At 72.5% G+C, this 55,389-nt stretch carries 58 protein-coding genes (2 of these 58 only partly in view); 26 read left to right on the top strand and 32 right to left on the bottom strand.

Features of this window, described 5'->3' with window-relative positions; genetic code table 11:
• The 5 genes from AB0J46_RS41620 to AB0J46_RS41600 all read right to left on the bottom strand — a co-directional run.
• On the bottom strand, positions 1-708 hold the beginning of the coding sequence (locus AB0J46_RS41620) for an acetate--CoA ligase family protein (RefSeq protein ID WP_364340521.1). It extends 1,341 nt beyond the left edge of the window; the window shows 708 of its 2,049 coding nt (coding positions 1-708); its start codon is at positions 706-708; its stop codon lies off the left edge, out of view.
• Positions 709-770: 62 nt separating this feature from the next.
• Positions 771-2,285, bottom strand: coding sequence for a class I adenylate-forming enzyme family protein (locus AB0J46_RS41615; protein ID WP_364340409.1), 1,515 nt, complete (start codon positions 2,283-2,285; stop codon positions 771-773).
• 15 nt (positions 2,286-2,300) lie between these two features.
• On the bottom strand, positions 2,301-2,624 hold the full coding sequence (locus tag AB0J46_RS41610) for a VOC family protein (protein WP_352319442.1): 324 nt from the start codon (positions 2,622-2,624) through the stop codon (positions 2,301-2,303).
• Positions 2,621-2,983 (bottom strand): OB-fold domain-containing protein, encoded by a 363-nt coding sequence (locus AB0J46_RS41605; protein WP_364340406.1) that lies wholly within the window; start codon positions 2,981-2,983, stop codon positions 2,621-2,623. The genes AB0J46_RS41610 and AB0J46_RS41605 overlap by 4 nt, the downstream gene beginning before the upstream one ends.
• Before the next feature lie 132 nt (positions 2,984-3,115).
• Positions 3,116-4,924, bottom strand: a complete 1,809-nt coding sequence (locus AB0J46_RS41600; protein WP_364340404.1) for a protein kinase — start codon at positions 4,922-4,924, stop codon at positions 3,116-3,118.
• A gap of 178 nt (positions 4,925-5,102) precedes the next feature.
• Here AB0J46_RS41600 and AB0J46_RS41595 point away from each other — a divergent pair, with 178 nt between their 5' ends.
• Both AB0J46_RS41595 and AB0J46_RS41590 read left to right on the top strand, forming a co-directional pair.
• Entirely contained in the window at positions 5,103-5,693 is a 591-nt protein-coding gene (locus AB0J46_RS41595; RefSeq protein ID WP_364340403.1) for an isochorismatase family cysteine hydrolase, read from the top strand.
• Positions 5,693-6,430 (top strand): SDR family NAD(P)-dependent oxidoreductase, encoded by a 738-nt coding sequence (locus AB0J46_RS41590; protein ID WP_364340518.1) that lies wholly within the window; start codon positions 5,693-5,695, stop codon positions 6,428-6,430. Before AB0J46_RS41595 ends, AB0J46_RS41590 begins: the two co-directional genes overlap by 1 nt.
• A 14-nt stretch (positions 6,431-6,444) precedes the next feature.
• Here the strand turns inward: AB0J46_RS41590 and AB0J46_RS41585 are convergent, their stop codons facing one another.
• The gene (locus AB0J46_RS41585) at positions 6,445-7,659 is read right to left on the bottom strand and encodes a serine hydrolase domain-containing protein (RefSeq protein ID WP_364340401.1); all 1,215 of its coding nucleotides are present in this window, start codon (positions 7,657-7,659) and stop codon (positions 6,445-6,447) included.
• A gap of 29 nt (positions 7,660-7,688) precedes the next feature.
• Here AB0J46_RS41585 and AB0J46_RS41580 point away from each other — a divergent pair, with 29 nt between their 5' ends.
• Complete coding sequence (locus AB0J46_RS41580) at positions 7,689-8,597, top strand: cyclase family protein (protein WP_364340399.1); 909 nt, start codon at positions 7,689-7,691, stop codon at positions 8,595-8,597.
• Between the two features lie 10 nt (positions 8,598-8,607).
• On the opposite strand, the gene AB0J46_RS41575 is transcribed toward AB0J46_RS41580, so the two are convergent.
• The 4 genes from AB0J46_RS41575 to AB0J46_RS41560 form a co-directional block, all read right to left on the bottom strand.
• A complete protein-coding gene (locus tag AB0J46_RS41575) occupies positions 8,608-9,741 on the bottom strand; it encodes a cytochrome P450 (RefSeq protein WP_364340397.1) in 1,134 nt (377 codons plus the stop codon).
• Positions 9,742-9,824: 83 nt separating this feature from the next.
• Entirely contained in the window at positions 9,825-11,312 is a 1,488-nt protein-coding gene (locus AB0J46_RS41570; RefSeq protein WP_364340395.1) for an AMP-binding protein, read from the bottom strand.
• 2 nt (positions 11,313-11,314) lie between these two features.
• Positions 11,315-12,382, bottom strand: a complete 1,068-nt coding sequence (locus AB0J46_RS41565) for an LLM class flavin-dependent oxidoreductase (protein ID WP_364340393.1) — start codon at positions 12,380-12,382, stop codon at positions 11,315-11,317.
• Positions 12,383-12,428: 46 nt separating this feature from the next.
• Positions 12,429-13,592 carry an MFS transporter gene (locus tag AB0J46_RS41560; RefSeq protein WP_364340391.1) on the bottom strand — a complete coding sequence of 388 codons (1,164 nt, stop codon included), beginning with the start codon at positions 13,590-13,592 and terminating at the stop codon, positions 12,429-12,431.
• A 74-nt stretch (positions 13,593-13,666) separates the two neighbouring features.
• Between AB0J46_RS41560 and AB0J46_RS41555 the strand changes: the two genes are divergently transcribed.
• Positions 13,667-14,668: an ROK family transcriptional regulator gene (locus AB0J46_RS41555; RefSeq protein WP_364340389.1), complete on the top strand. Its 1,002-nt coding sequence runs from the start codon at positions 13,667-13,669 to the stop codon at positions 14,666-14,668.
• Positions 14,669-14,707: 39 nt separating this feature from the next.
• Here AB0J46_RS41555 and AB0J46_RS41550 read toward each other — a convergent pair whose 3' ends face one another.
• Together AB0J46_RS41550 and AB0J46_RS41545 are read right to left on the bottom strand one after the other, a co-directional pair.
• Positions 14,708-16,138, bottom strand: a complete 1,431-nt coding sequence (locus tag AB0J46_RS41550; protein WP_352319971.1) for an ATP-binding protein — start codon at positions 16,136-16,138, stop codon at positions 14,708-14,710.
• On the bottom strand, positions 16,135-17,784 hold the full coding sequence (locus AB0J46_RS41545) for an FAD-dependent oxidoreductase (protein ID WP_352319969.1): 1,650 nt from the start codon (positions 17,782-17,784) through the stop codon (positions 16,135-16,137). Before AB0J46_RS41545 ends, AB0J46_RS41550 begins: the two co-directional genes overlap by 4 nt.
• 84 nt (positions 17,785-17,868) lie before the next feature.
• Here AB0J46_RS41545 and AB0J46_RS41540 point away from each other — a divergent pair, with 84 nt between their 5' ends.
• Positions 17,869-18,441 (top strand): helix-turn-helix domain-containing protein, encoded by a 573-nt coding sequence (locus AB0J46_RS41540; RefSeq protein ID WP_364340387.1) that lies wholly within the window; start codon positions 17,869-17,871, stop codon positions 18,439-18,441.
• Here AB0J46_RS41540 and AB0J46_RS41535 read toward each other — a convergent pair.
• Together AB0J46_RS41535 and AB0J46_RS41530 are read right to left on the bottom strand one after the other, a co-directional pair.
• Positions 18,431-19,192 (bottom strand): SDR family oxidoreductase, encoded by a 762-nt coding sequence (locus AB0J46_RS41535; RefSeq protein ID WP_364340385.1) that lies wholly within the window; start codon positions 19,190-19,192, stop codon positions 18,431-18,433. The two genes, AB0J46_RS41540 and AB0J46_RS41535, sit on opposite strands and share 11 nt — an antisense overlap.
• Positions 19,193-19,216: 24 nt before the next feature.
• Positions 19,217-20,062, bottom strand: coding sequence for an RNA polymerase sigma-70 factor (locus AB0J46_RS41530; protein WP_364340383.1), 846 nt, complete (start codon positions 20,060-20,062; stop codon positions 19,217-19,219).
• Between the two features lie 126 nt (positions 20,063-20,188).
• Here AB0J46_RS41530 and AB0J46_RS41525 point away from each other — a divergent pair, with 126 nt between their 5' ends.
• Positions 20,189-20,866, top strand: coding sequence for a ThuA domain-containing protein (locus AB0J46_RS41525; protein ID WP_364340381.1), 678 nt, complete (start codon positions 20,189-20,191; stop codon positions 20,864-20,866).
• Positions 20,867-20,917: 51 nt separating this feature from the next.
• Positions 20,918-21,805 carry a hypothetical protein gene (locus AB0J46_RS41520; RefSeq protein WP_364340380.1) on the top strand — a complete coding sequence of 296 codons (888 nt, stop codon included), beginning with the start codon at positions 20,918-20,920 and terminating at the stop codon, positions 21,803-21,805.
• 27 nt (positions 21,806-21,832) lie between these two features.
• Here the strand turns inward: AB0J46_RS41520 and AB0J46_RS41515 are convergent, their stop codons facing one another.
• Positions 21,833-22,462: a MerR family transcriptional regulator gene (locus AB0J46_RS41515; RefSeq protein WP_364340378.1), complete on the bottom strand. Its 630-nt coding sequence runs from the start codon at positions 22,460-22,462 to the stop codon at positions 21,833-21,835.
• 15 nt (positions 22,463-22,477) lie between these two features.
• Positions 22,478-23,326 (bottom strand): LysR substrate-binding domain-containing protein, encoded by an 849-nt coding sequence (locus AB0J46_RS41510; protein WP_364340377.1) that lies wholly within the window; start codon positions 23,324-23,326, stop codon positions 22,478-22,480.
• A 257-nt stretch (positions 23,327-23,583) separates the two neighbouring features.
• On the opposite strand from AB0J46_RS41510, the gene AB0J46_RS41505 reads away from it, so the two are divergent.
• Positions 23,584-24,654 (top strand): acetyl-CoA acetyltransferase, encoded by a 1,071-nt coding sequence (locus AB0J46_RS41505; protein WP_364340375.1) that lies wholly within the window; start codon positions 23,584-23,586, stop codon positions 24,652-24,654.
• A gap of 17 nt (positions 24,655-24,671) precedes the next feature.
• On the opposite strand, the gene AB0J46_RS41500 is transcribed toward AB0J46_RS41505, so the two are convergent.
• Entirely contained in the window at positions 24,672-25,622 is a 951-nt protein-coding gene (locus tag AB0J46_RS41500; protein ID WP_364340372.1) for a BadF/BadG/BcrA/BcrD ATPase family protein, read from the bottom strand.
• A 79-nt stretch (positions 25,623-25,701) separates the two neighbouring features.
• On the opposite strand from AB0J46_RS41500, the gene AB0J46_RS41495 reads away from it, so the two are divergent.
• The 6 genes from AB0J46_RS41495 to AB0J46_RS41470 all read left to right on the top strand — a co-directional run bounded on the left by AB0J46_RS41495 (position 25,702) and on the right by AB0J46_RS41470 (position 31,365).
• Positions 25,702-26,571, top strand: a complete 870-nt coding sequence (locus AB0J46_RS41495; protein ID WP_358298526.1) for a MurR/RpiR family transcriptional regulator — start codon at positions 25,702-25,704, stop codon at positions 26,569-26,571.
• Between the two features lies 1 nt (position 26,572).
• On the top strand, positions 26,573-27,307 hold the full coding sequence (locus AB0J46_RS41490) for an SIS domain-containing protein (RefSeq protein ID WP_352363078.1): 735 nt from the start codon (positions 26,573-26,575) through the stop codon (positions 27,305-27,307).
• Positions 27,308-27,324: 17 nt separating this feature from the next.
• Positions 27,325-28,737: an N-acetylglucosamine/diacetylchitobiose ABC transporter substrate-binding protein gene (ngcE, locus tag AB0J46_RS41485; protein WP_364340370.1), complete on the top strand. Its 1,413-nt coding sequence runs from the start codon at positions 27,325-27,327 to the stop codon at positions 28,735-28,737.
• Positions 28,737-29,648 (top strand): sugar ABC transporter permease, encoded by a 912-nt coding sequence (locus AB0J46_RS41480; protein WP_364340368.1) that lies wholly within the window; start codon positions 28,737-28,739, stop codon positions 29,646-29,648. The genes ngcE and AB0J46_RS41480 overlap by 1 nt, the downstream gene beginning before the upstream one ends.
• A complete protein-coding gene (locus tag AB0J46_RS41475; RefSeq protein ID WP_352363084.1) occupies positions 29,649-30,566 on the top strand; it encodes a carbohydrate ABC transporter permease in 918 nt (305 codons plus the stop codon).
• Between the two features lie 259 nt (positions 30,567-30,825).
• A complete protein-coding gene (locus AB0J46_RS41470; RefSeq protein WP_364340366.1) occupies positions 30,826-31,365 on the top strand; it encodes a GNAT family N-acetyltransferase in 540 nt (179 codons plus the stop codon).
• A 291-nt stretch (positions 31,366-31,656) separates the two neighbouring features.
• Here AB0J46_RS41470 and AB0J46_RS41465 read toward each other — a convergent pair whose 3' ends face one another.
• Positions 31,657-32,124 (bottom strand): NUDIX domain-containing protein, encoded by a 468-nt coding sequence (locus AB0J46_RS41465; protein WP_364340364.1) that lies wholly within the window; start codon positions 32,122-32,124, stop codon positions 31,657-31,659.
• Between the two features lie 339 nt (positions 32,125-32,463).
• Here AB0J46_RS41465 and AB0J46_RS41460 point away from each other — a divergent pair, with 339 nt between their 5' ends.
• The 3 genes from AB0J46_RS41460 to AB0J46_RS41450 all read left to right on the top strand — a co-directional run bounded on the left by AB0J46_RS41460 (position 32,464) and on the right by AB0J46_RS41450 (position 34,264).
• On the top strand, positions 32,464-32,646 hold the full coding sequence (locus AB0J46_RS41460; RefSeq protein WP_364340362.1) for a hypothetical protein: 183 nt from the start codon (positions 32,464-32,466) through the stop codon (positions 32,644-32,646).
• A 99-nt stretch (positions 32,647-32,745) separates the two neighbouring features.
• Positions 32,746-33,660 carry an ABC transporter permease gene (locus AB0J46_RS41455; protein ID WP_364340360.1) on the top strand — a complete coding sequence of 305 codons (915 nt, stop codon included), beginning with the start codon at positions 32,746-32,748 and terminating at the stop codon, positions 33,658-33,660.
• Between the two features lie 52 nt (positions 33,661-33,712).
• Complete coding sequence (locus AB0J46_RS41450; protein ID WP_364340358.1) at positions 33,713-34,264, top strand: GNAT family protein; 552 nt, start codon at positions 33,713-33,715, stop codon at positions 34,262-34,264.
• On the opposite strand, the gene metE is transcribed toward AB0J46_RS41450, so the two are convergent.
• Positions 34,255-36,414 carry a 5-methyltetrahydropteroyltriglutamate--homocysteine S-methyltransferase gene (metE, locus tag AB0J46_RS41445; protein ID WP_364340356.1) on the bottom strand — a complete coding sequence of 720 codons (2,160 nt, stop codon included), beginning with the start codon at positions 36,412-36,414 and terminating at the stop codon, positions 34,255-34,257. The two genes, AB0J46_RS41450 and metE, sit on opposite strands and share 10 nt — an antisense overlap.
• A gap of 82 nt (positions 36,415-36,496) precedes the next feature.
• Here metE and AB0J46_RS41440 point away from each other — a divergent pair, with 82 nt between their 5' ends.
• On the top strand, positions 36,497-37,336 hold the full coding sequence (locus AB0J46_RS41440) for a LysR family transcriptional regulator (protein ID WP_364340517.1): 840 nt from the start codon (positions 36,497-36,499) through the stop codon (positions 37,334-37,336).
• Positions 37,337-37,342: 6 nt separating this feature from the next.
• On the opposite strand, the gene AB0J46_RS41435 is transcribed toward AB0J46_RS41440, so the two are convergent.
• Positions 37,343-38,023, bottom strand: coding sequence for a DNA alkylation repair protein (locus AB0J46_RS41435; protein ID WP_364340354.1), 681 nt, complete (start codon positions 38,021-38,023; stop codon positions 37,343-37,345).
• A complete protein-coding gene (locus tag AB0J46_RS41430; protein ID WP_352363105.1) occupies positions 38,020-38,691 on the bottom strand; it encodes a TetR family transcriptional regulator in 672 nt (223 codons plus the stop codon). Before AB0J46_RS41430 ends, AB0J46_RS41435 begins: the two co-directional genes overlap by 4 nt.
• 98 nt (positions 38,692-38,789) lie before the next feature.
• Here AB0J46_RS41430 and AB0J46_RS41425 point away from each other — a divergent pair, with 98 nt between their 5' ends.
• From AB0J46_RS41425 to AB0J46_RS41415, 3 genes are all read left to right on the top strand, one after another.
• Positions 38,790-39,944 carry an acetyl-CoA C-acetyltransferase gene (locus tag AB0J46_RS41425; RefSeq protein WP_364340352.1) on the top strand — a complete coding sequence of 385 codons (1,155 nt, stop codon included), beginning with the start codon at positions 38,790-38,792 and terminating at the stop codon, positions 39,942-39,944.
• Between the two features lie 124 nt (positions 39,945-40,068).
• Positions 40,069-41,547, top strand: a complete 1,479-nt coding sequence (locus tag AB0J46_RS41420) for a glycoside hydrolase family 3 N-terminal domain-containing protein (protein WP_364340350.1) — start codon at positions 40,069-40,071, stop codon at positions 41,545-41,547.
• Between the two features lie 4 nt (positions 41,548-41,551).
• Entirely contained in the window at positions 41,552-42,217 is a 666-nt protein-coding gene (locus AB0J46_RS41415) for a pentapeptide repeat-containing protein (protein ID WP_364340348.1), read from the top strand.
• Between the two features lie 34 nt (positions 42,218-42,251).
• Here the strand turns inward: AB0J46_RS41415 and AB0J46_RS41410 are convergent, their stop codons facing one another.
• From AB0J46_RS41410 to AB0J46_RS41395, 4 genes are read right to left on the bottom strand one after another with little or no spacing between them, the layout of a single operon-like run.
• Positions 42,252-43,274 (bottom strand): nitronate monooxygenase, encoded by a 1,023-nt coding sequence (locus AB0J46_RS41410; RefSeq protein ID WP_358298495.1) that lies wholly within the window; start codon positions 43,272-43,274, stop codon positions 42,252-42,254.
• Complete coding sequence (locus AB0J46_RS41405; protein WP_364340346.1) at positions 43,271-44,005, bottom strand: CoA-transferase; 735 nt, start codon at positions 44,003-44,005, stop codon at positions 43,271-43,273. The genes AB0J46_RS41410 and AB0J46_RS41405 overlap by 4 nt, the downstream gene beginning before the upstream one ends.
• The gene (locus tag AB0J46_RS41400; RefSeq protein ID WP_364340344.1) at positions 43,992-44,768 is read right to left on the bottom strand and encodes a CoA-transferase; all 777 of its coding nucleotides are present in this window, start codon (positions 44,766-44,768) and stop codon (positions 43,992-43,994) included. The genes AB0J46_RS41405 and AB0J46_RS41400 overlap by 14 nt, the downstream gene beginning before the upstream one ends.
• The gene (locus AB0J46_RS41395) at positions 44,765-45,493 is read right to left on the bottom strand and encodes an enoyl-CoA hydratase family protein (protein ID WP_364340342.1); all 729 of its coding nucleotides are present in this window, start codon (positions 45,491-45,493) and stop codon (positions 44,765-44,767) included. The genes AB0J46_RS41400 and AB0J46_RS41395 overlap by 4 nt, the downstream gene beginning before the upstream one ends.
• A gap of 46 nt (positions 45,494-45,539) precedes the next feature.
• Between AB0J46_RS41395 and AB0J46_RS41390 the strand changes: the two genes are divergently transcribed.
• Together AB0J46_RS41390 and AB0J46_RS41385 are read left to right on the top strand one after the other, a co-directional pair.
• A complete protein-coding gene (locus AB0J46_RS41390) occupies positions 45,540-46,268 on the top strand; it encodes an SDR family oxidoreductase (RefSeq protein WP_364340340.1) in 729 nt (242 codons plus the stop codon).
• A 9-nt stretch (positions 46,269-46,277) separates the two neighbouring features.
• A complete protein-coding gene (locus tag AB0J46_RS41385) occupies positions 46,278-47,207 on the top strand; it encodes an SDR family oxidoreductase (RefSeq protein WP_358298485.1) in 930 nt (309 codons plus the stop codon).
• Positions 47,208-47,422: 215 nt separating this feature from the next.
• Here AB0J46_RS41385 and AB0J46_RS41380 read toward each other — a convergent pair whose 3' ends face one another.
• Entirely contained in the window at positions 47,423-48,076 is a 654-nt protein-coding gene (locus AB0J46_RS41380) for an NIPSNAP family protein (protein ID WP_364340338.1), read from the bottom strand.
• Positions 48,077-48,291: 215 nt separating this feature from the next.
• Here AB0J46_RS41380 and AB0J46_RS41375 point away from each other — a divergent pair, with 215 nt between their 5' ends.
• From AB0J46_RS41375 to AB0J46_RS41365, 3 genes are all read left to right on the top strand, one after another.
• Positions 48,292-48,546, top strand: coding sequence for a hypothetical protein (locus AB0J46_RS41375; protein WP_357983843.1), 255 nt, complete (start codon positions 48,292-48,294; stop codon positions 48,544-48,546).
• A 50-nt stretch (positions 48,547-48,596) separates the two neighbouring features.
• Positions 48,597-48,836 (top strand): hypothetical protein, encoded by a 240-nt coding sequence (locus tag AB0J46_RS41370; protein ID WP_364340336.1) that lies wholly within the window; start codon positions 48,597-48,599, stop codon positions 48,834-48,836.
• 90 nt (positions 48,837-48,926) lie between these two features.
• Positions 48,927-49,742, top strand: coding sequence for a hypothetical protein (locus AB0J46_RS41365; RefSeq protein WP_364340334.1), 816 nt, complete (start codon positions 48,927-48,929; stop codon positions 49,740-49,742).
• Here AB0J46_RS41365 and AB0J46_RS41360 read toward each other — a convergent pair whose 3' ends face one another.
• From AB0J46_RS41360 to AB0J46_RS41335, 6 genes are all read right to left on the bottom strand, one after another.
• Positions 49,743-50,489: an SDR family oxidoreductase gene (locus tag AB0J46_RS41360; RefSeq protein WP_358298473.1), complete on the bottom strand. Its 747-nt coding sequence runs from the start codon at positions 50,487-50,489 to the stop codon at positions 49,743-49,745.
• A 34-nt stretch (positions 50,490-50,523) separates the two neighbouring features.
• Positions 50,524-51,729, bottom strand: coding sequence for a hypothetical protein (locus AB0J46_RS41355; protein WP_364340332.1), 1,206 nt, complete (start codon positions 51,727-51,729; stop codon positions 50,524-50,526).
• 28 nt (positions 51,730-51,757) lie between these two features.
• Entirely contained in the window at positions 51,758-53,053 is a 1,296-nt protein-coding gene (locus AB0J46_RS41350) for a DUF2252 domain-containing protein (protein ID WP_364340330.1), read from the bottom strand.
• Positions 53,054-53,116: 63 nt separating this feature from the next.
• Positions 53,117-53,890 carry an SDR family oxidoreductase gene (locus AB0J46_RS41345; protein WP_358000672.1) on the bottom strand — a complete coding sequence of 258 codons (774 nt, stop codon included), beginning with the start codon at positions 53,888-53,890 and terminating at the stop codon, positions 53,117-53,119.
• A gap of 11 nt (positions 53,891-53,901) precedes the next feature.
• Positions 53,902-55,023, bottom strand: a complete 1,122-nt coding sequence (locus AB0J46_RS41340; protein ID WP_364340328.1) for an acyl-CoA dehydrogenase family protein — start codon at positions 55,021-55,023, stop codon at positions 53,902-53,904.
• A protein-coding gene (locus tag AB0J46_RS41335; protein WP_364340515.1) for a flavin reductase family protein crosses the window boundary here: on the bottom strand, positions 55,010-55,389 show its 3' portion. Its footprint extends 142 nt past the window's final position; 380 of the gene's 522 nt are visible here — the last part of the coding sequence; its start codon lies beyond the right edge, outside the window — the gene reads right to left on this strand; the stop codon is at positions 55,010-55,012. The genes AB0J46_RS41340 and AB0J46_RS41335 overlap by 14 nt, the downstream gene beginning before the upstream one ends.

Here is a 55,389-nt window from a genome sequence, read left to right as displayed (position 1 = left end):
CGGCAGGAAGTCCGCGGGCTCGCGGGCGGCGGGCTGGCGCGGCCGGCCGGGCAGGTAGCGCGCGTCCACGGCGGTCACGCCGGAAGGGGTGGCGATGACCGGGTTCAGCTCGAACTCGCCCAGTTCCAGCCGTTCCCACAGTCCGCCGGGGCCGCCGACCGTCATGAGCAGCTTGATCACGGCGTCCACGTCCACGGGCGGGTGGCCGCGGTGGCCGCGCAGGAGGGCCGCGCCGCGCAGTTCGTCCAGCATGAGCCGCGCGTCCGGCTCGGAGATCGGGCAGAGGCGCAGCGCCGTGTCGCGCATCGCCTCCGTCCAGACGCCGCCCAGCCCGGCCAGCAGCACCGGGCCGAACCCAGGGTCGCCGACCAGCCCGACGATCAGCTCCACCCCGGCGGGCGCCTGCTCCTCGACCAGGAACCCCTCCACGTCGAGCCGGGAGCGCATCTCCGCGGCCGCCGCGGCGAGGCCGTCCGCCCGCAGTCCGAGCCGTACGGCCCCCGCCTCCGACTTGTGCACCAGCCCCGGGCCGAACGCCTTCAGCACCAGAGGCTCGGCCAGCTCCCCGGCCGCCGCGAAGTCCAGGTCACGCACCACCACCCCACGCGGCACCGGCACCCCGGCCGCCGCGACCAGCCCCTTGACCTCGTGCTCGCGGGGGACGCGGGGGGCGTCCCGGGTGTCGTGCTCATGAGGGTCGCGGGGGATGTCCCGGGTTTCGCGGTCGTGAGGGTCGCGGGGGATGTTCCGGCTCCCGTGGTCCTGGGCGCTCACCCGAGCAGGTGCCCGTGCTGCTCGCGGATCCGGCGGCGCAGCAGCTTGCCGGGGCCGCCGGAGGCGTCCTGCGAGTGCGGCAGCTCGCCGGTCACCACGATGTGGTCGGGCCGCTGGTGCGGGGGCAGCGTGTCGGCCAGGGCGAGCGACAGCTTGGCGGCGTCCAGCGACTGCCCGGCGCGCGGCACGACCGCCAGCAGCACCCGCTGCTCGTCCGCCCCCTCGGGGACGCCCACCGCGCCCGCCTCCGCCACGCCGTCCAGCGCCGAGACGGCCTCCTCGATCGTGGCGGGCTGCGTCCACTGGCCGTGCTTGAGTATGGAGTCCTCGCGGCGGCCGAGGACGCGCAGCACGCCGTCGGCCGACAACGTGCCGAGGTCGCCGCCCACGTACCACTCGCCGCGCAGGACGCCGTGGTCGTCCGTCCCGTCGTAGCCCGCCATGCGGTGCGGCCCGGCCAGGTTGATCTCGCCGACCTCGCCGGTCACCGCGGCGCCGGACGGGCCGGTGATCCGTACGGCGTTGCCCGTGCGCGCCCGCCCGGACGACCCGAGCGGTGTCGAGCCGTCGTCCACGCGGCCCATGCACGTGTACGGCGCCTCGGTCTGCCCGTAGTAGGAGTAGACCCCGGCCCCGGGCAGCCTGGCCTTGATCCGGTCGAGCATGGTCGCGGTGAGCGGCTCGCCGCCCAGCATGATCACCTGGATCGACGACAGGTCCACCCCCTCGTGCTCGGACGTCCCCAGCAGCGCCGCGTAGAACGACGGGATCTGCGACACGTGGGTGACCCGTTCGCGCGGCACCACGCGCAGGAAGTTCGCCGGCCCCCAGTCCTGCTCCAGCACCAGGCGCATGCCCGCGTACAGGGCGGGACCGACGATGGCGGGGAAGCCGATGCCCCAGATGATCGCGCCGGTGCCGAACACCGAGTCGGGGCCGCGCGGCACGTCCAGCCAGATCTGGGCGGTCGCCAGGGAGGAGGCGTGGGTGTGCACGACGGCCTTCGGCAGGCCGGTCGTGCCGGAGGTGTAGTAGAGGGCCAGCGGGTCGTCGTGGAAGCCGCCCGGCGGCGGTTCCTCCTCCAGGCCGCCGGTCAGCTCACCGGCGTCGATCCAGGTGGTGACCTGTGGGAGGGCGTCCTTGATGCCGTCGACCAGGTCGGCGACCGTGGAGTCGTACACGAAGGCCGTGCAGCCGGAGGCGGCCACCACCGCCCGCAGCGTCTCGGCCGGCCAGTACGGGTTGAGCGCCGCCGTGACCGCGCCGATCTTGGCCTGGGCCAGGTAGACCTCGGCGACCAGCAGCGTCTCGTTGAGCAGCGCCGCCACCCGCTGCCCGGCGGTGATCCCGGCCGCCAGCAGCGCGTTCGCCCGGCGGTTGACGGCCCGGTTCAGCTCGTCGTAGGTGAAGCTCCGCTCGCCGCAGTACGTCAGCGCCACCCGGTCGGGCGTGCGCAGCGCTCCCGCGGTCAGGATCGCGTGGCCGTAGTTGCCGTAGGGTGATCGCGCCATGGGGGTGCCTCCAGGTCAGAGGGGCGAGTAGAGCACGAACGTGTTTCCTGAGGGGTCGCGCAGCACGGCCCGCCTCTCGTGCGGCCCGTCCTCGGGCGCGCGCACCACCTCGGCCCCGCGCGCCGCCATCTCGCGCACCGTGACCGCGACGTCGTCCACCTTGTACGACGGCGCCGCCGACGCGGTGACGTGCTCGGCCGGACCGGCCAGCGCCACGGTGACGCCGCCGCCGTCCAGCGCGGCGAACCGGTCGCCGTCCCTGAACTTCACCGGCAGGCCGTAGAAGGCGATCGCCTCGTCCAGATCGGCTACGGGGATGAGCACGTTGCCGAGCTTCACATGGGCCTCCAATGCGGCAGATCGTCCACGAACGTCACCCGCACCGGCATCCCGACGCGGACCTCCTCCGGCGCGCACCCCACGACGTGCCCGAACGCGCGCACACCCTCGTCCAGGTCCACCCACGCCGGCACGTACGGCTCCCGCCCCCGGTAGCCGGGCGCGAACGACCGGTGCACGACGGTGAACGTGTGGACCGTCCCCGTGCCCCTGGCGGGCTCGGCGGCCAGCTCGCCGCCGCCGCACGACGGGCACGACGGCTCGGGCAGGCAGCCGCGGCGGCCGCAGGACACGCAGCGCCGGATCACCAGCTCGCCGCGCGCCCCTGCGGCGCCGGTGGGGGAGGTGTCGCCGCTCATCGCTGCCAAGCTAGCGCACGCTTGGTTACCGAACAAGAGCCCCTACCCCCACGAAACCGCCCCCACCCCGCCCACCCCCGCACCCGCCCCCACGCCCGCCCCCCGCGCTGCGCCCTCCTCGTGGCCCTGCTCCTACCGGCCTTCCTGCTCCTGACCGCCGGGCACCAGCCCGCCCTCCCCCGAGTGGGAGTCCGCCGGGGACGCGTCCTCCGTGGGGTGCGCGGTCGCCGCCGGCGTGGGATGTGCCACGGGCTGCCCGCCGGTCGGGGACGCGGTGCCGGTCGGGGTGGCCGGTCCGGAGCGGGTCGGCGGTGGGGCGGTGCAGGCGGGGCCGTCCACCGCGACCTCGCTGACCTGCGGCCCGTTGACCGCCGCCGGCTCGGTCATGACGACGATCCCGAGGTAGGCCCGCACCCCGCAGTCCACGCTCCCGGGATCGTGCCGGACCCCGCTGGTGTAGGCGGTGCTGCCGCGCAACGTGAGGGTCTCCCGCCGCACGGTGGTGACCGGCCCGTCGCCGAGCCGCCGCGTGTACGTGATCCGCAGCCGCACCGGCCCCGTGCCGTCCGCGGACACCCTGATCGCGCCCGCCGAACCGCTCCACCGCGCGATGCTCGCCTCCCGTACGGCGGGCGGCGGCAGGGCGGTCCCGCTCTGCGCCCGCGTCGGCACCGTCGGGGGCGCTGTCGGGGGCGCTGTCGGCGGTGCGGCACTCGTGGGCGCGGGCGGGCCGGTCGAGGCGTGCGGCCCGCCGGTGGGCGCGGGCGGGGACGCGCTGCCGCGGGCCGTGGCGGGCGTGCTCCTGCGGGGCGTCGGCGTGTGGGCGTCGACCGGCGCCGGGTTCAGCTCGCCCGGCGGCTTCGGCTGCGGCATCAGGATCGTGCCCGCCCCCGGCGACAGCCGTCCGCCGGAGATCACGAGGGCGATCGCCACGGCGACCACCGTCGCGCCCGCCACCCACAGGTGCGGCGGCAGCGCGGGCAGCCGGACCGCCCGCCCGCGGATCCCGGCGCGCGGCCGGCCCGGGGCGCGGGCGTCCTGCTCGGTCCTGGCCGCCAGCGGGAAGCGCAGGGCCAGCAGCGTGGCCAGCTCTGCGAGCCGGCGGCGGCCGCGCTGCTCCCAGTCGGGCCCGTATCCTGCGACGGCATCCTCCTCCAGCTCGGCCGCGAACTGCCGGGCCGAGGCGTACCGGGCCGCCGGGTCCTTCGCCAGCCCGCGCCTGAGCAGGTCGCGCAGGGCGTCCGGGACCACCTCCAGCGGCACCGGCGCCGCCAGGTGCAGCTCGCGCAGGGCCGCGACGTCCTGCTCGCCGTCCCCGCCGTCCCCGCCCTCCTTGTACGCCCGGTAGGGCGGTCGCCCCCTGACCGCCTCGAACAGCACGCAGGCCGCCGCGTACAGGTCGGCCGGGGGCCCGGCCCGTCCCTGCGTCCACAACTCCGGCGACATGTACGCCGGGCTCCCCGCCGGCACCCCCGGCTCCTCGGCGTGCACGACCACCCCGAAGTCGGCCAGCTTGCTCGTGCCGTCCGCCTGGACCAGGACGTTCTCCGGCTTGACGTCCCGGTGCGGCACGCCCTTCTCGTGCGCGGCGGCCAGGGCGGTGAGGATGCCCTTGAGCAGCACCAGCGCCGCCTCCGGGGCCGTCCGGCCGTGCTCGGTCAGCAGTGTGCGCAGCGAGACGCCGTCCACCAGCTCCATGACGACGGCGGCCCGGTCCGGGGTCTCGACGTACTCGTAGAGGCGGACCACGTTGGGGTCGTCGAGCTCGACGAGCTGATGGGTGTCGGCCCTGAAGCGGTCCATGAACTCGGGGTCCCTGCGCAGAGTGGCGTTCAGGTACTTGATCGCGACGTAGGCGCCGGTGGACTGGTAGGTGGCGAGGAACACGCGGCCGGTGCGGCCCGCGCCGAGCTGGCGAACTTCACGGTAACCAGGGACCAAGTCCAACCCCCATCAGCCATGCCGTCGTGCATTCGACGGTCTCACCCGGGGTGTGGGTTGTCACGTCTGGAGAAATTTCGCCCTTTGTGATGAAAGGTGACCTCCGGTGAGGCCGTGGGGGCGGTGTTATGCTGTGGCGAACCCAAGCAAGCGCTCGGCTAAATGACGGAGGGTGCGGGTGGAGCGGTCGGCCGTGCTGGTGATGGAGATGCAGCGAGGGGTCGTCGGCGACCTCACGAAATTTCCGGATTTGGTGGCGGCCTGTGCCCGTCACGACGTCGTCCCCAACGCCGCCCGCGTCCTGCGCACGGCCCGAGCGGCCGGGCTTCCGGTGATCCACTGCACGGCCGCCTTCCGGCCGGACCGGGCGGGCTCGCACACCGGCAACTGCCCCTTCATCGTCTCCCTGCTCAAGGACCCCGCGCACATGCTGGAGGGCACGCCCGCCGTGGAGGTGCTGCCCGAGCTGCGCGAGGACGGCGACCTGGAGAGCCGGCGGCACCACGGGTTCTCGCCGTTCACCGGCACCTCGCTGGACATGACGCTGCGCTCCCTCGGCGTCTCGTCCGTGGTCGCGATGGGGGTCTCGCTCAACCTGGGCATCCCGGGGCTGGCTCTGGAGGCGGTCGACCTCGGCTACCGGGTGACGGTGGTGCGGGACGCGGTGGCCGGGATCCCCGAGGACTACGCCGAGGCCGTCCTGCGCAACACGATCGGCCTGCTGGCCACCCGCGTCGCCGCGGCGGACCTCGTCCGGGCGTGGACATGATGGACGGCCTGCGCCTCGACGGCCGCGTCGCCGTCGTCACCGGGGGAGCGGGCGCGATCGGCACGGCCGTCGCGACCGACCTCGCCGCGCTCGGCGCCCGCGTCACCGTCGCCGACGTGGACCTGCCGGGCGCCCGCCGGACGGCCGCGGCGCTGCCCGGGGCGCGGGCGCTGGCCGTGGATTTGGCCTCGCCCGCCTCCGTCGAGGCGTTCTGCGCCGAAGCCGGGCCCGTGGACGTGCTCGTGCACAACGCCGGGGTGTCGGTCGTGCAGCCGTTCACGGCGAGCGACCCGGCGGACTGGGACCTCATGTGGCAGGTCAACCTGCGCGGCCCGATGCTCATGACCAAACTGCTCCTGCCCGGCATGACGGCCAGGGGCTGGGGACGGCTGGTGTTCGTCTCCTCCGACGGCGCCAGGGCCGGGTCGGGCGGCGAGGGCGCGTACGCGGCCACCAAGGCGGGCCTGTTCGGCCTGGCCAAGACGCTCGCCCGGGAGGCCGCGAGGGGCGGGGTGACCTCGAACGTCGTCTGCCCCGGACCGACCGACACCCCGATGCTCCGGCGGATCTCCGAGGCCGAGCCGGGGCTCGTGGACAAGATCGCCAAGGGGATCCCGCTGCGCCGGCTGGGCACGCCCGCCGACGTCGCGGGGCTGATCGCCTACCTGTGCACCGACCGCGCCGCCTACATCACCGGCCAGACGCTGTCGGTGAGCGGCGGCGTGACCATGCAGTGACGCGCGCCGTGGGGTCACAGGGAGCGGTAGACGGCCTCGATCAGGCGCAGGCCGCGCAGGTTGCCGGTGAGGCTGTCGGCCATCCGGTTCATCACGTACCCGAAGGCGAGCCTGCGGTCGGGGTCGCCCATGCCGAGCGAGCCGCCCATCCCCGAGTGGCCGAACGCGGTCGCCGACGGCATCGGGAACGTGAACGACGGGCGCATGTAGCCGAGGCCGAACGCGGTGTCCATGAACAGCACGCGGTCGGGGCCGCTGACGCGGGGGCGCAGGGCGTCCTGGAGGGTCGCGGAGCTCAGCAGGTCGCCGCCGACGAGCGCGCGGTAGAACCCGGCCAGGCCCTTGGCGGTGGTGACGACCCCGGCGGCGGGCCATCCGGCGCGCAGGATCACCGGGTTGTTCGCGCCGCCTTCGAGCAGGCGAATGGCCGGGTTGCCGAGCGCCCGATTCATCAGGCTGCCGGGATCGAGCGCCGCCCGGCCCATCTCGCCCAGCAGATCCCGCCCCCCACCGGCGCCCGGCCCGGTCCCGCCGCCGGTGGGAGCGGAGGTCTCCGGGGCGGCCGCGGGGCTCTCGGAGGCGGGCGCGGGGGCGGGACGTGGGCGGCCGGGGGCCTTGAGGCGGGCGGCGCGGGGGATGACGTCGTCGGGCGCGCCGACCCACAGGTCCAGCCCCAGCGGCCCGGCGATCTCCGCCGCCACCAGCTCGCCCACCGACTTCCCGCTGACCCGCCGCACCACCTCCCCGACCAGGAAACCGTACGTCAGCGCGTGGTACCCGTGCGCCGTCCCCGGCTCCCACAGGGGCGTCTGACCGGCGAGCCGGGCCGCGATGGCCGGCAGGTCCTCGAACTCCGCCACCGGCACCGGCGTCTCGATCACCGGCAGCCCGCAGGAGTGCGTCAGCACGTGCTCGACCGTGACCGCCTCCTTGCCCCCGGCGGCGAACTCCGGCCACACGTCGGCGACCGGCGCCCGCACGTCCACCAGCCCCCGCTCGGCGAGCCGCAGCAGCACGGTGGCCGCCACCGCCTTCGTGCACGAGTACGCGAAGGCCGGGGTGTCCGCCTCCCAGGCGCGTCCCGTGTGCCGGTCGGCGACGCCGTCCCACAGGTCCACGACCAGCTCGCCGTCGAGGTGGACGGCCACCGCCGCGCCCAGCTCCTCGCCCTCGGCGAAGTTCCGCTCGAACGCCTCGCGCACGCGGGAGAACCGGGGATCGCAGTACATCAGACCTCCGCAGGAAAGGAAGCGCTTACTTGGTGCACGAGCCTAACAACTGGGGACGATTCGGCCCAGACGATCAGCGGGGCACCCTCAACCTGCTGACCCCCGCCGTCGTCCTGGAGGCCCTGCGCAGCGCCGTCACGGGCGAGGTGCTGAGCCTGGCCATGCCGATCAGGGGAGCCACCTCCTCGGCGGCCCCCACGACCGTCCCCCACCTGCGGGGCCGCCCGCTGCCGCAGCACTTCATGTCCGTGGACGGCGGCGACTACGCCGCGGGCGCCCGCCCGGTCGGCGACGGCCTGCGGGTGGCCGACGACGCCCTGCTGGTCAGCCACCACGGCACCACCACCCACATGGACGCGCTGTGCCACATGTGGACCGGCGACCGGCTCTACAACGGCCACCCGGCCGCCCGCGTCCGCTCCTACGGCGCCACCAGGTGCGGGATCGAGCACGTCGGCGGCGTGGTGGCCAGGGGCGTGCTGTTCGACGTGCCGCGGCGGCTCGGGCTGGACCACCTGCCGGCGGACTTCCGGATCCCGGCCGGGCTGCTCCAGGAGATCGCCACGCCGCGCCCCGGCGACGTCGCGGTGGTCCGTACGGGATGGCCGCTGGTGTGGCAGCGGTCGCGCGAGGAGTACTGGGCGGGGCAGCCGGGGCTGTCGGCCGAGGCCGGCGCCTGGCTGGCCGGCCACGACGTGTCGGCGGTGGCCTGCGACAACGCCGCCGTGGGCGGCCTGAACGAACACCAGCTCGCCGACGAGTGCGCCGCCGACGACCTGCACCTCATCCTGCTCCACCGGCACGGCGTGCACCTGGTCGAGATGTTGTGGCTGGAGGAGCTGGGCGCGGCCGGGCGGACGGAGTTCGTCTTCGTGGCCGCGCCGCTGCGCATCGAGGGAGGCACCGGCAGCCCGATCACCCCGCTCGCCGTCCTGTGAGCGCGCCGGGTCACCAGGTGACGGGCAGGCTCCTGACGCCGTACACCGAGGCGTCGTGCTTGACCGGCACCTCGGCCGCCGGCACGGCCAGCCGCAGGCCCGGGAAGCGCTCGAACAGCGCCCGGTAGCCGATCCGCAGCTCGATCCTGGCGAGCTGCTGGCCGAGACACTGGTGCACGCCGTGCCCGAAGGCCAGGTGGCGGCGCGCCTCCGGACGGTCCGGGAGCAGCCGGTCGGGGTCGGCGTACACGGCGGGGTCGCGGTTGATCACGGGCAGGGACAGGGCCACGGTCTCACCCGCCCTGACCGTCACGCCGGCCACCTCCACGTCCTCCAGCGCGGCCCTGGACGGCGCGCCGAGATGCAGGATCGACAACCAGCGCAGCAGCTCCTCGACCGCGCCGTCCTCGTCCGGGCGCCCGTGCTCCAGCAGCGCGAACACGCCCAGCGCCAGCATGTTCGCCGTGGTCTCGTGGCCCGCCACCAGCAGGATCACCGCGAGTCCGGCGAGCTCGTCGTCGTCGAGCTCGCCGGTCAGGTCGCTGATCAGGCCGTCGTCCGGCGCCACGCGCCTGCGGCGGGCCAGGTCGCGCAGGTAGCCGGTCAGCTCGGCGAGCGCCCCCGCGCCGTCCGCGCCGAAGGTGACGAGCCGGCCGCTGAGCTCCTGGAACCAGTCGTGATCGGCGTACGGGACGCCGAGCAGCTCGCAGATGACCAGCGACGGGATCGGCAGCGCGTACGCCGTCACGAGGTCGGCCGGCGGCCCGGCGGCGGCCATGGCGTCGAGGTGGTCGGCGGCGATGCCCTCGATCCGCGGTTCGAGCAGGCGCATCCTGCGCAGCGTGAACCGGCCGGTGAGCAGCCGGCGGTAGCGGGTGTGCTCCGGCGGGTCCATGGCCGCGAAGAAGCCCGGCGGCGCGGGGGCGCCGAGCCCGGCGGGGCCCCCGGGCGAGGCCCGGTGCTTGAGCTCCTGCCGGGCGCTGAACCGGGGATCGCCCAGCACCGCGCGGGCGGCCTCGGCGGTGGTGGCCAGCCAGCCGAGATGGCCGTCGGCGAACTCCAGACGGCTCATCGCCGGAAGGCCCGCCAGCCCGGCCGGGGGATCGAAGGGGCATTCCGCAGGACGTTCGATGGGAAGACGCATAATCATGAGAGTAGACTCTCAATTGAGAGCTGTATAGCAATTCCGGTGCAGCCCGGCCCCGCACCTGGAGGCCGGGCTCGGGGTCAGGCGCCCGGGTAGTTGCCGCCGCCGTACGCGGCGTCGAGGGCGTCGTAGTCGGGGGTGAAGCCCTGCTTGGGGATGGCGTCGGCGAACACCACCTCGCGCGGCCTCTTGTACGCCGCCAGCTCACCCCGGACGTGCGCGACCAGGTCGTCCTGCGAGGCGGCGGCGTCCGGCTTCAGCACGACCACGGCCTTGACCGCCTGGTGCCAGCGCGGGTCGGGCACGCCGATCACCGCGGCGTCGGCGACGGCCGGGTGGGTCCTGAGCGCGCGCTCGACCTCGGCCGGGTAGATGTTCTCGGCGCCCGACTTGATCATGCGGAGCCGGGGGCCGATGAAGGTGATGGTGCCGTCGGGTTCGCGGCGGCCGAGGTCGCCGGTGTGATGCCAGCCGTACCGCGACTTCTCTGCGTTTAAGTCGGGTCGGGCGAAATATCCGGAAAAGAGGGTCTTGCCCCTCGCGCAGATCTCGCCCACCTCGCCCGCCGGCACCTCCACGCCCTCCGGATCCAGGATGCGCACCTGGACCAGCGGCGACGGCCGTCCCGCGAACCCCGCGCCGCCCTCGGCCAGCCCGAGGAAGGTGAGCATGCCGCCCACCTCCGTCTGCCCGTACCCGCCCATCTTCGAGCGGCACCAGGGCGAGTCGTCCACGGTGATCATGTCGTCCCACTCGGCGGAGTGGGCGACGAAGCGCAGCGAGGACAGGTCGTACTTGCCGCCCGCGTTCGCCGCCGCGACCGCGTCGATCATCGGCCCGAACAGGAACGCCTGCGTCACCCGCTCGGCGTCGACCAGCCGGCAGACCTCCTCGGCGTCGAAGGCGGGCGTGAACACGTTCGTGCCGCCGATCTGGAGGGTGGCCAGGCAGAACATCATCGTCCCGACGTGGAAGAGCGGCCCGTCGTTGAGGAAGGTGAACCCCGGCTCCATCTGCCGCACGACGAGCAGCGTGGCGCTGTGGGCCACCAGGGCGGCGCTGCTGAGCAGGGCGGCGGCCGGCCGTCCCCCGAAGGCGGCGGTGTACAGGGCGAGCACCGGCTCGACGTCGTCCACCTGCGGGAACTCGCGCGGCGAGCCCCCGGCGACCAGCTCCTCGTACGCCTCGCCCGCGCGCACCCACGTCGCCTCGTCCGCGAGCTCGGCGGCGGTGTCGGAGTGCTCCCAGACGACGACCCGCGGCGCCAGGTCGGCCAGGACGAACCGCAGCTCGTCCCCGGACTGCCGCCAGTTGGCCGGGCAGAGCACCGCGCCCAGGCGGGAGCAGGCCAGCAGCAGCTCCAGCACGGCGTGCGCGTTCTGGCCGAGCCACATCACCCGGTCACCGGCGGCCACGCCGCGCCGGGCCAGGGCGTCGGCCAGCCGCGTCACGCGGGCGTCCAGCTCGGGGTAGGTGAGCCGCACGTCCCCGTCCACCACGGCGGTGACCCGGGGGCGGCTGCGGGCGTGGTCGGCCAGGACGTCGGACAGGGTGAGGCTGTGGATCATCGTCATCCTCCTGCGGGGGCGAAGGCCGGCATGACCTCGGCGGCGAAGAAGCGCATGACCCGCTTCATGTCCTCCAGCGGCATGGGCCTGGTGCTGCCGAAGTCGCACAGGAGGTTGCCGAAGCCGGCGTCCCTGAGCAGCGAGATCTGCTCGATCACCCGGGCGGGATCGCCGATGACCTCAAGCTGCTCCCAGCGGAAGTCCGGCGAGACCGAGCCGCCCTTGAGGTAGCGGTCCTGGTAGTACTCGAAGCCCTCGGCGGCCTTGCCGGTCCTCGGGTCGATGGGCGCGCTGCGCTCGTTGAAGATGCGCGAGCGGTCGAAGGACGCCTCGAACCTGGCCTGGTCCTCGCGGGCCCGCTCCAGCGTGGGGGCGACATAGACGCTGCGGGCCACCACCAGGTCGGCGCCCGCCGGGTGGCCGGCCCGCGCGGCCGTCTCCCGCCAGGTCTCGGCCGCCTTGACGACCTTGCGGAACGTCGCCGCGGGGTCGGCCAGGACGGGCAGGCCGCGCTCGGCGTACATGGTGACGGTCTCGGGGGAGACCGCGGCCACGTGCAGCGGCGGGTGCGGCGACTGCAGCGGACGCGGCACGAGCGAGACCTCGGCGCCGGTCCGGTAGAACTTCCCCTCGTGCCGGTACGACTCCCGCGTCCACAGCCCGAGGATCACCTCCAGCGCCTCGTTGAACCGGTCGCGCGCCTCGGCCAGGTCGATCCCGAAGCCCTCGAACTCGGAGCTCTGGTACCCCCGCCCGATCCCCAGGTCGAGCCGCCCGCCGGAGAGCACGTCCACCTGCGCGGCCTCCTCGGCCACGTGGACGGGGTTGTGCAGCGGCAGCACCACGATGCCGGTGCCGAGCCGGAGCCGGGAGGTGCGGGCGGCGGCGTGGGCGAGCATGGTGAACAGGTTGGGGGCCACGCCGTAGTCGCGGAAGTGGTGCTCGGCCAGCCGCACCCCGTCGAAGCCCAGCTCCTCGGCCAGCTCGATGAGCTCCAGATGGTAGTCGTAGACGTCCTTGAAGCTCTGGCCGTCGAAGCGGTGGAAGAGGTGGAAGGTCGAGAACTTCATGCGGCGGCCTCTCCGTATGTAAACCAAGCGCTCGCTTGGGAGCGTATCACGCCGGCTGCCGCTCCAGGGTCATCTCCGGGGCCGCCTCGCGCGGCCGCAGCACCGGGGCGAGCAGCGTGAGCGCCACCAGGATCCCCGTGATCAGCGCGAACGCCGCCGGGTACGACACGCCGTCGGCCACCCATCCCGTCACCGCCGGCGCGGTCAGCCCCGACAGGTACGTGATCGTCGCGACCCCGGCGACCCCTTCGCCCGGCGTGGGCCCCGCGTTCCCCGCCGCCGCGAACACCAGTGGCACGATGACCGCGACCCCCAGCCCGACCAGTGCGAACCCGACGATCCCCAGCGCGGGCGTGCGGGCCAGGACCACCAGCACGCCGCCCGCGACCGCGACGATCCCGCCCGTCCGGACCGCCCGCACCGGGCCGGTCAGGCGCACCACGCGGTCGCCCAGCAGCCGGGCGCCGGCCATGCAGAGCATGAAGATCGTGTAACCCGCGGCGGCCACGCCGGGCCCGGCGTCGGCGACGTTGGTGAGGTAGACCGCGGCCCAGTTGGAGCTGGCGCCCTCGGCGAAGGTGCCGCAGAAGCCGACCACGCCGATGGCCGCGATGGCCCGCGAGGGCAGGGCGAACCGGCGCGGCGCGGGCCCGGCCGCGGCCCGCGGCCCGTCGGGCAGCAGTCCGCGCCCGGCGATCCCGCCCGCGACCACCAGGACGGCGGCGACGACCCCCAGGTGCAGGCGGGCGTCGACGCCGGCGTGCGCGGCCAGGGTGCCGAGGCCGCCCGCCGCCAGGCTGCCGACGGCCCACATGCCGTGCAGGCCGGAGATGACCGGCTTCTTCAGGTGCCGTTCGAGCGTGACGCCGTGGGCGTTCATGACGACGTCGCACATGCCCGCCGACGAGCCGTACAGCAGGAAGATGACGAACAGCCAGACGGGGGCGGGGGCGAAGGCGGGCAGGGCCAGGCCGCCGCACCACAGCGCGAGCAGCGCGCGCGTGGTGGCGCGGCTGCCGAACCGGTGTGCCAGGCGACTGGCCAGCGGCATCGCCGCGAAGGCCCCGATCGAGGGACAGAGCAGCGCGAACCCGAGCATCGCCGCACTCAGGTGGACGTGCTCCTGAAGCCACGGGATGCGGGTGGCGAAACTGCCGGCGACGGCTCCGTGTGCGGCGAAGACGGCCGCGATGGCGCGATGAGGGCTCATGGCCACAGAAACTATCAGGCAACCTTCCTGATGAAAAGAGCTATCAGGTAGGCTTCCTGACTATTATGGGCGGCGTGAAGACCGCGACCCCGTCCATGGCCCGTGCGATCAACGACCGGCTCGCCCTCGACCTGCTGCTGGAGCACGGTCCACTGACCGCTCCGCAGCTTCGTGAGCTGACCGGCCTGTCCCGGCCCACCGTCTCCGACCTGATCGAACGGCTCAAGGGCGGCGGCCTCATCGAGGAGGCCGGCGAGCGCGGCGAGGACCGTCGCGGCCCCAACGCCCGCCTCTACGCGCTGGTCGCCGGCCGGGCCCACGTCGCCGGGGTCGACCTGCGCCGCACGGCGATCAAGGTCACGGTCGCCGACCTCACCGGCCACGTGGTCGGCTCGGCCGTCCGCGAGATCTCCGGCGACCTGGTCGCCCTCGTCGCGGCCACCGTCGCCGAGGCCGCCGGGGGCCGCGCGCTCGACAACGTGGTCATCGGCGCCCCCGGCCTGGTCAAACCCATGGACGGCGAGCTGGCGGTGGCCAACGACGTGCCCGGGTGGCGGCCCGGCCTGGTGGGCGCCGTGCGCGAGCGGCTGGGCGTGCCCGTCGTCCTGGAGAACGAGGTGAACCTGGCCGCGGTCGCCGAGCTGCGCACCGGCGCCGCCCAGGGCAGCGACGACTTCGTGCTGCTCTGGCTGGACGACGGCATCGGCGCCGCGGTCGTGCTCGGCGGGCGGGTGCGGCGCGGCGCGTCAGGGGGCGCGGGGGAGGTCGGCTTCCTCGACGTGGAGGGCACGCCGTTGTGCATCCTGCTCCAGAACACGACCCGGCCCGAGGAGCTGGCGCGCCGGGTGGCCAAGGGCGCCTTCGCCTTCGTCACCCTGCTCGACCCCGGCCTGGTGGTGCTCGGCGGGGCCACCGGCCAGGACGGCGGCGACGAGCTGGCCGGGCAGGTCGCCGCCCGGCTGGGCGAGCTGTCACCCGCGCCCACCGAGGTCAGGGCCACCCGGGTCGGGGGCAATGCGGTGCTGGAGGGCGCCGTGCTGACGGCCCTCGACACGGCGCGGGACAACGTCTGGTGACCCGCGCCGCGCCGGCAGGGCCGCCTCAGCCGGTCCGGCTCACTGGACGGCGGCGGGCTCGCGCAGCGGCAGGCGCACCTCGAACCAGGTCTCGCCCGGCACCGAGCGCACCTTGAGCTCGCCGCCGTGCCGCCCGGCCACGATGCGGTAGGAGATGTCCAGGCCGAGCCCGGTGCCCTCGCCCACGCTCTTGGTGGTGAAGAACGGCTCGAAGATCCGGTCCTTGATCGCCTCGGGCACGCCGGGGCCGGTGTCGCCGATCTCGACGATCGCCTCGTCCTCGTCGTGGGCGGTGCGGACGGTCAGCGTGCCCTCCTCGCCCATGGCGTCGAGCGCGTTGTGGATCAGATTCGTCCACACCTGGTTCAGCTCGCCCGCGTAGCAGGGGATGAGCGGCAGCGTGCGGTCGTAGTCGGTGACCACGCTGACGCCCGGCGGGGTCTTGCCGCGGAAGATGGCGATCGTGCTGTCGAGCAGGTCGTGCACGTCGATCATCTGGAACGGCGCCCGGTCCATCTGCGAGTACTGCTTGGCCGAGCGGATCAGCGAGGTGATGCGCTCGGTGGCCTCGGTGACCTCGTTCAGCATCTGGGAGATCTCGACGGCCTCGGCCAGCCAGTGGAGGGCGGCCGGAGTGTGCTCCTCGCCCACCTTGCCGCGGATCTTCTGCAGGTACTCGGCGGTGAAACCGGCGTTGACCAGCGCGGGAGCCAGTTCCCACGCGTCCTCGACGCCGACGTCCTCCAGCGCCTCGCCCAGCTCGTCCTCGGCGTCGGAGATCTCCAGCGGGGAGCGCTGCGGCTGGTTGCCCAGGTTGCTCGTGCACGCCTCCTGGGCCTCGATCAGCGTGCGCAGCTTCTCCGGCGGGATGCCGGCCTCGGCGAGCTGGGCGAGCTGGATGCGGGACGCCTTGATCAGCGAACGCAGCTCGCTCACCGCGCGCACGGCCGCCGCCGCCGGGTTGTTCAACTCGTGCGTGAGCCCGGCCGTGATCGTGCCGAGCGCGGTCAGCCGCTGCCGCCGGTCGATGATCTCCCGCTGCATGCGGCCGCCCGACATCATGCCGTCGAGCAGGTGCATCGCCATCGGGAACCACTCGGCCACGATGTAGGCGAACTTCTTGGCGGGCAGCAGGAAGATCCGCGAGGGCGCGGTCGCGCGCAGCGTGTGCTGGTAGGTCTCCGGCGCCCGGTCGCCCAGGTACGCCGAGGTCGCGCCGCCGTACACGCCGGGCTGGGAGGCGCGCGGCATGGCGACGGTGCCGGCGCTGACCGTCTCGTTGATCATCTGCACCTCGCCCTCCAGCAGCACGGCGAAGCACTCGGCCGGCTCTCCCTGCCGGACGATGTCCTCGTCCTGGGCGAACGAGCGCACCCGGCCGCTGGCGGCCAGCTTGCCGAGCTGCTCGTCGGTCAGCCGCTCGAACAGGAAGAGCTTGCGCAGTTCGTCGATGTCGACGGTGTCGGTCATTGCTTCTCCAGATAACGATGCACCAGCGCGACGGCCATCGCGCCCTCACCGACGGCGGAGGCCACCCTCTTGATCGACTCGGCCCGCACGTCCCCCGCGGCGAACACGCCCGGCACGTTGGTCTCCAGGTAGTAGGGCTCGCGGCGCAGCGCCCAGTTGCGCGGCCGCCTGCCGCCCTGCACCAGGTCGGGCCCGGTCAGCACGAACCCCTTGGCGTCCCGCTCGATCGTCTCGCCCAGCCACGACGTGTACGGCTCGGCACCGATGAACACGAACAGGTACTGGGCGTCGACCGTGCGCTCCTCGCCCTTGGTCGACAGCGTGAGCCGTTCGAGGTGGTCGTCACCGGCGCCGGCGACGACCTCGGTCAGGAGGCTGACCTCGATGTTGTCGATCGCGTTGATCTGCTCGATGAGGTAGTGGGACATGGACTTCTCCAAACCATCACTCCTCACCAACAAATGGACCTTGCGCGCGAATCCCGCCAGGTAGACGGCCGCCTGCCCGGCCGAGTTGGCCGCGCCGACGATGTAGACCTCGTTGTCCTTGCACGCCGGCGCCTCGGTCAGCGCGGCGCCGTAGAAGACGCCCCTGCCGACGAACTCGTCCAGGCCGGGCGCCTCCAGCCGCCGGTAGGTGACGCCGGTGGCCAGGATGACCGCGTGGGCGGCGATCTCCCCGCCGTCCTTGAAGCCGATCACCCGGGCCTGCCCGCGCGGCTCCAGATGGGTGACCTTGCGCGCGCTCAGCAGCTCGGCCCCGAACTTCAGCGCCTGGCGGCGCGCCCGGTCGGCGAGCTGCTGCCCGGACACGCCGTCGGGGAAGCCCAGGTAGTTCTCGATCCTGGAGCTCTGGCCCGCCTGGCCGCCCGAGGCGTGCGCCTCGACCAGCACCGTGTTCAGGCCCTCCGACGCGCCGTAGACCGCCGCGCCGAGGCCCGCGGGCCCGCCGCCGACCACGATCAGGTCGTAGAAGTCGGTGGCCGGCGTGGTGGACAGCCCGACCGCGGTGGCCAGCGTGGCCTGGTCGGGGGACTCCAGCGTGGTGCCGTCCTCGGTGACCACCAGCGGCAGGTGACAACCCTCGCCCGCCGCCTTGACGAGCTGCGCGCCCTCGGGGTCCTCGGCCAGCATCCACTGGTAGGGCACGTGGTTGCGGGCCAGGAAGTCCCGCACCTGGTACGAGCGCGCCGACCAGCGGTCGCCCACCACGCGCAGCTCGGGACGCGCCGTCCGGTCGGTCCGCATCCAGGCGTCGAGCTGGCCGTCGATCACCGGGTAGAACTTCTCCTCCGGCGGGTCCCACGGCTTGAGCAGGTAATGGTCGAGGTCGACCACGTTGATCGCCTGGATCGCGGCGTCGGTGTCGGCATAGGCGGTCAGCAACACCCGGCGCGCGTACGGGTACATGTCCATGGCGGCTTCCAGGAACTGCACGCCGTTCATCTGCGGCATCCGGTAGTCGGCCAGGATCGCCGCCACCTCGTCGCCGCGCAGCCGCATCTCCTTGACCGCCTCGATGCCGTCGTGGGCCGCCTCGGCGCGGACAATCCTGTACTCATGGCCGTACCGGCGCCTGAGGTCACGAGCCACCGCCCGCGACACCCCCGGGTCGTCGTCGACCGTCACGATGACCGGCTTGTCCATTCCCCTACCTTCTCCCCAATGGTCCCTAAGGGAAGGATGTCATGCACGCGTGGGTTGGTGAGCACTCGCTCATATCATGGGCGGATGAGCACCCGTGAGCGCATCCTCGACGCCGCCGAGCAGGCCATTCGGGAGTTCGGCATCTCGGGCGCGACCACGCGGCGCATCGCCCAGGCGGCCGGCTGCTCCGAGGCGCTGCTCTACAAGCACTTCGCCGGCAAGGAGCAGATCTTCCTCGCGGTCCTGCTCGAACGGCTGCCCGCGCTCGCCCCCGCGCTGGCCCGGCTGCGGATGAGCACGGGCGAGGGCGACCTGGCCGACAACCTCACCCGCTTCACGCTGGCGGCGCTGGAGTTCTACACCGAGGCCGCCACCATCGCCTCCGGCATGCTGGCCGACCCCTCGCTGCTGGCCCGGTTCAAGCACATGCTGGCCACCACGAACACGGGCCCCCACCTGCCGATCAGGGCGCTGGCCGAGATCCTCGACGCCGAGCGGGCCGCGGGCCGCGCCGACCCCGGCCTCGACCCCGGCGCGGCGGCCGCCCTGCTGATGGGCGCCTGCTTCCACCGGGCCAACCTGTCCTACTTCGTCGACCCGGCCGACAAGGACGAGGAGTGGGCGGCCGGCGTCGTCGCCGAGTTGCTCAGGCGATGACCCGGCTGGCGCCGCCGTCGACCAGCATCGAGACGCCGTTCACGTACGAGGCCCGCTCGCTGGCCAGGAACGCGATCACGTCCCCCACCTCCTCGGCCTGACCGACCCGCCCGACCGGCACGGCCCGGCCGCGCTCCTCGACCACGTCGTCGCCGCCCGACATGCCGCGCAGCCGTTCGGTGTCGATCGCCCCCGGCAGCACGTTGTTGACCAGCACGCCGTCGCCGCCCACCTCACGGGCCAGCGTGCGCACGAGCCCGGCGACCGCCGGGCGCAGGGCGTTGGACAGCGCCAGCCCGTCGATCGCCTCGCGGACGGACGAGCTGGTGACGGTGACGATCCGGCCCCACCCCCGCGACCGCATCTCCGGCAGCACCGCCTGGATCAGCCGGACGGTGCCGAGCAGGTTGCGCTGCACCGCGACGTCCCAGTCCTTGAGGCCGACCTCGTCGGAGCGGCCGGTGGGCGGGCCGCCCGCGTTGGCCACCAGGATGTCGACCGGGCCGAGCACGTCGCGCGTCTCGTCGGCCAGCCGCTGAGCCGCCGCCGGGTCCTCCACGTCGGCCAGCACGGCGTGCACCACGTGGCCGAACTGCTGCAGCTCCACCACCGCGTCCGCGAGCCGTTCCGGGTTGCGCGAGCTGACGCACACGTCGCAGCCCTCGCGCGCGAGGCTCTTGGCGGCGGCCAGGCCGATGCCCGCGCTGCCGCCGGTGACCAGGGCGACCTTGCCCGAGATGCCGAGATCCATAAGCCGACTATAGTGACGGGCCGATCAGTCCGGCCGCACCCGGGTCAGCTTGTCCGGGTTGAGCACGCCGTAAAGCCCCTGGATACGGCCATCGCGCACGTCGAGGACGATGAGCTGGTCGCTTCCTGCCACGTGCGTCCACAGGGCGGGGCGGCCGTTGGCCTCGACGAGGCGCGCCCGGCTGAAGTCGTAGCGGGCCAGCAGGCCGCCGATGAAGCCGCTGACCTTGCGCCGGCCCAGGATCGGGCGCAGGGCGGCCCGGACCTTGCCGCCGCCGTCGTTCCACATGACGACGTCCTCGTGCAGCAGCTCGGTCAGCGCGTCGAGGTCGCCGCCGCCGGCCGCCTCCATGAACTTCGTCAGCAGCCTGGCGTGGTCCTCGTTCGTCGGCGTGAACCGGTCGCGGCCCTGCGACACCCGGACCGCAGCGCGGTGGTGCATCTGCCGGGCGTTGGCCACCGACGAGCCGACGATCTCGGCGATCTCGTCGTACGGCAGCTCGAACGCCTCCCGCAGCACGAACACCGCCCGCTCCGGCGGCGACAGCTTCTCCATCAGGTGCAGGGTCGCGAAGGAGACGGTGTCGCGCAGCTCGGCCGTGTCCAGCGGCCCGGCCTCGCCCGTCGCGACCGGCTCGGGCAGCCACGGCCCGGTGTACGCCTCGCGCCGCACCCGGGCCGAGCGCAGCTGGTCGAGGGCCAGCCGTGAGACCACGGTCAGCAGGAACGCGCGGGGCTCCCTGATCTGGCTCCGGTCGGTGCCCTCCCACCGCAGCCAGGCCTCCTGCACGACGTCCTCGGCGTCCCACATGCTGCCGAGCAGGCGGTAGGCCAGGCCCAGCAACATGGGGCGGTATTCCTCGAAGTCCACGTCCGGCATCATGCCCTGTCGCCCGGCCGGGCGGCCCGGCGGGGCTCGGCAGGGCGGTTCGGGGGCGACCACGGTGGGGCGGCTCTGTGGGTGGCCAAGGCGGGCCGGGCGTGATGGGCTGGGTGTGTGGCAAGAAATCTGATCCTGTCAGGAGGGCTCTTCCACGACTTCGCCGCCACGTCGGCCGCGCTCGCCGACGTGCTGGGCGAGGTGGGCGTCGAGTCCGAGATCACCGAGGACATCGCGGGCGCGCTGAGCGAGCCGCCGGAGGTGCAGCTCATCACGGTCAACGCGCTGCGCTGGCAGATGGGCCAGGACCGCTTCGCCGACCTGCGCGGCGAATGGCGCTTCACGCTGCCCGCCCAGGCCCGCACCACGCTCCTGGACCACCTCGACCGGGGCGGCGGCCTGCTGTGCATGCACACGGCCGCGGTCTGCTTCGACGACTGGCAGGGCTGGCCGCGGGTGCTCGGCGGCAGCTGGAACTGGCCCAAGTCCCACCACCCGCCCCTGGGCTGGACCGGCGTGCGGGTGCACGGCGCCGCCCACCCCATCGTGGCGGGCCTGCGCGACTTCGACCTGGTCGACGAGGTCTACAGCGACCTCGACGTGCTGCCGGACGTGCGCCCCCTGGCCTCCGCGCACGGCCAGCCGCTGGTGTGGGCGCGTCCGGTGCGCCGCGGCCGGGTGGTCTACGACGCGCTGGGGCACGACACCAGGTCCTACGACAACGAGATCCACCGGGCCCTGCTCCAGCGGGCCGCGTCGTGGCTGCTGAAACGGCCGGTGGGCGACACCGGCTGACACGTCCGGTTCGGACAAGACCCGAGCTCGCGCGGCGGGCACGATGGCCGTATGAACGTCAATCTCTCGGCGGTCGCCGGGTTCCTGGCCACGCACGCGCGGGTCCTGGACCGGCGCCGCTTCCACTTGCTCATGGAGGAGACCGGCCCGGCCTCCGTGCTCGGCGCCCTCGACGCCTACCGCAACCCCGACGGCGGCTACGGCTGGGGCCTGGAGCCCGACCTGCGCTCGCCGGAGAGCCAGCCGGGCGCGGCGCTGCACGCCTTCGAGGTGTTCGAGGAGATCGGCCCCGACACCGCGCCGCAGGCCGTCGCGCTGTGCGACTGGCTGGAGTCGGTGACGATGCCCGACGGCGGGCTGCCGTTCGCGCTGCCGCTCACCCTGACCGACGGCACCGCGCCCTGGTGGGCGGGCGCGGACACGAGCACCTCGTCGTTGCAGATCACGGCCGTCTCCGCGGCGGCGGCCCACGGCGTGGCCGCCCACGACCCGGCCGTGGCCGCGCACCCGTGGCTGGAGCGGGCCACCCGCTACTGCCTCGACGCGATCCAGGCGCTGGACGAACGGCCGCACGCCTACGTGCTCTCCTTCGCCGTGCGCTTCCTGGACGCCGTCCACGGGACGCGGCCCGAGGCGGCCGGGCTGCTCAAGCGGCTGGCCGCGCACATCCCCGAGGACGGGCGGGTGCCCGTGGAGGGCGGCACCGCGGAGGAGCGGCTGCACCCCCTCGACTTCGCCCCCTACCCCGGGCGGCCGGCGCGCGAGCTGTTCGCGCCCGAGGTGATCGCCGCCGACCTCGACCGGCTGGCCGGGACGCAGCAGGAGGACGGCGGCTGGGTCGTGGACTACGCGCGGATCTCGCCCGCCGGCGCGCTCGAATGGCGGGGCGCGGCCACCGTGCGGGCCGTCGAGATCCTGCGGCGCAACGGCGTGCTCTGACCGGCCCTGACCGGCTCCCGCAGGCCCCTACCGCTGGCGCTGCCCCACCCGGCGGGCCGACTCCGACTCCTGGGCCATGCGGCGCAGCGTGTCGAACGCCTTGCCGTACAGGACGGTGCCCAGCACCAGGGCCTCCACGGCGGCGTCGCGCGGCCCGTCGAAGGGGATGGTGTCCATCTCGACCTCGGTCACCAGCTTCCTGGCGGCCTCGACGTACGGCGCGAGGTCGACGCGCAGGCCGAGCTGGCGCATGCGGACCATCGTCTGCGCCAGCTCGTCGCGGGTGGGGGCGTCCTCGACGACGTTCCAGCCGAGCTCGTCGATCAGCCGGTCGACCTCGGCCCTGGCGGTCCGCCACTCCTCGTCCTGCTCGGGCTCGACGACCGGGCCGAGCGCGTAGTGCGCGATCCCGAGCATGTGGTGGATGGGCAGCGTCTCGTCGTCGACGGCGGCGATGACCTGCTTGATGGCGGCCACGGGAAGCCTGCCCACCTCCAGCAGGGCCCGGATCAGGCGCAGCCTGCGCAGGTGGGAGTCGTCGTACTCCGCGCGGGTCGCGGCGGTCTGCTCGCCCTGGTGCAGCATGCCCTCACGCAGGTAGTACTTGATCGTGGGGATGGCGACACCGGATCGGGCGCTCAGTTCTGAGATGCGCATCGATAGATAATAGCGCTATCCAGATCGGGCGACGTGGCGGGCCGCGCTCACCACCTCGTGGACGTCGGCCTGCCGGTTCCACAGGAAGACCGCCTCCAGCGGCGGCACGTCCTCCTTGATGGGCACGAAGGCGAGCGCGTCGGGCACCGCGCTGCCCTCGTGGACGCACAGGCTGTAACCGGCCCCCGCGCCCACCATGTCGATCACCAGGTCATGGGTGGCGGCGGCCGGGCCCAGCCGGGGATGCAGCCGATGCCGGACGAACCCCTCCAGGAACCGCCTGGCCCCGGCGACCGCGTCCGACTCGGGCATGATCAGCGGCTCGCCGGCCAGGTCCGCCAGCGACAGCGCCTCCTGCCCGGCCAGAGGGTGGTCGCGGGGGAGCAGTGCGCGGACCGGGAAGCGCTGGACGAGCATGCGGGCCACGCCCCTCGGCAGCGAGCCGGGAGCGTAGCCGAGGCCGGCCTGCAACGTGCCGTCGGCGATGGAGACCAACTGCTCGGCCGTGCCCATCGGCGCGATCCGCACCGGCACGTTCTGGAGCTGTGCGAGCAGCCGGGCGGCCACGTCGGCCAGCCCGTCGGCCACGCCCAGCCGGGTGGTGCGGCCCCTGCCGCGCGCGGCGGCCACGGCCCGTTCGTAGGCGTCGAGCGCCACCGTGGCCTGGGCCAGGAACGCCTCGCCCGCCTCGGTGAGCCGCACGCCGCTGGACGAACGGCTGAACAGCTCGACGCCTATCTCCTTCTCCAGCGCCCTGAGCTGCTCCGACAGCGTGGGCTGCGCGATGTGCAGCGCGGTCGCGGCGCGGCGGAGGCTGCCGGCGCGCGCGATCGCCATCGCGTATCTGACGTAGCGCAGATCCATCTCTCACCTCGGGGTGATGATGATGGGCTATCGGCTGATCACCTCTCCGTATTACAAGACGGGGCAGCCCGCGTGAAGACATCCAGTCACGGCTTGTGCCTTCCCGCTGCTCAGGACCTCGCCCAACCTGGCGGCGACGTCCTTCGGACGCGGGACGCCGCCGTTGTGGCCGCCCGGAAACTCCGCATATGAAACCAGCGGCGGCTCGGCCGCCCGCATGCCGAGCAAGCGCTTGTCTGGACGTGTTATCGTGCGGGATGCAGTCCTTCGCCGGGTGCGCGGCCGTGGCCGGGATCGGGATGACCGCGTTGACCAGGCAGTCCGGGCGCACCGAGCTGGAGCTGGCCGCCGAGGCGTGCCGGGCCGCCTGCGCGGACGCCGGGATCGTCCCCGGCGAGGTGGACGGGCTGCTCAGCTACCACATGAACGACTCCGCGCCGGTCGTCCAGGTGGCCCGCGCGCTGGGGATCGAGCGGCTGCGCTGGCACAACGACATCTCCGGCGGCGGGACGCAGGCGGCGTCCGTGCTGGGGGACGCGGCCATGCTGATCCACGCCGGCGTGGCCAGGAACGTCCTGGTCTTCCGGGCGCTCAACGGACGCTCCGGCACGCGGATGAACACCGCCTCCACCGGCCCCCTGGAACGCCACACCTACGGCCTGGCGGGGCCGATCCCGCTGTTCGCCATGGCCGCGACCCGCTACCTGCACGACACCGGGCTCACCGCCGAGCACCTGCACGCCGTGGTCGCCCAGTCCAGGCGCAACGCCGCCGCCAACCCGCGCGCCCTGCGCCGCGAGCCCCTCGACCTGGCCGCCTACCTGGCCAAACCGTACGTCTGCACGCCGCTGCGCACCGCCGACTGCTGCCTGGAGACCGACGGCGCGTGCGCGCTGCTGGTGAGCGGCGTCCTGGACGGCCCGCGCATCCGGGCGGTCGTCCGCGGGGGCGGCCCCGGCTGCTCCTCCATGGACCGCTCGCCGGACGTGACGGCCGTCTTCTCCGCGCACGTCGCGCCGCTGTTGTGGGCGGCCTCCGGGATGCGGCCCGCGGACGTCCGGGCGGCGCTGCTCTACGACGCCTACTCCTGGCTGGTGCCCCGGCAACTGGAGGACTTCGGGCTGGTGGCGCGGGAGGACCTGGGGGCGTACCTGCTGGAGCGGCGGCACGCGTGGGTGAACCCGCACGGCGGCCTGCTGTCGGAGGGGTACGTGCACGGGCTCAACAACGTGGCCCAGGCGGTTCGGGAACTGCGCGCCGGGCGCGAGACCGCCCTGGTGACCGGGTTCGGCGGCAGCTACGGCAGCGCGGCCCTCCTCACCCGGTGAACGTCAGGGAGTGAACGTCAGGGAGTGAGCGTGAACGCGGCGTGCGAGCTCCGGCCGTCGTCGCCGGGCAGCACGCCGCGGGCCGCCAGCCAGGCCGCCGCGCCCGCCGCGTCGCGCGCCGTGCGCACCCGCTCGCCGGACAGCCGCGCCAGCACGGCCCGGCGCACCGGCCCCTCGCTGGTCAGCACACTGCCCGCGAGTACGACGTCGCCCGAGACGTGCACCCTGCGCAGGGTGGCCACCAGACGGTCGGCGGCCGCCTCGGCGACCTTGAGCGCCATCGGGTCACCGGCCTCGGCCGCCCGGCTGACCAGGGCGGACAGCGCGGCCAGGCGCATGTGGTCAGCCTGCGCGAGCCGGACGAACCGGTCGGCGACCGCCCGCGGCGACCCCGGACGTTCCTCGCCCAGGACATGCTCCACGACGAGCGCGACCAGGCTGCCCGGCTCGCCCGTCGCGCCCCGGTCGAGGGCGGAGACCACGGCCTTGGCGGCGGCGCGGCCGATCCAGAAGCCCGAGCCCTCGTCGCCCAGCAGCCAGCCCAGCCCGTCGGCGATCGTGTCGATGCGGTGGCCGGCGACCCTGGCCGCGACGGCGCCCGTGCCCGACAGCAGCAGCGAGCCGTCGGGCTCGGCGGTGCCGGCGGCGTAGGCCACCGCCACGTCGCGCTCGATCAGCGGGCCCGCCTCGATGCCGTGGCCGGCCCACACCCGGGCCAGCTCGGGGACCAGCGTGTCGACCTGGCCCGCGACCCCGGCCAGCGAGGCCACCACCCGGCCGCCGTCGTGCGACCCCAGCGCCTGCCCGAGCGCCGTGCCGATGGCCGCCACCGCCTTGTCCAGGCCGTGTGCCGAGGGGTTGCCGGCGCCCGCCCGCGCGTAGCCGACGCGGGTGCCGTCGAGGGTGTGGACGGAGACGCGCGTCGAGGTGGCTCCCGCGTCGACACCGACCACCAGCGATTTGGTCACGGTCGAATTCTGGGGGTTGACGTGACCGGGAAGCAAGAATAATTTTCGCCAGAAGACCGAGTATTCGGAAGGAATATTCGTGACTTCAGGAGCCCTCGGGCGCGTCGAAACAGAACTGCCCGGTCTGCCGGAGGCGTTGCGCCGGGTCGGCGAGGTGATACTCGGCGACCCCGCCGAGGCCGCGCGGTCGACCATCATCGCGCTGGCCGAACGGGCGGGCAGCTCGCCCGCCACCGTGACCAGGTTCTGCCGGGCGTTCGGCTTCTCCGGCTACGCCGAGCTGCGGGTCGCCCTCGCCACGGAGACCGGCAGGGCCGCACAGGCCGGCTGGGGCGCGGGGGTCGGGCACGAGATCGGCCCCGACGACCCGCTCGACTCGGCGATCGAGGTGATGGCCGCCGCCGACGCCAGGCTCATCCAGGACACCGCCGCCCAACTCGACCTCGCGATGGTCGCCCAGGTCGCCGACGCCGTCGTCAGAGCCCGCCGGGTGCTGCTGATCGGCGTCTCCACCAGCGGGAACGTCGCCACCATGCTCGAAGGCAGGCTGCGCCGCATCGGCATCCCGTGCTGGAGCGCCGGCGACGCGCACGTGGCGCTGTCGGAGGCGGCGCTGCTCGGCGCGGACGACGTCGCCATCGGCATCAGCCACCGGGGCCGCACCCGCGAGGTCATGGAGGCGCTGGCCGAGGCGGGCAGCCACGGCGCGACCACGGTCGCCGTCACCTCCTTCGCCCGCTCGCCGCTGGCCGAGCTGGCCGGCCTGGTGCTGACGACGGCCAGCAGGGAGACCACGTTCCGGCTGGGCGGGCTGGCGGCCGTGCACTCGCAGATCTTCGTGCTCGACGCCGTCTACGTGGCGGTCGCGCAGCGCACGTACGAGCGCACCAACGAGGCGTTCGAGCTGACGATCAGCGCGGTGGAGAGCCACCGCGTGGAGAGAGGCTGACATGCGGTACGCGTCCAAGGCCCTCGCCCTCGCCGGGCAGGTCGCCGAGAGCCAGGCGGAGCCGGTGCGCCGGGCCGCCGCCCTGATCGTCGCCGCGCTGCGCGCCGGCGGGGTGGTCAACGCGTTCGGGTCGGGGCACTCCGAGGCCATCGCCATGGAGATCGCCGGACGGGCCGGCGGCCTGGTGCCCAGCAACCGCCTCTCCCCGCGCGACCTCGTCCTGTACGGCGGCCGGCCGCCGAGCGTGCTCACCCCGGAGCTGGAACGCGACCCGGCCGTCGCCCACGAGATCTACGACCTGGCCCCCGTCGCGCCGCAGGACGTGTTCGTCCTGGTCTCCAGCTCCGGCGTGAACGGCACGGTCGTGGAGCTGGCCACGCTGGTCAAGGAGCGCGGCCACCCGCTCGTCGCGATCACCTCGGTCGCGCACAGCACGCGCATGACCTCGCGCCATCCCTCGGGCGGCAAGCTCATGGACCTGGCCGACGTCGTGCTCGACAACGGCTCCCCGTACGGGGACGCCGTCCTCGACCTGCCGGACGGCGGCACGTACGGGGCGGTCTCCACGATCACCTCGGCGCTGCTCGCGCAGATGGTGGTCACCGAGGCGGTGGAGGAGCTCGTCGCCCTGGGCGAGCGGCCCCCCGTCTACCTGTCGGTCAACGTGACCGGCGGCGACGAGCACAACAAGGCCCTGGAGAGCCGATACGCAGGGCGAATACGACGAGGATCATGAACAGCTAGGAGCCATCAATGCCTGACACCCCCCATATCAGCCGTCGTCACCTCCTGCGCGGCGCGGCCCTCGTCCCCGTCGCGGGGGCGCTGGCCGCCTGCGCCACCCCGGCCGCCAAGCCCACGGCCACCGCCTCGTCCGCGCCGGTGGCGACCAGCGCGGCCAACCCGTTCGGCGTCGCGGACGGCAAGCCGCTGGAGGTGTGGATCTTCGACGGCGGCTTCGGCCAGGACTACGCCAAGAACATCCACGAGCCGCTGTTCACGACGAAGTACCCGAAGAGCGAGATCAAGCACAACGCCACCAAGGAGATCACCAAGGTCCTCCAGCCGCGGTTCGCCGGCGGCAACCCGCCGGAGGTGATCGACAACTCCGGCGCCAACTTCATGGACTTCGGCGCCCTGTCCCAGGACGGCCAGCTCCAGGACCTCACCGCCCTGCTCGACGCGCCGAGCTGGGACGACCCCGCCGTCAAGGTCAGGGACACCATCGACCAGTCGGTCATCGACATCGGCACCTACGACGGCAAGTTCAGCGTGCTCGGTTACGTGAACTACATCCACGGCATCTGGTACTCACAGAAGGTGTTCAGGGACAACGGCTGGGAGATCCCCAAGACCTGGGACGAGTTCGTCAAGCTCTGCGAGACGATCAAGAAGTCCGGCAAGATGGCGCCCTTCACGTACGCCGGCAAGTTCCCCCAGTACCTGTACGAGCCGCTGCTGACCATGGCCGCCAAGATCGGCGGCAACGAGGTGCTGGTCAACATCGACAACCTGGAGGACGGCGCCTGGACCACCGAGGCCATGAAGAGCGCCGCCACGGCCTGGGCCGAGGTGGGCGCCAAGTTCCTCATGGAGGGCACGACCGGCCTCGATCACGTCCAGACCCAGACGGCCCAGAACAAGTACAAGGTGGCCATGCTGCCGTCCGGGTCGTGGCTGGAGAACGAGCAGAAGAGCACCACCCCGCCCGACTTCGAGTACGGCATGTTCCCGATCCCCGACGTCACGGGCTCCGACAAGATGCCGTACGGCACCCTGCACACCCAGCCCGGCGAGAACTTCATGGTCGCGGCCAGGAGCGCCAACCCGCAGGCGGGCGTCGAGTACCTGCGCGGCATGTTGTCGAAGAAGGCGGCCGGCGACTTCAGCGAGATGGTCAAGACGGTGACCGCGGTCAAGGGTGCGACCGAGGGCCGTACGATCTCGCCCGGCGTCACCAGCGCCTCCAAGGCCGTCGCCGACGCGGGCGCCAACACCGTCTACTACCGCTGGAACACCTGGTACGGCCAGCTCAAGGACGAGGGCATCGCGGCCACCGGCGAGCTGATGTCCGGCGGCCTGACGCCGGAGAAGTACCTGGAGCGCATGCAGAAGAAGGCCGACGAGATCAAGAACGACTCCTCGATCAAGAAGTTCAAGCGCTGATGTTGTTCAACAGGTATCGCCGCGGGCTGTTCATCACCGCGTTCCTGGCAGCCCCGGTGATCCTCTACCTCGTCTACGTCATCTCGCCGCTGCTCCAGGCGTTCCGCATCGCGATGACCGACTGGCGCGGCGTGACGGCCACGCCGGACTTCATCGGGCTGGACAACTTCGTCCGGCTGTTCAAGGACGGCGTCTTCTGGAAGGCCGTCAGCCACAACGCCATGCTGCTCGTGCTGCTGCCGCTGCTCACGATCGTCATCGCGCTGTTCTTCGCCTTCCTGCTCAACGTGGGCGGGCGCAAGGGCTCCTCGGGCATCGCGGGCTCGAAGTTCTACCGGGTGGTGTTCTTCTTCCCGCAGGTCCTGGCCGTGGCCGTGGTGGGCGTGCTGTTCCAGCAGGTGTTCCGGCCCGACGGCAGCGGCATGCTGAACGGGCCGCTGATCGCGCTCGGCGCCAAGCCGGTCGGCTTCCTGTCCGACCCCGGCGTGGCCTTCTGGTCGGTGCTCGGCGTGCTGGTCTGGCAGGCGGTCGGCTTCTACGTGGTGCTGTTCTCGGCCGGGCTGGCCTCCATCCCGCGCGACATGTTCGAGGCGGCGCAGATCGACGGCGCGGGCCGGTTCAGCCTGTTCTTCCGCATCACGCTGCCGCTGCTGTGGGACACGATCCAGGTGGCCTGGGTCTACCTCGGCATCCTGGCGCTCGACGCGTTCGCGATCGTGTGGGTGATGACCGACCAGCACGGCGGCCCCGACTGGTCGACCACCGTCATGGCCGCCGAGATCTACCGCAACGCCTTCCAGTACTTCCGCTTCGGGTACGCCTCGGCCCTCGGCGTCATGATGTTCTTCTTCACCGTCGGATTCGCCATCCTCTCGCTGCGCCTGTCACGCCGCGAACGAATCGAGTACTAGATGACAACGACGACCACGTGGACGGTGGCGAACTCCCGCAAACTGGCCCGCCAGGAGCGCCGGCGGCGGCTCGGGCCGATGGCCGTGCTCTCCCACGTCGCGCTCCTGGTGTGGACGGTGCTCGTCGTGGTGCCGATCCTGTGGACCTTCCTGGCCTCGGTGAAGAGCGAGGACGAGATCTTCGGCGAGGCGTGGGGGCTGCCGGCCAAGCTCAACTGGGACAACTTCGCCCGCGCCTGGGAACAGGCGCACATCGGGCAGTACATGCTCAACAGTGTCATCGTCGTCACCTTCAGCGTGGCCGGGACGATGCTGCTCGGCTCGATGGCCGCGTACGTGCTGGCCCGGTACCCCTTCCGCGCCAACCGGCCGATCTACTTCCTGTTCGTGTCCGGGCTGGCCTTCCCGGTGTACCTGAAGCTGACGCCGCTGTTCTTCGTCGTGCAGAACATGGGGGCGGTGCCGCTGGTGGGGCCGTACATCGGGTTGAACACGCATGCGGGGCTGGTGCTGGTCTACATCGCGTACTCGATGCCGTTCACGGTGTTCTTCCTGACCGCGTTCTTCCGTACGCTGCCCACGGCGGTGGGGGAGGCGGCGATGGTGGACGGCGCCTCGCACACCCGCGTGTTCTTCCAGATCATGTTGCCGATGGCCAGGCCGGGCATCATCAGCATCACGATCTTCAACGTGCTCGGGCAGTGGAACCAGTACCAGCTGCCGCTGGTGTTGCTCCAGGACCGGGACAAATGGGTGCTTACGCAGGGGATTGCTGACATCTCCACGTCCGCGGGGTACGACCAGGACTGGTCGGCGCTGTTCGCCGCGCTGACGTTGGCGATCCTGCCGATGCTGGTCGTCTACACGGTGTTCCAGCGCCAGATCCAGTCCGGCCTGACCTCGGGAGCCCTCAAATAGGGGGACGTCGCCTTCGGCCAATGGTCTTCGCCGATGGGGCGCTTCGCGCCTCGGGAGCTCAGGCGATTCTCCTTGAGGCGCCTGGCGGCGCAACCCCCGCGCCTGGCGGCGCCACGGCGTCGCTGGCGCCAGTGCTCGGACCGTATACGTTCGCCGGATCGGTGGTTGCTTCGTTCGCCCCAGGAGCATCCTGTGTTTCTGGGGGGTCACGCAAGAAAACTGATTGCATGGGGGCCAAAGCTCATGTTGGCTGGCCGGCATGGCTGAACTGCGTACCGAGCGCCTCATCCTGCGCCGATGGCGTGACTCCGACCTTGAACCGTGGGCGGCCATGAACGCCGATCCCGAGGTCCGGGAGCACTTGGGCGACCTGCTTACCCGCGAACAGAGCGATGCCTCCGTGTCGCAATTTCAGGCCGAGTTCGACCAGCGAGGCTACGGGTGGTGGGCGGTTGAGGTGGAGGCCACGGGCCAGTTCATCGGCTTCGCAGGCTTGGACGAAGTGGACGACCACATGCCGTTCACAGGAGTGGAGATCGGCTGGCGGCTCGCCCGCTCGGCCTGGGGCCGGGGCTACGCCACCGAGGCTGCGCTGACAGTCCTGGCCCACGGCTTCGACGCTCTTGAGCTTCCTGAGATCCTCGCTGTCACAACGGCCACCAACCTTCGTTCCCAGGCGGTGATGCGCCGGATCGGCATGACCCGGGACCCGGCCGACGACTTCGACGACCCCACCGAGCCCGAAGGGCCACTGCGTCCGAACGTGCTGTACCGCATCGCCCGTAGTGCGAGCATCTGACGTTCTCCACCAGGGTCGTTTGATCAGGCTGCGGCGGAGACGGGGCGTCCGCCCCATCGGATGCCATTCTCGCTGCAGATGCGGATGCGGGTGCGTTCCTCGCGTTGGGCGGTGAGTACGGCGGGGGGTGGCGGGCGTCGGCGCTGTGCCGGCGCATGTTGTACGCCCGCCATCCGGCCGTTGAGCCATCACTGGCCGCGCGCCGGATTGCCTCCCGCTACGCCGACCTCCGGCGCCTGCACCATCCGTCAGGAATGATCCACAAGACGCTGCCGCCGTAACCCGCTGACCTCAATCGACGTGCGGATGCCTCTGCCGCAGATAGTCGTTGAGCTGTCGCCACTGGGTCGGATGGATGTCGAGCGTGTGCAGTTCGCCCGGCTCGACCCAGCGCACGTCGCTCGCCTCGTCGTTGGCCTCCGGACGGCCGCCGACCGGGCGGGCGATCAGCATCACCTCGTACTCCTGGCGGACCTCGCCGTCGGTGTAGGCCACGATGTGGCCCGGGTCGGAGTAGACGCCGAGGAGGCCGGTGGGCTCGACGCGGACGCCGGTCTCCTCCTCCGTCTCCCGTACGGCGCACTGTGAGGGGGTCTCGCCGATCTCCATCTTGCCCATCGGCAACGCCCACTGACCGGTGTCGCGCCGGCGCTGCATGAGGATGCGGCCGGCGTCGTCCACCGTCACCGTCCCGCAGGCCGGCACCAGGCTGTTGGCCTTGGGGGCGTCCGGATCGTTCCAGTACTCGACTCGTCCCATGGGGAACGCCTCCTCAGACTTGCGCGCCGGACCACGGAACGGCTCGGGCCCAGACTCGCTCACTCCACGCGCCCCGGCGGGTCGAGCGGCTCGTCCTGCTCGACCCGACGCAGTGCTTCGGCGGGTTCCGGGCCGGATACCTGGCCCGCGCGCTGCCCACCCTGCTGCGGCCGACGGCCTCGCGCGCGGGCCTTCCTGGAGTGGGAGACCGGCGGGGCGCCCGCCGACCCCGCCTGGCTGCGGCTCTACGGCCTGGCCGCGGAGTTCCCGGACGCGAAGGTCGTCACGGGGAAACGGCCCGAGCCCGGATCGCTGCGCGCGCTCGCCACGCCCGCCCTCGTGCTCGTCGCCGGGCGTGGCAAGGCGCACTCCCCGCACCGCGTCGCGGCGGCCGCCGCCCGCCTGCTGCCGGGCGCGCGGACCGCGGTGCTGCCGCGCCTGTCCCATCACGCGATGCCGTGGCACGAGCCCGCCGACCTCAACGCCCGCGTCGTCGACTTCCTCGACGGGCGAGCCACCTGACCCGACGCCCCTGGAAGGCGTGCCAGGACGCTCGTCTCGCCGCCCCGGAACCTAGACTCCTGGGCATTCCGCGACGCAGCAGGCCGTGAGGAGACTCCCATGCCATCCGCGCCCGAACAGGAATCACTCGCCGCCCTCGCGACCCGGCACGGGCTGCGGCGATCCATGGCCCGCCCGGACATGCACGTCTACCTGCGCCGATTATGGGAACGCCGGCACTTCATCCTGGTGTACGCGACCTCGCGCACCGCCTCGAAATACTCCGCCTCCGCGCTCGGTCAACTCTGGCAAGTGGTGACGCCGCTGCTGAACGCCGGCATCTACTGGGTCATGTTCGGCCTCGTCCTGGGTGGACACGAGCACATCGAGAACTATGCGGCCTTCCTCGTCACGGGGATGTTCGTCTTCACCTACAGCCAGCGGTCGGCCTCGGCGGGGGCCAAGTCCGTCTCGGGGAACCTCTCGCTCATCCGCGCCCTGCACTTCCCCCGCGCCGCGCTGCCCCTGGCCTACACCCTTCAGGAACTGCGGCAGGCGGCCGTCTCCATGGGGGTGCTGCTCGCCCTCGTGGTCGTCATGGGGGAGTTCGCCACCTGGTTCTGGCTGCTGGTCCCGGTCGCCCTGCTCCTGCAGACGATGTTCAACATCGGGCTGAGCCTGGTCCTGGCGCGGCTGGGGGCCTCGCTGCGCGACGTGAACCAGCTCCTGCCGTTCGTCCTGCGGACCTGGCTGTACGCCTCCGGGGTCTTCTTCTCGATCCAGTACAAGATCGTGGGATATCCGGACCCGGTCACCGGCGAGCCGGTCGGCGGGGTCGGGCTGCCGCAGTGGGTGGCCGACGTCATGTATCTCAACCCCGCCGCCTCCACCATCGAGTTCATGCGCGACATCCTGATCCACGCCTCCAGCCCTCGCCCGCTCGTCTGGCTGAGCTGCGCGTTCTGGGCGGTCGCCGGACTGACCCTCGGGCTCTGGTACTTCTGGCGGGCCGAGGACACGTACGGGCGCGGGTGAGGGCCGGAAAAGGGTTCGCGCGCGGGGGGCGTGCTCTGGTTTGCTCCACGTCATGACGTCTGCGTGGGTCGGCGAGCGCGTGCGCCTGAGGGCCATCGAACCGGAGGACTGGGCGGCGCTCTTCGCCTTCGAGGAGGACACCGACGCGGCCAGGAACGGCTGGCGGCTGCCTCCGCCCCGCTCGGCCGCCCAGGCGCAGAAGTGGGCCAGGGAGCTGGCCGAGCAGGAGCCCGACATGGACGAGCTCCGCCTGGTGATCGCCGACGCGGCCGACGACCGCCCGGTCGGCATGCTCAACACGCACGAGGTCGAGCGCATGCACGGCACGTTCTGCTACGGCATCTCCATCGGCACGCCCCACCATCGCAAGGGCTACGCCAGCGAGGCGATCGTCCTGCTGCTGCGCTACATGTTCGCCGAGCGCCGCTTCCAGAAGGCCGAGGCGTGGGTCTACAGCTCCAACGACCCGTCGCAGGCCCTGCACCGGCGGCTCGGCTTCGTCGAGGAGGGCCGCCGGCGCAGGAGCCGCTTCGCCGCCGGGCGCTACGACGACGGGATCCTGTTCGGGATGACGGCTGAGGAGTTCACCGAGCGCTACGGCTGAAGCTCGGCCCGCAGCCGCCCGGTGGCCTCGACGACGTGCGCCAGCGAGGCTTCCACCTGCTCGTACGTGCGCGTCTTCAGCCCGCAGTCGGGGTTGACCCAGACCCGCTCGGCCGGCAGCGCCGCCAGCGTCCTGCGCAGCAGGTCCTCGACCTCGTCCGCGCCGGGCACGCGCGGGGAGTGGATGTCGTACACGCCGGGGCCGAGGCCGCGGCCGAACGCGCGCACCGCGCCCAGGATGCGCGCCCCCGAGCGGGCCGACTCGATCGTGGTGACGTCGGCGTCCAGGCCGTCGATGGCGGCCAGGATCTGGTCGGCGTCCGAATAGCACAGGTGGGTGTGGATCTGGATGCGGTCGGCCGCGCCCGAGGTGGCCCGCCGGTACGCCGCCACCGCCCACTCCAGGTAGTCGGCCTGCGCGGCCCGCCGCAGCGGCAGCAGCTCGCGCAGGGCGGGCTCGTCCACCTGGATGATCGACACCCCGGCCGCCTCCAGGTCGCGCACCTCCTCGCGCACCGCGTCGGCCACCTGGAACACCACGTCCCGCAGCGGCAGGTCGTCGCGGACGAACGACCAGGCCACGATCGTCACCGGCCCGGTGAGCATGCCCTTGACCGGCTTGGCGGTGAGCGACTGCGCGTAGGAGGCCCAGCGCACGGTGATGGGCCCGGGACGGCCGACGTCGCCGTGCAGGATCGGCGGCCGGGTGCAGCGCGACCCGTACGACTGGACCCAGCCGTTCCTGGTGACCGCGAACCCGTCCAGGTGCTCGGCGAAGTACTGCACCATGTCGTTGCGCTCGGGCTCGCCGTGCACGAGCACGTCCAGGCCGAGGCGTTCCTGCACCCTGACGACGTGCTCGATCTCGGCCTCGACGCGCCGCTCGTACTCCTCCTCCGGCAGCGTCCCGGCCACCACGGCCGCCCGCGCCGCGCGCAGCTCGCCGGTCTGCGGGAACGAGCCGATGGTGGTGATCGGCAGCACGGGCAGGCCCAGGTGGGCGGCCTGGGCGGCGGCCCGCACCGGGTACGGCGCCCGCTCCTGCGGCGCGGCTGGCGCGGTCAGCGGCACCGAGGGCGCGGCCGGGACCGGCCCCCGGAAGTCCGGCCCCGCGGCGACGGTGAGGGCCAGCGCCACCACCTCGGCCACCTTCTGCTCGGCGAACGCCAGCCGTTCCCGCAGCGCCGGGTCGAGGTCGGGCTCGGCGTCCACGTCGTAGGGCACGTGCAGCAGCGAGCACGACGTGCTCACCGTCACCCGGTCCGCGCGCACGCCGCCCAGGGCGGCCAGGGCGCGTTCCGGCGAGGTGCGCCACACGTCACGGCCCGACACCACGCCCGCGACCACGGTCTTGCCCGGCAGGTCGGGCACGGCGCCGCCGCGCACCAGGTCCACGCCGACCGCCTCGACGGGCGTGCCGGCCAGCACCGGCAGCGCGGGCCCGAGGTCGCCGAAGTAGGAGGCCACGAACAGGCCCGGGCGGACGGCCGCCGACCCCAGCCGGTCGTAGGCGAGCCGCACGGACGCCAGCTCCTCGGGCGTGCGGTCGCCGACCAGCGCCGGCTCGTCGAGCTGCACCCATTCGACGCCCTCGGCGGCCAGCGCCGCGAGCAGCTCCTCGTAGCAGCCGAGCACGTCCTCCAGCCGCTCGGGCGCCCCGGCCAGCAGCAGGAACGTCACCGGCCCGACCACGACGGGCCGCGTCTCGTAGCCGAGCGCGCGGGCCTCGCGCACCTCGGCGAGCGGCTTGGCGGCGTCCAGCTTGAAGACGGTCTCCGGGCCGATCTCCGGCACGATGTAGTGGTAGTTGGTGTCGAACCACTTCGTCATCCGCAGCGGCGCCAGCCCCTCGGTGCCCCTGGCCATCGCGAAGTAGGGGTCCTCGGCCGCGCGGTAACGCTCGGGCACGGCGCCCAGCAGCACCGCCGTGTCCAGCACGTGGTCGTACAGGGAGAAGGTGTTGGACGGCAGCCCTTCCAGGCCCAGCTCGGCCAGCCGCCGCCAGGTCCGCTCCCTGATCTCCGCGCCCGTCCGCTCCAGCTCCGCGCGGCCGGACCGCCCGTCCCAGTACGACTCCAGGGCCCGCTTCAGCTCCCGTCGCGGCCCGATCCTCGGGTACCCGAGCACCGTGGACGTGGGGAATGGCGACATCTCAGCTCCTCGATCACGTCGGTCAGATGCGGGAATCGTGTCCGGCGGGACCGAGGTGGTGCATCATCGATAAGTGCTGCTTATGCTCAAGGAGATCCACTGCTTCCTCCTGGTCGCCGAGCGGCTCGGCTTCTCGGCCGCCGCAGCCGACCTGGGCATGTCGCAGCCCGCCGTGAGCCAGGCCATCACCCGGCTCGAACGCGCCGCCGGGGTCAGGCTCTTCGAGCGCAACGCCCGCGAGGTGCGGCTGACCGCCGAGGGCAAGGGGCTGCTGCCCTACGCCCGGCAGGTGCTCGAATCGGCCCAGGCGTTCACCGCGGAAGCCGCCAGACTGGCCCGTCCGACGATTCACCTGGCTTATCCACCGCTGGTGGGCACGCTTGCCGCGCGCATCGCCAGACGGCTGGCCGGCCGCGCCCCGGCCATCGGTGTGGAACTCGTCGTGGCCGGACGGGGCGCCGCGGCCCAGGCGCTGGGTGGCGGGGAGGTCTCGGCGGCGATCCTGGCCACGCCGGCGCCCGCGCAGTTCGTCACGGCGGCCCGCTTCCACGTGTCCGTGGACCATCTGGCCGTCCCGCTCGGGCACCGGCTGGCCGGGCACGGCAGGATCACGCCGGACGACCTGGGCGGCCAGGTGCTGCTGACGCCGGGGAACCGGCCGTGGACGGGGCTGCCGGGGCGTGCGCGGATGGTGGCCGACGACGACTTCGCCGCGGCGCTCGACCTGGTGGCCGCCGGGGCGGGGGTGCTGCCGATCCCGCAACTCCTGGTCAGGTCCGTCAGGCGGGACGACGTGCGGTTCGTGCCGCTGGAGGCGGGGGAACTGCGCATCACCTACGCGCTGGCCTGGGCGCGGGAGCGCGTGACGCCGGAGCTGATGGCGCTGGTGCAGGCGGTGCAGGACGCGCTCTGGACCAGATGAGGACGGCTAACTCCCAGGCAGGTTCTTCAGGGCCTCGCGGCGGCTCAGGCCGGAGATGCCCTTGGCGCGGACGTACCGGATGACTTCGTCGGGGTTGGTCTTGGCGTACTCGCGTAAGGACCAGCCGATGGCCTTGCGGGCGAAGAAGTCGGTGTCGGACAGGCTGGGCTCGATGCAGGCGTACAACAGGGCCGTGTCGGTGCGGGACTTGAAGCGGTTCTGGCACAGGATCGCCGTGCGGCGCTTCCACAGGTCGGCGTCGGCCGCCCACTCCAGCATGAGCGGGCGCATGGTGTCGGGGAAGGCCGCCAGCAGGTCGCCGACGCGGTGGGTGGCCAGCTCGTCGACCAGGTCCCACCAGGCGCCGGTGACGATCATCTCCTCGTACATCGGCACGGTGTAGAGGGTCTGGAAGTCGCGGTAGTAGTGGTGGCCGGTCAGCTCGACGGCGGCGTAACGCTCCTCGCGGTATTCGGCCTCCCGCCACAGCGAGAGCACCGCGCGCCGCCACTCGGGCGCGGAGTCGATGCGGTGGCGGGCGAACACCCGCCGCAGCGCCGCCCGCCTCGGCGTGGCCTGCACGCCGAGGAAGGGCATCTCCGACTTCATGTACGCGCGCATCGGCTCGGCCTTGTCCGGCTCGGCGACCTCCTCAAGGGCCAGCCGCACCGCCTTGCCCAGGCTCATCCCTGACGCTGGGTCGTGCGCTCGCCGGTGGCGAGCCCGTCGAACAGCACCGTGATGTAGTGCTCGGCCAGCGCGGTGGTGTTGAGCCGGCCGCCGGGACGGAACCAGCGCACGGCCACCCAGATGGTGTCGCGGATCATCCGGTAGGTCAGCTTGGGGTCGACGTCGGCCCTGAACAGCCCGGCCGCCTGACCGGCCTTGATCTGGGTCACCCAGATCTGCTCGACCTCGTCCTCGGCCTTGACCAGGTAGTTGAAGCGCTCGAACTGGCGCAGGTAGTTCCAGTCGTTCTGCATGACGGTGATCGCGGCGCGGTGGGGCTCCAGCGTGCCGAAGCCGATGCGGACCATCTCCGACAGGACCGTGCGGGCGTCGGAACTGGTGTCGACGGCGGCGCGGTAGCGGGCGATGAGGTCGTCGAGGAAGGTGGACAGCACCTCGTCGACGATCGTCTCCTTGGAGTCGAAGTGGTGGTAGAGGCTGCCGGACAGGATGCCCGCCTCGTCGGCGATCTCGCGTACGGTCGTGGCCTGGAAGCCCTTGCGCGCGAAGAGCTCCGCGGCGAGTTTGACGAGGTGGTCGCGCCGCTCTGAGGCCGCCCCAGTGGAGGAGGCGCGCTGGCGCTTCGCCGGTGACGTGGTGGTGCCGGAGTTCTTTCGCGTGGTCACGTTTCCCATTATGAGCCCTCAGACAATCGCTTGTTCACACGTCAGCCCCAGCTCGTAGGGCATTATCTTGCTTACCAAGCGCTTGTTAGGATGCGGGGATGAACGAGGCTTACATCGTCGCCGCCGTCCGTACTCCCGTCGGGCGCAGGAACGGCGGGCTGGCCGCGGCCCACCCCGCCGACCTCGGCGCGCACGTCCTCCGCGAGCTGATGGACCGCGCGGACGCCGATCCCGCCGCCGTCGAGGACGTGATCTTCGGCTGCGTGGACACGATCGGGCCGCAGGCCGGGGACGTCGCGCGTACCTGCTGGCTGGCCGCCGGGCTGCCCGAGGAGGTGCCGGGCGTCACCGTCGACCGCCAGTGCGGCTCCTCGCAGCAGGCCCTGCACTTCGCCGCCCAGGCCGTGCTGTCGGGCAGCAGCGACCTGGTGGTGGCGGGCGGCGTGCAGAACATGAGCATGATCCCGATCTCCTCGGCCATGCTGGCGGGCCGGCCGCTCGGGCACGAGACCCCGTACGCCGGCTCCAAGGGCTGGTCCGCCCGCTACGGCACGGCGGAGGTCTCCCAGTTCGCCGGGGCCGAGCAGATGGCGGTGGCCTGGGACCTGTCGCGCCAGGACATGGAGCTCTATGCCTACGAGTCCCACCGCCGCGCGCTGCGGGCCGTGGACGAGGGGCGCTTCCGGCGCGAGATCGTCCCCTGTGAGGGCGTCGCCGACGACGAGGCGCCCCGCAGGGACACCACGCCGGAGAAGATGGCCGCGCTCCGGCCGCTGACCGAAGGGGGGCGGCTCACGGCGGCACTGGCGTCCCAGATCTCCGACGGCGCGGCGGCGCTGCTGGTCGCCTCGCCCCGGGCCGTACGCGACCACGGGCTGACCCCGCGCGCCCGCGTGCACCACCTCTCGGCGCGCGGCGCGGACCCGATCATGATGCTCTCCGCGCCCATCCCCGCCACGGCCCACGCCCTGTCCCGGACCGGCCTGGCCATCGACGACTTCGACGCGATCGAGATCAACGAGGCGTTCGCGTCCGTCGTGCTGGCCTGGATCAAGGAGACCGGCGCCGACCCGGCCCGGGTGAACCCCAACGGCGGCGCCATCGCGCTCGGCCATCCGCTCGGCGCGACCGGCGCGGTCCTGAGCGTGAAGCTGCTGCACGAACTCGAACGCACCGGCGGCCGGTACGGCCTGCAGACGATGTGCGAAGGCGGGGGACAGGCGAACGTCACCGTCATCGAACGCCTCGGCTGAAAGGTCGTGCCGCGCAACTGAAGTGAGCATTGGCGGCAATGGTTGAATAACACACGGAAGGAACCGGGCTGACATCAGAAAATGCCTCTAGCAAATAGGAAACTTTCCTATTAGATTTCGGGTCATGCCCCTCAGCGGTGACCTTCTTCGCCTCGCCGACGCCGTCCTCCTCCCTGGTTTCGCGGGACAGACGCCTCCGGACTGGATCCGCCGCCGACTCGGCGAGGGACTGGCCGGCGTGGTGCTGTTCTCCCGCAACATCGCCGACCCCGCGCAGGTCGCCCGGCTCACCGCCGCGCTGCGCGCGGAGAACCCCGCGGTGCTCGTCGGCACCGACGAGGAGTCCGGCGAGGTCACCCGGCTGGAGGTGAGCACCGGCAGCAGCCGTCCCGGCGGGTACGCGCTCGGCGTCGTGGACGACGTCGGCCTCACCGAGGCGCTGGCCAGGGACATGGGCGGCGAACTGGCGGCCGCGGGCATCACGATCGACTTCGCCCCGTCCGCCGACGTCAACTCCAACCCCGACAACCCGGTCATCGGCCTGCGCTCCTTCGGCGCCGACCCCGCGCTCGTCGCCCGGCACACCAGGGCGTTCGTCCGCGGCATGCAGTCGGCCGGGGTGGCCGCCTGCGCCAAGCACTTCCCCGGCCACGGGGACACCACCGTCGACTCCCACCACGGCGTGCCCGTGGTGGCCGACGCCGGCATCGAGGAGGCGCTCTTCCCCTTCCGGGAGGCGATCAAGGAGGGGGTCAGGTCGATCATGACCGGCCACCTGCTCGTGCCCTCCTACGACGCCGAGCTGCCCGCCACGCTCAGCCCCAAGGTCCTCACGGGCCTGCTGCGTGAGGAGCTGGGCTTCCAGGGAATGATCATCACGGACGGCATAGAAATGGCCGCGGTGTCGGGGGCGTACGGGATCGGGGGCGCCTCCGCCCGCGCCATAGCCGCAGGGGCCGACGCGATCTGCGTGGGCGGCGAGCGGGCCGACGAGGCCACCGCCGTCGAGGTCCGCGACGCCATCGCCGCCGCCGTGACCGAAGGACTGCTGCCCGAGGAGCGACTGGCCGACGCCGCACGCAGGGTCCGCGAGCTGGCCGCCTGGACCACCTCCTCGGGCAGCCCCGTACCGGAGGACGGCTACCTCGGGCTCTCCGCCGCCCGCCGGGCCGTCCGCGTCACCCGCAGGTCCACCGCCCCCGTGCTGCCGCTCACCGGGGCGGCGCACGTGGTCGAGCTGACGCCCGAGATGAACCTGGCCATCGACAAGGGCACCCCCTGGGGCGTCGGCGAGCCGCTCGGACGGCTGCTGCCCGGCACCGCCGTCACCCGGCTGGCGGCCGGGGACACCACCGGGGCCAGGCTGGAGCGGCTGATCGGCGAGGCGGCGCAGCGCCCCCTGGTGATCGTGGTCCGCGACGCCCATCGCTACGCCTGGCAGGGCGAGGCGCTGCGGCACCTGCTCAGCGCCCGGCCGGACGCCGTCGTCGTGGAGATGGGCCTGCCCGCCCGCTCGGACCTCGGCGCCGTGCACATCGCCACGTACGGGTCGGCGCGGGTCTGCGGCCAGGCGGCGGCGGAGGTGCTCACCGGTACGCTGTGACACCGTGATCCTCGACGGCGAAGACCTCTCCCACAGCCGCCCCGCCCTCCACGACGACGGGCCGCACGTCTTCCGCGGCTGCGACCTGACCGAGGCCGACCTGTCCGGAGCCGCGCTGGCCGGCGCCCGCTTCGAGTCCTGCGTGCTCGACGGCGCCGACTTGCGCAAGGCCGACCTCGACGGCGCGGTCTTCGCGGGTGGCGGCGGCATGCGCCCGAGGTTCAACGACGCCGACCTGATCGACGCCACGTTCACCGACGTCGACCTGTCCTCGGCCCAGTTCGGCGGCGCCCTGCTCACCGACGCCTCCTTCCAGGGCTGCCGCATGATCGGCGCCGCGCTCACGGCCTCGCGCGGCACCGGCTTCAAGGTCGCGCGGTGCAACCTGACGCTGGCCAACCTCGGCGGCTGCTCGCTGCGCGGCGAGTTCATCGAGGGCGTGCGCTTCGACGACGCCGACCTGTCGGGCTGCGACTTCACCGAGGCCACCTTCAGCGACTGCCGGCTCATCGGCACGCGGCTGCTCAACACCACGTTCGCCAAGGCCGACCTGCGCGGCGCCGACCTCGGGCAGCCCGACGACGCCAAACTGCGCGCCTTCGCCGGCGCGATCATCAACCAGACCCAGGCCAACGCCATCCTGCTGGCCCGGGGCATCACCGTCCTGTGAGCCAGATTCCGCGTGGGGTCAGGCGGTGCGTGGGTCAGGCCAGGCGTTTGCGCGCCTCCTCGGCCTCGGCCATCACCCGGCCGATCAGCTCGGCGCACGACGGCAGGTCCTCGATCACGCCCACCACCTGACCCGAGGCCATCACCCCGAGGTCGGCCCGGCCGTCCACCATCGCCGCGCGCAGCAGCACCGGCGTGTTGGCCGCCTGGAGCACCTGCGCCCAGGTCAGCTCCCGGCCGCGGCGCATCCGGCGTCCCTCGCGGACCAGCGCGCCCCACGACAGGCCGGACAGCCGCCGGAACCGGGCGCCGTTCAGCACCGCGCGCAGCAGCCGCGACCGTTCCAGCGAGGCCACGAACGGGGTGCTGAGCACGCGGTGCGGCACGCCGTCCACCCTGGTCGTCACGACGGTCTCGCGGGCGGCCAGGTAGACGTCCTTGACCGCGCCGGGCACCGGGGACTCGCGGGTCAGCAGGAACCGGGTGCCCATGGCGATCCCGCACGCGCCGTAGGCCAGCGCGGCGACCAGGCCCCGGCCGTCGAAGAAGCCGCCCGCGGCGATCACCGGGATGTCCACCGCGTCCACGACCTGGGGCAGCAGCAGCGTGGTGGCCAGCGGGCCGGTGTGCCCGCCGCCCTCGCCGCCCTGCACGATCACCGCGTCCACGCCCCACGCGGCCACCTTCTCGGCGTGCCGGCGCGCCCCCACCGACGGGATGGTGACGACCCCCGCGTCCTTGAGCCGGGCGATCAGCTCGCGCCGGGGCGCCTGGGCGAACGACGCCACCCGCACGCCCTCCCTGATCATCACCGCCACCCGCTCGGCCGCGTCGTCGGCGTCGGAGCGGATGTTGACCCCGAAGGGGGCGTCGGTCCGCTCCTTGACCCGCCTGACCGCCGCCGTCATCTCGGGCACCGACATGGTGGCGGCGCCGATCACGCCCAGCCCGCCCGCCGCCGAGACGGCCGCGGCCAGCCGGGCGCCCGCGACGTACCCCATGCCGGTCTGGACGACGGGATGGCGGCAGCCGGTGAGCTCGGTCAGCGCCGTCCTCACCCGGCCACCTCGCGGTCGCGCGCCCGGCCGGGATCCAGCCGGTCCAGGACGGCCAGCTCGACCGCGTCCGGCTCCCGCGTCGTGGGCACCTCCGGCGGGACGACCAGGTCGAAGCCGGTGGCGGCCAGCACGTCGGCCACGCTCACCCCCGGATGCGTGGACACCAGGCGCATCGAGCCGTCGGGGGCGCCGAAGTCGAGCACCGCCAGGTCCGTCACCACCCGCCGCAGCTCGTACGCCCCCCGGTCGGTGCCCAGCCCGCTCACCATGTCCACCTCGGGCACGAACACCCGCCGCGAGTGCCGCGGGATCCAGTAGCTCGTCGGGTCGCACCGCGTGTTCCCCGGCGCCCCGCGCACCCCGAGGAGCTGCGCCTTGGGACGGGCCCAGTCGCCGATGCAGGAGATGTTGCTGTTCCCGTGCCGGTCGATCTGGCTCGCGCCGAGCATCACGTGTCGGCGGCCGTTCAGCACCAGCCACAGGTGCTCCCGGAACGGCAGCCACCCCTCCACCACCCCGGGCGCCGCCCCCAGCGCGGGCACGTCGCCGGTGAGCAGGCAGACGCCGTCGGAGGTGAGCAGATCGGGCTCGAACGTCAGCCGGGCCAGCCGCGCGGCCAGCACCGTGATCGCCCCGCCGATCCCGGCCGCCAGGATCTCCCCGTCGCCCCTGAACGCCTCCGCGCAGGCCAGCACACAAACGTCAGCCCTGCTCACCTCAGTTCTGGTCATCGACGCCGCCCTCCACGTACCGCCGCTGCCGCTCCTCGTCGCGCCCGTAGTCCGGCTCGCACGAGGTGAACCCGGCCCCGCCGGGCGCCTCGACCACGCCGGTCACCATCGACCGGCTGATCAGCAACGACTGCACCGGCCCCTCCTTCAGCAGGTCGGCGGTGTCCACCAGCCGCTCGCAGGACACGTAGCAGCGCCCGGCCGCCTTGGCGTACAGGTCGTCGAAGTACGGGTCGGGGCCCAGGTACTGCGCGTTCCCGCGGGCGTCGGCCCGGTTCAGGTGCACCAGCGCCACGTCCATGGTCAGGGCGGGCACCGCGACCAGCTCCTCCCCGTCCCCGTACGGCGAGCGCACGGTCCGCAGCTCCGGGTTGACCCGCAGCACGCCGGACCCCAGCCCCGCCCGCGTCGGCAGGAACGGCAGCCGGTGCGCCGCCGCCAGCAGCCCGAACATGAACATGCCCTCGTCGTACTCGGTGAACTCGACCGTGCCCGCCTGCCTGGCCGCCCGGAAGTGCGGTTCGAGGGGGATGGAGTCGAGCGTGACGAACGGCGCCACGACCCGGCGCACCTTGCCCGCCGCGCACAACATGCCGACGTCCGGGCCGCCGTAGGAGACGACCGTCAGATCCCGGACGGACGTGCGCAGCAGGCCGCCCACCAGGGCCATGGGCTTGCGCCGCGAGCCCCAGCCGCCGATCCCGACCGTCATCCCGCTCTCCACCGAGGCCGCGACCTCCTCGACGGACATCACCTTGCTCATCGGAACCGCTCCCTGTGCTCGTCGCCCATGCCCATGAGGTTCAGCTCGAAGGTGAAGCCCTGCTCGAAGCGGTAGCTGCGCCGGACGTCCACCGGGTCGATGCCGTTCAGCGACTCCTTGGCGCGGCGGATGACGTACGGGTCCTTGGCCGCGATCCGCCCGGCCACCTCCATCGCCGCCGCGCGCAGTTTGTCGCGCGGCACCACCTCCAGCACCGACCCGAACGCGTGCAGCTCGGCCGCCGTGACGTTCCGGCACGTGTAGACCATGGCCCGCATGAGGTGCTGGGGCACCAGCCGGGCCAGGTGCGTGGCCGCCCCGAGCGCCCCGCGGTCCACCTCGGGCAGCCCGAAGTAGGCGTCCTCGCTGGCCACCACCACGTCCGCGTTGCCGGCCAGGCCGACGCCGCCGCCCAGGCAGTGTCCGTGCACGGCGGCGAGCACCGGCACCTCGCACTCGTAGACGGCCGCGAACGCCTCGAAACACTGCCGGTTCGCGCCGACGAGCGCCGTGTGCCCGGGATCGGCCTGCATCTCCTTGATGTCCACGCCGGCGTTGAACCCGCGGCCCTCGGCCCGCAGCACCACCACCCTGGTCGCCGGGTCGCGCCCGGCCGCGCGCACCGCCGCCGCCAGGTCGGCCCAGCCCTGGACGGTCAACGCGTTCACCGGCGGCACGTCCACCACGACCTCGGCGACCGGCCCGTCCCGCAGTGTGATCCCCATCGCGCTCCCTGGTCGCACCTAACGCTTGCTTGGTACGGTAGCACCCGTGACGGTCACTTACGACTACACGGGCAGGTCCGTGCTGGTGACGGGCGGCACCCAGGGCATCGGCGCGGGCATCGCCAGGGCCTTCCGCGCGGCCGGCGCCGACGTGACGGTCTGCGCCAGGAAGGACCCCGGCCCCCTGGACGGCCTGCGCTTCGTCCAGGCCGACGTGCGCGTCCCGGCGGACGTCGAACGGCTGGTCGCCGGGTTCGACCGGCTGGACGTGCTGGTCAACAACGCCGGCGGCTCGCCGCCCGCCCCCGTGTCGGGCACCTCGCCGCGCCTGCACGCCCGCGTCATCGAGCTCAACCTGACCGCCCCCCTGCTGGTCTCGCAGCGGGCCCACCCGCTGCTGGCCGCCGCCCGCGGGGCGATCGTGATGATCGGCAGCGTCAGCGGCGCCCGTCCCTCGCCCGGCACCGCCGCGTACGGCGCCGCCAAGGCGGGCCTGCACCACCTGGCCCGCTGCCTGGCCGCCGAATGGGCCCCCGAGGTCAGGGTCAACTCGGTCGTGGTCGGCCTGGCCGACACCACGGCGGCCGAGCGGTACACCGGCCAGGGGCGGGCGGACGCCGCCATCCCCGCGGGCCGCCCCGCCACGCCCGCCGACGTGGCCACGGCCTGTCTGTGGCTGGCCGCCCCCGGCTACGTGACCGGCGCCGAGGTACGGGTGGACGGCGGCGGCGAGATCCCGGCCTGGCAACACCTAGCTTCTGACGATATTTCTTGATATCTGTGCATGATCCCCTTGGGAGGTCTTGTGGGCATTTGCGCTGGCCGCGTGGTGATCGTGACAGGCGCCGGACGCGGCATCGGCAGGCAGCACGCCCTGGAGTTCGCCCGGCAGGGCGCCCGCGTCGTGGTGAACGACCTCGGCACCGCCCGCGACGGCGGCGGCGCGTCCGCCGGCCCGGCCCACGAGGTCGTCGCCGAGATCGAGGCACTCGGCGGCCGGGCGGTGGCCAACTGCGACGACGTGTCCGACTGGGCCGGCGCCGCCCGGCTGGTGAAGACCGCCGTCAGCGCGTACGGCCGGTTGGACGTCCTGGTCAACAACGCCGGTTTCCTGCGCGACCGCATGCTGGTCTCGATGACCGAGCAGGACTGGGACGACGTCGTCCGCGTGCACCTCAAAGGCCACTTCCTGCCGCTGCGGCACGCGGCCGCGTACTGGCGGGAGCGGTCGAAGGCGGGCGAGGAGGTGTCCGGCAGGGTGGTCAACACCTCCTCGGGCGCGGGCCTGCTGGGCAGCGTCGGCCAGGCCGGCTATTCGGCGGCCAAGGCAGGGATCGCCGCGCTCACCCAGGTCGCCGCCGCCGAGCTGGCCCGCTACGGCGTCACCGTCAACGCCATCGCGCCGGCCGCCCGCACCCGGATGACCGAGGAGGTGTTCGCGGCGACCATGGCCAGGCCGCAGGCCGGGTTCGACCCCATGGACCCGGCGAACGTCGCCCCGCTCGTCGTCTGGCTCGGCTCGGCGGCCTCCGCGCACGTGACGGGCCGGGTCTTCGAGGTCGAGGGCGGCACGATCGCGCTGGCCACCGGCTGGCGCCACGGCCCCGCCGCGGACCGGGGCGCCCGCTGGTCGCCGGAGGAGGTGGGCGAGGCCGTCGCCACGCTCCTGGAGGCCGCCCCCGCCCCCGAGCCCGTCTACGGCGCGGCCCCCTGATCCCCGCCGGCCAGCGGACCAGCCCGGGCACGGACGTCTGGCCGTCCTCCCGCAGCGCGAACAGCTCGGTGGCGCGCCCCGAGGTCACGTCCACCGCATAGACCACGGCGACGGCGCGGGGGTCGTCGTCCGGATAGGCCAGCGACGTCACCTCCCGGGGGGACGTCCAGCCGCCCAGCTTGGCCGGCCGCAGCCCCTCGGCGAGTAAGAAGTCGTCAGCGCATCGACGACCGGGCGGTGGGACGCAGGCGCAGCCGCACCGGCGGCGCGGTCAGCCGGGGCTCCAGCATGGACAGGTCCGCCGGGCGCTCGTCCTCGGGACGGGCGAACCGGGTGAACCACACGAACACGTTCTCCCCGGCCCGGACCGGCAGGCGGGGGAAGGTGTTCTCGGCGTGCTCGCTCTCCAGGCAGCCGACCGGCGGCGTCCCGGCCTCGGCCAGCGCGGGTGCGACCTGCCCTGCGAAGAACTCGGCGAAGCCCTCCCCGACGTGGCAGATCGTCGCGACGTACAGGGCGGCGGGCGGCTCGGCGGCGCCCGCGGGCGGCCGTTCCCAGGAGGGCAGCTCCGGACCGGACGGGCGGAGCAAGAGCACGTCGTCGGAGTCGATCATCGTGGCGTTGGCGGCGTCGCGGTGCGCCCGCCAGACGGGGCCGCCGTAGAAGCCCTCCAGCGCCGCCCGGCGCGCCTCCATGTCGGGGAAGGCGCGCAGCCAGGTGAAGGTGTCGGGCGCGTCGGGATCGCGGAAGGTGCCCGCGACGCGCATGCCGAGCGCCTCCTGCGGCTCGACGAACTCGCGCTCGAACAGCGTGATGAGGGTGTCGCGCCGTCCTGGGTGAAGGGTGTACCGCCGTAGTTCATAGATCACGGCCGGACGCTAGGGCGGGATCACTGCCACCTCATGTCAGCGTCGGCGGCGAATAATGTTCTGATAACTCTGTGCTACCGAATGACAACGCAGAGTTATATAGTCGCATTGACCTTGCTCCCAATGGGTCACAGAAGGTCAAAAAGGGGGCGGCGGCTGTCCAGGGCCCTGGCGTCCGCCGCCTCGCAGGGGTCCACACCGGTGAAGGAGCAGAAGTGATCAAAAGGCTGTGCGCCGCAGGTGCCGTGCTGGCCGCGGCCGGCGTCGCCATGGCGGCCGTTCCCGCCCACGCTGACACCTGGTCCGACAACTGGAGCAGCAACAGCGACTCGTCGCAGTCGGGCAACAACTTCGGCGACGTCTCCGCGGCCAACCGTGGTGGCTGGGACTCGACCAACGTCAACAACATCAACGGCGTCGCGACCACCGCCACCGACGGCGGCATCGCGGTGACCTACATCTTCTACTGACCTCCGTACAGCTCCGAGGAAGGGACATCGACATGATGAAGAAGCTCTGCGTGACCACTGGCGCCGTCGCCGCGGCCGCCGCCCTGACGCTCCTGTCCGCCCCGGCCCACGCCGACGTCACCGCGGGCAACTCCAGCTCCAACCACGACACCTCCCAGTCGGGCAACAACTTCGGCAACGTCGTGAACGTCAACGTGAGCGGCACCGACGCCACCAGCGTCAACAACGTCAACGGCAACGCCACGACCGCCGACGACGCCGGCCACGCCGGCACCAGCGTCGACTCCTAGCCAGGCCCGGGGGCGCCCTCCGGCGCGGAGAGGGCGTCCCCGTGCGGGCCGGGTCGAGGCGGCCCGGCCCGCCCCCATTACCATCCCTGGATGACGAACTGTGCATATGTCACCTTTGATGACCCAACCGGCCAGGACGACGAGCGTGACCTCGCGCTCTCCCACTGGCACGCCAACGGCATCGAGGGCCGCGCCGAACGCTGGGACGACCCCGCGGCCGACTGGAGCGCCTACGACGCCGTCGTGGTGCGATCGGCCTGGGACTACATCGACCGGCGCGCGGAGTTCCTGGCCTGGGCCCGCCGCGTCGAGTCCGTCACCAAGCTGCTCAACCCGGCCGTCGTCCTGGAGGGCAACACCGACAAGACGTACCTGAGAGACCTGGGCGTGCCGACCGTGCCGACCCATTGGTCCGCCCACGACCTGCCCGACTGGCCCGAGTACGTCGTCAAGCCCGCGATCTCCGCCGGAGCCCGCGACACGACCAGGACCACCGACCGCGACAAGGCGGCCGAACTGGCCGCCGCGCTCCAGGCCGCGGGGCGGCAGCCGATGGTCCAGCCCTACCTCGACATGGTGGAGTCGGAGGGCGAGACCTCCCTGCTGTACTTCAACGGCCGCCTGAGCCACGCCGTCCGCCGCCATCCGATGCTGGCGGCGGGGACCACCCTCGACCACAACGCGCGGGCCGAGCTCCGCACCCCGGCCCCGGACCAGGTCGACCTGGCCGAGAAGGTGCTAGCAGCCATTCCCCACGCCCTTCTCTACGCCAGGATCGACCTGGTCCGGCTGTCCGACGGCACGCCGGTGGTCATCGAGCTGGAGCTGACCGAGCCGTACCTGTTCCTGCGCTACGCGCCGGACGCCCCGGCGAACTTCGCCAGGGCCCTGGGGGAGCTGGTCTGATCAGCAGGAGATCCCGCCGTCCACCGGGATGACCGTGCCCGTCAGGTACGACCCCGCCCGCGAGGACAGGAAGACGGCCGCGCCCGCCATGTCGTCGGGCCGGCCGATCCGTCCCAGGGGCACGGTCGAGGCGATGGCGGCGCGGGTGGAGGGGTCGTCCAGGGCGAAGGCCATCATCTTGGAGTCGAACGGCCCGGGGGCGATGGCGTTGACCGTGATGTGCTCCTTGGCCAGCTGTCTGGCCAGGTGGCGGGTCAGCATGTGCACGGCCGCCTTGGTGGAGGAGTAGGCGTAGCTCTCCAGGGCGGGCACCCGGATTCCGTCGATCGAGCCCACGTTGATCACCCGGGCCGGGTCGTCCGGGCCGGCCGCCTGGCGCAGGTTCGGCAGGAACTTCTGGGTCAGGTAGAAGACGCCCTTGACGTTGATGTCCCAGAGCTTGTCGAAGGCGTGCTCCGGATACTCCTCCAGAGGCGCGCCCCAGGTGGCGCCGGCGTTGTTGACCAGCACGTGCAGCGGGCCGCCCACCGCCGTGACCAGCGTGTCCACCCCCTCGGGCGTGGACAGGTCGGCCTGGACGGCCGTGCAGCCCAGCTCGGCGGCGGTCTTGTCGACCTCCGCCGCCTTGCGTGCCGATATGACGACGGTCGCGCCGGCCGCCACGAACCCGGCGGCGATCATGCGGCCGATGCCGCGCGAACCGCCGGTGACGACGACCGTCTTGCCTTCCACCGAGAACAGACTCATGTTCCGGAAGCATGCCATACCGACTGGTCGGTTACTAGCTGCCCTCGTCCTTCACCCAGAGTCGCAGCAGCCCCCGGAAGTGCTCGGTGAACCGCTCGCGCTCGGCCGCCGGGTACGTGGCGGCGACCGTGTCGACCAGCAACCGGTCGAACTCCGGCCCGGCCACCCAATCCAGCACGATCTCGTCGATGTGTCCCAGGTGCGTACGGCAGAACTCCTCGTACCGGTCCACCTCGAAGTACCGGTCGGCCAGCTTGCGGTACTGGGCCAGCCGTTCCCCGTAGTCGCCGGTGACCTCGAAGTAGTCGTGCGTCTCCAGGTCGATGCGCGGCCGGCGGCGGGTGGCCACGCAGAACACGCTCCACTTCACCAGCGCCTTGATCGCCCAGGGGAAGTAGTAGTGCAGGCTGGTCAGGGCCACGTCGGGGCAGGCGTTGGCGTAGTCGATCGGGTGCACGTCGGCGCCCTTGACCAGGGTCTCGCAGGAGTTGAACTCCCAGCGGAAGAACGCGTTCACCAGCCGCCCGACGGTGACGACCTCCTCGCCCACGGACGGCGAGAGGAACTCGTGGTCGACGGCGTACCGGGCGTGCATCGGCTCGTCGGGGCGGAAGCGCATGACCATGGTCTCCGCACCGATCGACAACGACCTGGCGAAGGCGTCGTACCCCTCGACGGACTGCTGGAGGTGCATGAGCATCTCGCCGCTCTGGTCGTAGGCGCGGTGCAGCTCGTCGCGGTCGCGGACGCGGGAGACGCCCCGCCAGGCGCCGCCGTCGTACGGCTTCATGAACAGCGGATAGCCGATGCGCTCGGCGACCGCGTCGAGGTCGAAGGAACGGTTGTAGCGCTCGGCGGTGTAGGCGTAGCGGGAGTTGTCCAGCGGGTTCTTGTACGGCACCAGCACCGTCTCCGGCACCTTGAGCCCGAGCCGCATCATCGCGCAGTAGGCCGCGTGCTTCTCCATCGACTGGAACGTGAACGGGCTGTTCAGCAGATAGACGTCGTCCATCATGGCGATCTTCTTCAGCCACTCGCGGGGGTGGTAGTACCAGTACGCCAGCCGGTCGATCACCAGCTCGTGACGTGGCTTGGCACGCAGGTCGAACGGCTCGATCGTGATGCGCTCGACGTCGAACCCGCCCACCCCCTTGATCGGCCCCAACCGGCGTAACACGGTCTCGAACGCCGCCGGCCAGTCCTCCTCGGTCCCCAGCAGCAGCCCAATGAGATGACGCACGATGCTCCTCCGCGGCCGCCGCGAGGGCTCACAGGCCGGGCAGGCGACCGTTCCTGAACAGGTCGACGAACCGTTGATGGTCTTCACGAGCCTGTGCCCCATATCGATGGGCGAAATCCACCAACATGCCGATAAATCCGGATTGATCGCCGTTGATGACCGCCACGATCGCCTCCTCCGTCGAGAAGTCCACCAGGTCGTGGCTGGACTCGTCGTCGGCCACCGAGTGCATGCGCGCCACCGCCCGTCCCAGGTCGCGCATGATGGAACGCAGCTCGTCGGGCTCGTTGACGTCGTCCCAGTCGAGGTCGGCCGAGTACGGCGACACCTCGGCCACGAGCTGGCCCACCCCGTCGAGCGAGGCGTACCCGAGCCACGGGTCGGCGTAGGCCTGCAGCGCCCGCTGCGACTCGGCCGTGCGGTGGCCCTGGTGCAGGAAGTAGGAGGCCGCCTTCTCGTTGTCGACGTACCGGGCCACGGCCGGCGCCTGGGCCTGCTTCATGTAGAGGATGACGTCGTTCTCCAGCGCCTGCGAACGCCCCTCCAGCAGCAGGTTGTACGACGGCAGCCCCGCCGACCCGATGCCCACGCCCTTGCGCAGCGCCACGTCCTTGACGACGTGCTCGACCGGGTTGGACGGCGTGGGCAGCGTCCCCAGGTAGCCCTCGAACGCCGCCAGCACCCGCTCCCGGGTCGCGGCGTCGACCTCCTCCCGGCCGTCCATGAGGGCGAAGCGCCGGTCGTAGTCGTCGATCACGGTCTCCACGTCGAGCATCGCCACCCGCGTGCTGAGACGCGCCGTCTGCAGCACCCGGTGCAGCACGCCGCCGGTGGTCTCCAGGGTGAGCGAGCCGATGGCGTCGTCGCCGCCGGTCGCGATGCCGTGCAGCTCGGCCAGGTACGCCCGCGCGAACTCGGTCACCAGCGCGCTGATCGTCTCGTCCGACAGCGCCTTGGCGTAGCCGATCAGCGCCACGCTGGCGGCGAAGCGCTTGAGGTCCCAGACGTAGGGGCCGACGTAGGCCTCGTCGAAGTCGTTGACGTTGAAGACCAGCACCCCGGAGGCGTTCATGTACGTGCCGAAGTTCTCGGCGTGCAGGTCGCCGTGGATCCACACCCGGCCCGTGGGCTCGTCGAGGTAGGAGCCGTCGGCGAAGTCGCCGGTCAGGTCGGCGTAGAACAGGCCGGCGCTGCCCCGGTAGAAGGCGAAGGGGGAGGCCGCCATCTTGCGGAACTTGCGCCGGAAGGCGGCCGGGTCCCGTTTGATCGACTCGCCGAACTCGCTGATCAGGACGTCGAGCAGGAAGGAGGAGCGTGTGCCCATGCAACGGACGGTAGCCCGCCCGATGCCCGCCGCCTACCCCGAATTCTCCCTGACAGGGCCAGGTCAGGGATGTTGCGAGGACACCGAGACGGTCTCGCCCGTCATGTACGAGGAGTAGTCGCTGGCCAGGAAGACGATCACGTTGGCCACCTCCCACGGCTCGGCCGACCGCCCGAACGCCTCCTTGGCGGCCAGCTCCGCCAGCAGCTCCTCGCTCGTCACCTTCGCCAGGAAGGGGTGCACGGCCAGTGACGGCGCCACCGCGTTCACCCGGACGCCGTGCTCGGCGACCTCCAGTGCGACGCACCTCGTCAGCGCCATCACCCCGGCCTTGGCCGCCGCGTAGTGCGCCTGCCCGCGCTGCGCCCGCCAGCCGACCACCGAGGCGTTGTTCACGATCACGCCGGAGCCCTGGCCGATCATGTGCCGGACCGCCGCCCTGGTGCAGCGCATGGTGCCGTTGAGGGTGACGTCGAGCACCGCGTGCCACTGCTCGTCGGTCATCTCGGCCAGCGGGGCCGTACCGCCGAGGCCGGCGTTGTTGATCACCACGTCGAGCCGGCCGTGCGCCTCCACCACCGCGTCGAACAGCGCCAGCACCTGTGGCTCCGACGTCACGTCGCACGGGACCGCCAGCGGCTTGACGCCGGTCAGCTCGGTCAGCGCCTCGGCGGCGGCGGCCAGGCGGCGCTCGTGCCGGTCGGACAGGACGATCGTGGCCCCCTCCTCGGCGCAGCGCCTGGCGGTGGCGTAGCCGATGCCCGCGCCCGCGGCGGCGGTCACCAGCGTGACCTTGCCGTCGAGCAGACCGTGCGACTTCGGATAGGGCGGTGCCATCCGTGCTCCAATCAGCGGGGGAGTCCAAGAGTGCGCTCGGCGATGATGTTCCGCTGGATCTCACTCGACCCGGCATAGATCGTGTCCGCCCGGCTGAACAAATACAAGCGTTGCAGGTCGTTCAGGCCGTCCGCCGCCACGAGCCCGGCCTTCCCCTGCACCTCCTGCGCCAGCTCGCCCAGCCGTCGATGCCACTCCGACCAGTAGAGCTTGGCGATCGACGCCTCCGGGCCCGGGTCCGGGCCCAGCATCCGCAGGGCGTTCAGCCGCATGATCTCCAGCTCCAGCCACGACCGGACGAGCCGGTCGCGCAGCACCGGGTCCTCGGCCGCCCCGGTCCGGCGGGCGGTCGCGATCACCTCGGCCAGCTCCCGCCGGAACCCGATCTGCTGCCCCAGCGTGGACGCGCCGCGCTCGTGGCCCAGCGTGGCCATGGCCACCCGCCAGCCCTCGCCCGGCGCCCCGAGCAGGTTCCCCGCCGCCGTGCGCGCGCCGTCGAAGAACACCTCGTTGAACTCGGAGGTGCCGGTGAGCTGCCTGATCGGGCGTACGGTGACGCCCGGCCCGCCCATCGGCACCAGCAGGTACGACAGCCCGCGATGCCGCTGCGAGCCCTCCTCGGTACGGCACAGGACGAAGCACCAGTCGGCGACGTGGGCCAGCGACGTCCACACCTTCTGCCCGGTGATCACCCACTCGTCGCCTTCGAGTCGCGCCCTGGTCCGGACGTTCGCCAGGTCGGATCCGGCCTCGGGCTCGGAATAGCCCTGGCACCACAGCTCCTCGCCGCGCTGGATCGGCGGGAGGAAGCGGTCTTTCTGCTCGTCGGTGCCGAACTCCAGGATGGTCGGGCCGATCAGCCCCTCGCCGATCAGGCCGACCCGGGCGGGGGCGTCGGCCCTGGCGTACTCCTCGTAGAAGGCGACCTGGTCGTCGAGGGAGGCGGCCCGGCCGCCGTACCGCTCGGGCCAGCTCAGGCAGGTCCAGCCCGCCTGGCCGAGCCGGCGTTCCCAGGCCAGGCGCAGGTCGTGCCCCTCGTGCTCCCTGCCGGGGCCGCCGAGACCGCGGACGTGCGCGAACTCGCCGGACAGGCTCTCCTCCAGCCAGGCGCGGGCCTGCTCACGAAGGCTCAACAAATCCCCCGTAGCCGCCCTGGAAGAAGACCAGGGGGCCGCCGTCGGCGTGCGTGTCGAGCTGCAGCACCCGGGCCACCACGATCATGTGGTCGCCGGCCGGGTGCTCGGCCTCGATCACGCAGTCGAGCCAGGCCAGCGCGCCTTCGAGCACCGGGTTGCCGCCGGGGGAGCCGGTCCAGGCCAGGCCGGCGAACTTGTCGCCGCCCTTGGCCGCCATCTGCGCGCAGACCGGCTGCTGGTGCTCGGCCAGCACGTTCACGGTGACGACCTTCGCACCGCGCACCCGGGGCCAGCTCGTGCTGGTGTGGGCCACGCAGAAGGCGACCAGCGGCGGGTCGAGCGAGACGGAGGTGAAGGAGTTGG

This window comes from Nonomuraea sp. NPDC049758 (assembly GCF_040674635.1).
GTDB lineage: Bacteria > Actinomycetota > Actinomycetes > Streptosporangiales > Streptosporangiaceae > Nonomuraea.
This window is presented reverse-complemented; position numbering and strand designations above follow the sequence as displayed.

Coding starts and splice junctions, on each gene's coding strand:
- AB0J46_RS41465 (WP_364340364.1), bottom strand. CDS start 32,124: ATGGGACGAGTCGAGTACTGGAACGATCCGGACGCCCCCAAGGCCAAC.
- AB0J46_RS41510 (WP_364340377.1), bottom strand. CDS start 23,326: ATGGATCTGCGCTACGTCAGATACGCGATGGCGATCGCGCGCGCCGGC.
- AB0J46_RS41470 (WP_364340366.1), top strand. CDS start 30,826: ATGGCTGAACTGCGTACCGAGCGCCTCATCCTGCGCCGATGGCGTGAC.
- AB0J46_RS41450 (WP_364340358.1), top strand. CDS start 33,713: ATGACGTCTGCGTGGGTCGGCGAGCGCGTGCGCCTGAGGGCCATCGAA.
- AB0J46_RS41565 (WP_364340393.1), bottom strand. CDS start 12,382: ATGAAGTTCTCGACCTTCCACCTCTTCCACCGCTTCGACGGCCAGAGC.
- AB0J46_RS41385 (WP_358298485.1), top strand. CDS start 46,278: ATGATCCCCTTGGGAGGTCTTGTGGGCATTTGCGCTGGCCGCGTGGTG.
- AB0J46_RS41515 (WP_364340378.1), bottom strand. CDS start 22,462: ATGCGCATCTCAGAACTGAGCGCCCGATCCGGTGTCGCCATCCCCACG.
- AB0J46_RS41360 (WP_358298473.1), bottom strand. CDS start 50,489: ATGAGTCTGTTCTCGGTGGAAGGCAAGACGGTCGTCGTCACCGGCGGT.
- AB0J46_RS41455 (WP_364340360.1), top strand. CDS start 32,746: ATGCCATCCGCGCCCGAACAGGAATCACTCGCCGCCCTCGCGACCCGG.
- AB0J46_RS41540 (WP_364340387.1), top strand. CDS start 17,869: ATGAGCACCCGTGAGCGCATCCTCGACGCCGCCGAGCAGGCCATTCGG.
- AB0J46_RS41405 (WP_364340346.1), bottom strand. CDS start 44,005: ATGACCAGAACTGAGGTGAGCAGGGCTGACGTTTGTGTGCTGGCCTGC.
- AB0J46_RS41520 (WP_364340380.1), top strand. CDS start 20,918: ATGAACGTCAATCTCTCGGCGGTCGCCGGGTTCCTGGCCACGCACGCG.
- AB0J46_RS41475 (WP_352363084.1), top strand. CDS start 29,649: ATGACAACGACGACCACGTGGACGGTGGCGAACTCCCGCAAACTGGCC.
- AB0J46_RS41395 (WP_364340342.1), bottom strand. CDS start 45,493: ATGGGGATCACACTGCGGGACGGGCCGGTCGCCGAGGTCGTGGTGGAC.
- AB0J46_RS41560 (WP_364340391.1), bottom strand. CDS start 13,592: ATGAGCCCTCATCGCGCCATCGCGGCCGTCTTCGCCGCACACGGAGCC.
- AB0J46_RS41535 (WP_364340385.1), bottom strand. CDS start 19,192: ATGGATCTCGGCATCTCGGGCAAGGTCGCCCTGGTCACCGGCGGCAGC.
- AB0J46_RS41350 (WP_364340330.1), bottom strand. CDS start 53,053: ATGGGCACACGCTCCTCCTTCCTGCTCGACGTCCTGATCAGCGAGTTC.
- metE (WP_364340356.1), bottom strand. CDS start 36,414: ATGTCGCCATTCCCCACGTCCACGGTGCTCGGGTACCCGAGGATCGGG.
- AB0J46_RS41345 (WP_358000672.1), bottom strand. CDS start 53,890: ATGGCACCGCCCTATCCGAAGTCGCACGGTCTGCTCGACGGCAAGGTC.
- AB0J46_RS41425 (WP_364340352.1), top strand. CDS start 38,790: ATGAACGAGGCTTACATCGTCGCCGCCGTCCGTACTCCCGTCGGGCGC.
- AB0J46_RS41550 (WP_352319971.1), bottom strand. CDS start 16,138: ATGACCGACACCGTCGACATCGACGAACTGCGCAAGCTCTTCCTGTTC.
- AB0J46_RS41435 (WP_364340354.1), bottom strand. CDS start 38,023: ATGAGCCTGGGCAAGGCGGTGCGGCTGGCCCTTGAGGAGGTCGCCGAG.
- ngcE (WP_364340370.1), top strand. CDS start 27,325: ATGCCTGACACCCCCCATATCAGCCGTCGTCACCTCCTGCGCGGCGCG.
- AB0J46_RS41590 (WP_364340518.1), top strand. CDS start 5,693: ATGGACGGCCTGCGCCTCGACGGCCGCGTCGCCGTCGTCACCGGGGGA.
- AB0J46_RS41605 (WP_364340406.1), bottom strand. CDS start 2,983: ATGAGCGGCGACACCTCCCCCACCGGCGCCGCAGGGGCGCGCGGCGAG.
- AB0J46_RS41505 (WP_364340375.1), top strand. CDS start 23,584: ATGCAGTCCTTCGCCGGGTGCGCGGCCGTGGCCGGGATCGGGATGACC.
- AB0J46_RS41570 (WP_364340395.1), bottom strand. CDS start 11,312: ATGATCCACAGCCTCACCCTGTCCGACGTCCTGGCCGACCACGCCCGC.
- AB0J46_RS41480 (WP_364340368.1), top strand. CDS start 28,737: ATGTTGTTCAACAGGTATCGCCGCGGGCTGTTCATCACCGCGTTCCTG.
- AB0J46_RS41490 (WP_352363078.1), top strand. CDS start 26,573: ATGCGGTACGCGTCCAAGGCCCTCGCCCTCGCCGGGCAGGTCGCCGAG.
- AB0J46_RS41365 (WP_364340334.1), top strand. CDS start 48,927: ATGACGAACTGTGCATATGTCACCTTTGATGACCCAACCGGCCAGGAC.
- AB0J46_RS41575 (WP_364340397.1), bottom strand. CDS start 9,741: ATGCGTCTTCCCATCGAACGTCCTGCGGAATGCCCCTTCGATCCCCCG.
- AB0J46_RS41545 (WP_352319969.1), bottom strand. CDS start 17,784: ATGGACAAGCCGGTCATCGTGACGGTCGACGACGACCCGGGGGTGTCG.
- AB0J46_RS41585 (WP_364340401.1), bottom strand. CDS start 7,659: ATGTACTGCGATCCCCGGTTCTCCCGCGTGCGCGAGGCGTTCGAGCGG.
- AB0J46_RS41420 (WP_364340350.1), top strand. CDS start 40,069: ATGCCCCTCAGCGGTGACCTTCTTCGCCTCGCCGACGCCGTCCTCCTC.
- AB0J46_RS41400 (WP_364340344.1), bottom strand. CDS start 44,768: ATGAGCAAGGTGATGTCCGTCGAGGAGGTCGCGGCCTCGGTGGAGAGC.
- AB0J46_RS41440 (WP_364340517.1), top strand. CDS start 36,497: ATGCTCAAGGAGATCCACTGCTTCCTCCTGGTCGCCGAGCGGCTCGGC.
- AB0J46_RS41615 (WP_364340409.1), bottom strand. CDS start 2,285: ATGGCGCGATCACCCTACGGCAACTACGGCCACGCGATCCTGACCGCG.